The organism is Curtobacterium sp. MCLR17_034, assembly GCF_003234485.1.
GTDB classification, from domain to species: Bacteria; Actinomycetota; Actinomycetes; order Actinomycetales; family Microbacteriaceae; genus Curtobacterium; species Curtobacterium flaccumfaciens.
Window position 1 is genome coordinate 228,042 of record NZ_QKTH01000001.1, and the last position, 53,697, is coordinate 281,738.

Below are 53,697 nucleotides of genomic sequence, written 5' to 3' on the forward strand. Positions count from 1 at the left end.
AAGTCCTTCGGCACGCCGTACTGGGTGTCGTCGTACGTGTACAGGTCGTTGAGTGCGCTCGAGTACTTCGACGCGTCGATGTCACCCGACTCGACCTCGCCGGTGATCGGCGCGAGCTTGCCGTTGGCCGCGTACAGCTGGAAGTTCGGGCCGTTCATCCAGAACAGGTCGGGCAGGGTGTTGCTCGAACCCTGGGTCTGCAGCTTCGTCCAGTAGTTGGCGTACGGCGTGACGTCGACGCTGACCTTGATGTCCGGGTACTCCTCGTTGAAGCCCTTCAGGTTGGCCTTGATGGCCTTGACCTGGTTCTCGTCCCAGACGGCGTAGGTCAGGGACGCCTTGGTGTCCTTCGGCGCGGCTTCGTAGTCGCCGCCGGAGCCGGACGCGCCGGACGACGAGGAGCAGCCGGCCAGGAGTGCTGCCGCGCCGAGTGCGGCGACGGCGCCGAGGAGGACGCGGCGCACGCCGGTTCCTCGGGTGGGGATGTGTGCGGTCATCGGGGTGTCCTTTCGCACGGCCGTCAGGAGCCGACGGTCTGGGCGGGATGCGGGGTGGAGGGGGTGGAGTGCGGGGCGTTCGACGTGAAGTGCGCGATGGTCTCGGCCGGCAGGGGCGGGACGTCGATGGGGACGGACCCGTTGCGGAGCGAGCGCGTGGCCAGCGCGCCCGCGGCGACCGCGGCACGGGCCGCGATCGGGGACAGCTCCGACGGTTCGCCGAACGCGACGGACCGCAGGAACTCGGTCATGGTGAGCAGGTCGGCGTCGGCATGCCCGTCCTCGACGCCGTCGATCGGGTACTCGCGGTCCCCCGCGGTGTCCCAGCCCCGGCGGTGCGTCCAGACCTTCACGACGCCCCCACCGGTGTCGCCGATGTTCTCGAGGCGTCCCTCGGTGCCGATGACGGTGTAGTTCCGCCAGTAGTCCGGGGTGAAGTGGCACTGCTCGTAGCTGGCCTGCACCCCGTTGTCGAGCGTCATCATCACCATCGAGACGTCCTCGACGTCGACGACGGGGTTCAGCCCGGTCTGGGCGAGCGGCGGCCAGTTGTCGTGGGAGAACCAGTCCCCCATGAGCTCGCCGCTGCGGTCGCGCCGGTCGGTGACGTCGCCGTAGACCGACAGCGAGCCCATCCCGACGACCCGGGCGGTGTCGCCCCCGCCGAGCGCGTGGATGACGTCGAGGTCGTGGCTCGCCTTCTGCAGGAGCAGGGAGTTCACCTTGCTGCGGTCGGCGTGCCAGTCCTTGAAGTAGTAGTCACCGCCGTTGCCGACGAAGTGCCGGCACCAGACGGCCTTGACCTGACCGATCTCGCCGCGGTCGACGATCTCGCGCATCAGGCGGACGACGGCGGCGTGCCGGAAGTTGTGCCCGACGTACAGCGGCGTCCCGGTCTCCGCCGCGGTGTTCAGGACGGCGTCGGCGTCCTCGACCGTGATGGCCAGCGGCTTCTCGAGGTAGACGGCGATGCCCGCGCGGAGCAGGTCGATCGCGATCTCGGCGTGGGTCCAGTCCGGCGTGGTGACGATGGCCGCGTCGACGTGACCGGTGAGGTCACGGTGGTGTTCCACCACCAGGGCGTCCGGGTACTCGTCGTGCCCGCGGTCCCGGCCGGCCGCGGTCACGTCCGCGACGGCCACGACCCGGGCCTGCAGCGACGGTTCGTCCGCGGTTGCCTCGGCCACGTGGCGGGCGATGGCGGACCGCTGGCCCATCCCGATCACCGCGACGCGGAGTCCTGCGTTGTCAGCGCCCATGCTCATCGCTCCCTTGCGTGAATGTGACGCCCATGATGCCGAATCGATCATGAATGCACAATAGGCGCTCACGGATCGCTCACGCATCCGTGCCGGGGAGGGTTTTACACGATCGAAACGTCCGGACCGCTCCGGGGTGGCCGCAGGGGGTGCTCAGTCGGCGACGACGAGCTCCACGCCGGCGCTGGCCAGGTCAGCAGCGAACGAGGCCGGCACCGGCTGGTCGGTGACCAGGACGTCGATGCGGTCGAGCGGGCAGATCCGGGCGAAGGTCGACCGTTCGATCTTGGTCGAGTCGGCGACCACGACGACGCGTCGTCCGACCGAGGCGAAGTGGCGGCTGACCTCGGCCTCGCCCTCGTGCATGGTGGTCGCGCCGTACTGGCCGGTGAGCCCGTCGACGCCGAGCACCACGAGGTCGAGGGCGAACTCGTCGAGCGTGTCCCGGACGAGCGGCCCGACGAGCTCGTAGGACTGCCGCCGCGCCACACCACCGGTGACCACGATCTTCACGTTGGCGCGGACGGACAGCTCGTACCCGACGTTCAGGGCGTTCGTCACGATCGTGATGCCGAACTCGCCGTCGGCGCGGATGAACCGCTCGCTCTTGCCGAGTTCACGCGCGACCTCGGTCGTGGTCGTCCCGCCGTTGAGCCCGACGGTCTCCCCCGGCTGCACCAACCGGGCGGCCGCGCGGGCGATCGCCGTCTTCGCCTCGGCCTGCCGGGCGATCTTGTACTGCAGCGGGAGCTCGTACCCGGCCCCGAGTGCTGCCGCTCCCCCGTGCGTGCGCGTGACGAGCCGCTGGTCGGCGAGGGTCGCGAGGTCGCGGCGAGCCGTCGCGGCGGAGATCCCGAGCAGCTCCCCGATCTCGGCGATCGACACGTTGCCGCGTTCGCTCACCAGTTCGAGCAGGGCGTTCAGCCGCTGTTGGGGGGTCATGACGGTCATACTACGGCGTCACCACCGACGTCCGATGATCGGAAATGACGTTTTCCCCTTCCGTTGCGCACGATCGCTCGCTACGCTTCCTGATCATCGATCACCCGGATCGATCCGGACCCGGAAGGCTCCCATGACCGACACCTTCGTGAGCGCTGAACTGGCCTCGCAGCCGGAGACCTGGCGTGCAGCCGCCGCGCTCCTGCCGACCTTCGCCGACGCGCTGCCCCAGCCGGGCGAACGCGTGGCCGTGATCGGCTGCGGCACGAGCTGGTTCATCGCCATGAGCTACGCCGTCGCCCGTGAGCAGGCGGGCCTCGGCGTGACCGATGCCTTCGCCGGGTCGGAGTACCCCGCGTCCCGCGAGTACGACCGCGTGCTCATGATCAGCCGCTCGGGCACGACGACCGAGATCGTCGACCTGCTGCAGGCCCTGCCGTCGCAGCGGACCGTCCTGATCACGGCCGTCGCCGACAGCCCTGCCGCGGCCGTCGCCGACCAGGTGGTCGCCCTGCCCTTCGCCGACGAGCGCTCGGTCGTCCAGACCCGCTTCGCCACCACGACGCTCGCACTGCTGCGGGCGTCCATCGGTGACGACGTCGACGCGCTCGCAGCCCAGGCCGAGACCGCGCTGACGGTGCCGATCGACGACCTGCTCGACGCCGAGCAGGTCTCGTTCGTCGGTCGTGGGGCCGCAGTCGGCCTGACGTTCGAAGCCGCGCTCAAGACGCGTGAGGCCGCGCAGTTCTGGGCTGAGTCCTACCCGGCGATGGACTACCGGCACGGTCCCATCGCGATCGCCCAGCCCGGCCGGCTCGTCTGGTCGCTCGGCACGGCACCCGAGGGCCTGGCCGACGAGGTCGCCGTCACCGGCGCCCGCTTCGTCCAGCACGACCTCGACCCGATCGCCGGACTCGTCGTGGTGCACCGGTTCGCCGTCGCCCTGGCCGAGGGACGCGGGCTCGACCCGGACAACCCCCGGTCGCTCACCCGGTCGGTCATCCTCACCTGATGGGTGGCGCAGGCGCGGTGCTCGGGGTCGACGTCGGCGGCACGGGCATCAAGACCCGGCTGACGACGGCCGACGGACTCGTCCTCGACGAGACTCGGGTACCGACGCCGCGCGACGACCCGGGCGCCGAGCGCCTCGCCGCCGTCGTCGCCGAACTGGCCGCACAGGCCACCCGACGGGCGCCGCTCGGAGCCATCGGGGTGGTGACCCCCGGCGTCGTCGACGAGACCCGCGGCACCGTGGAACTGTCCGTCAACCTCGGGTGGCGCGACGTCCCGGTGCGTGACCTCGTCCGTGCCGAGCTCCTGCGTCACGGGATCGACGTGCCGCTCGCCTTCGGCCACGACGTCCGCGCCGGCGCCCTGGCCGAGGTCCGGGCCGGTGACCCGGCGCTCTCGCGGGGGTCGGTCTCGTTCGTGCCGGTCGGCACCGGGCTCGCGAGCGCCCTGGTGGTCGACGGCGTCGTCGTGTCCGGCGGTGGCTGGGCGGGGGAGATCGGGCAGGTCCGCATCCAGACCGGTCCGCACGCGGGCCACCGCGTCGAGGAGATCGCGTCCGCCGGGGGAGTCGCACGTCGTTCCGGCGCGCCGTCCGCTCACGCCGCCATGCTCCTGGTCCGCCAGGGCGACCCCGCAGCCCGTGCGGTCTGGGACGACTGCGTCGCGGTCCTGGCCGACGCGCTCGCCTGGACGACCGCGGTCGCCGGGGTCCACACCATCATCGTCGGCGGGGGACTCGCCGAGTCGGGGCCGCTGCTGCTCGACCCGCTGCGCGACGCCGTCACGGAGCGCCTGCAGGGCGTCCGTGTCCCCGTCGTCGTCCCCGCCCGGCACGGCGACGCAGCCGGCGCCATCGGAGCGGGGATCCTCGCACGCGCGCTGCTCGAGACCGAGACCGGGGTCCTGCTGTGACCACCCTCGTCCGGGCCCATCGCATCGTCACGGCCCAGGCAGACCTGCACGACGGCTGGCTCGTCATCGGTGACGACGACACCGTGCTGGCGACCGGCACCGGGTCCCCGATGCGCACGGACACCGCCGTCACCGTCGACGGCGCAGTCGTGCCCGGGTTCGTCGACCTGCACGCCCACGGCGCGCTCGGGCACGACTTCGCCGGGTGCTCCGCCGAGGACGCCCGTGCCGCCGCTGGGCACCACCGGTCACGGGGCACGACCACCCTGGTCGGGTCCATCGCCACGGGCGAGCGCGCGGACACCGTGGCGGCCCTCACCCGGCTCCGGCCGCTCGTCGCCGACGGCACGCTCGCCGGACTGCACCTGGAGGGGCCGTGGCTCGCGCCGGCCCGTCGCGGGGCGCACCGCGTCGACCTGCTGCACGCCCCGGACCCCGCCGAGGTCGACGCCTACTGCGACGCCGCGGGTGGCGCGATGCGGATCGTCACGCTCGCGCCGGAGCTCCCGGGTGCACTCGACGCCGTCGCCCGTTTCGTCGACGCCGGCGTCGTCGTCGCCATCGGCCACACCGACGCCACCGCCGAGCAGACCCGCCGCGCGGTCGACGCCGGGGCCTCGCTCGTCACCCACCTGTTCAACGGGATGCCCCCGCTGCACCACCGTGCGCCCGGGCCGGTCGGGGTCGCGCTCTCCGACGACCGTGTGCTGCTCGAGTGCATCGTCGACGGCCACCACTTGGACCCGGTCGCCGTCGAGATCGTCCAGCGCAGCGCTCCGGGCCGGATGGTCCTGGTCTCCGACGCCATGGCGGCGACGGGCTGCCCCGACGGGGCGTACACGGTGGCCGGATCGGCGGTGACCGTCCGCGACGGGCTCGCCGTGCTCGCCGACGGTTCGTCGCTGGCGGGCAGCACGATCACGGTCGCCGACGCCGTCCGCCGCCTGCTCGACGCGGGGATCGACCTGCCCGAGATCGTCGCGGCGTCCGCGGGGCGTGCGGCACGCCTGCTCGGGGCCCCGGCATCGCTCAGCGTGGGCGCCCCCGCCGACCTGGTCGTGCTCGACCCGGAGCGCGGCAGCGTCCGAACCCTGCCGACGGCGGTGGTCGCGTGATCCTCGTCGTCACCCCGAACCCGGCCGTCGACGTGACCTACCGAGTCGCCGAACAGCGCATCGGCGAGACCCAGCGCGTGCTCGAGGTCCAGCGGCGCCCCGGCGGCAAGGGCTTGAACGTCGGACGGGTCCTCGCAGCCACCGGTGTCCCGACCCACGCCGTGCTGCCCCTCGGCGGCGACGGCGGGCACTGGATCGCCCATGCCCTCGACGACCTCGGGCTCGTCCACACCGACGTCGCTGTCCGTGGCGAGACCCGCACGACCGTGACGGTGGTGGACGACCTCGCCCACCCGACGATGTTCGGCGAGCCCGGACCCGTGCTCAGCCCCGACGAGTGGGACACCGTCACCAGCGCGGTCGAGCAACTGCTCGACGACGGCGTCGCCGGCGGCACCCGCGGTGCCGCCGGCGCCCCGGCCGCCGCGGCCCTGGTCGTGTCGGGCTCACTGCCCCGCGACACCGACCCCACGGTCGTCGCCCGCTGGGTCACCACCGCCCGCCGCCGCGGTGCGCTCTCCGTGGTCGACTGCTCGGGCACCGCGCTGCTGGCTGCCGCGTCGGCCGGGGCGACGGTCTGCAAGCCAAACCGCGAGGAACTGCTCGAGGCCACGGGCACGGACGACGAGCGCTCGGGGGCACTCCGGCTCCTCGGACTCGGCGCGACGGTCGTCGTGGTCTCTCGCGGCTCCGACGGCATCGCCGCCCACACCACCGAGCACGTGCTCGAGGTGCCGGCGATCCCCGGGGTCTCGGGTAACCCCACCGGGGCCGGCGACGCAGCCACCGCCGGACTCGTCGGTGTCCTGGTCGATGTCCTCGTCGGTGCTGGCCTCTCCGCGCCCGACGGCAGCGTCCCGGCCCCCGACGACGCCACCCTGTTCCGAGCCCTCCGCTCCGCCGCTGCACACGGGGCCGCCGCCGTCCTCCAGCCGGTGGCCGGCGTGGTCGACCCGGCAGACGTCGACCGCTTCCTGTCCACCCCGCCCGCTCCCGCCCACGACCGAACGAGGACCCCCGCATGATCACCGACCTCGCCCTCACCGGCCTGCTCGACACCGCCCGCACGGCACGCCGCGGGGTCGGTGCGTTCAACGTGGTGCTGCTCGAGCACGCCGAGGCGATCGTCTCCGGCGCCGAGCTGGCCGGTCTGCCGGTGATCCTGCAGATCAGCGAGAACTGCGTCCGGTACCACGGCGGCCTCGCACCGATCACGACCGCGACCCAGGCGGTCGCTCGTGCCGCCGACGTCGAGGTCCTCGTGCACCTCGACCACATCGAGGACCCGGAGCTGGTGGCGGCCGGCGTCGACCTGGGCGTCGACTCGGTCATGTACGACGGCTCACACCTGGACTTCGCCGCCAACGTGGCAGTGACCCGCGAACTCGCTGCCCGGTGTCACGCCGCGGGCGTCGCGATCGAGGCCGAGCTCGGCGAGGTCGGCGGCAAGGACGGTGTGCACGCGCCCGGCGTCCGCACCGATCCGACCGACGCCGCCGCGTTCGTGGCCGACACCGGGGTCGATGCCCTGGCGGTCGCGGTGGGGACCTCGCACGCGATGCAGACCCGCGAGGCGTCGGTGGACCGTGACCTGGTCGAGCGCCTCCGTGCCGCGGTGCCGGTGCCGCTCGTGCTGCACGGGTCCTCGGGCCTGTCCGACGACGAACTCCGCGGCGCCGTGCACGCGGGGATGACGAAGATCAACATCTCGACGCACCTGAACGGCCTGTTCACCCGTGCGCTCCGCACCGTGCTCGACGAGCGGCCGGAGGTCGTCGACCCGCGCAAGTACGTGTCGGCCGGCCGGGACGCCATCGCCACCGAGACGGCACGGCTGCTGACGCTCCTGCACGCCTGACGCGCGAGCGGGCGCGAGCTGGCGCTCAGCAGAGCGGGACGTTCACCGCGAGCCCGCCCATCGCGGTCTCCTTGTACTTCGACGACATGTCCGCCCCGGTCTGCCGCATCGTCTCGACGACCTGGTCGAGCGACACGTGGTGCACCCCGTCGCCGCGCAGGGCCATCCGGGCGGCGTTGATCGCCTTGTTCGCCGCGATCGCGTTCCGCTCGATGCACGGGATCTGCACCAGGCCGCCGATCGGGTCGCAGGTCAGCCCGAGGTTGTGCTCCATCGCGATCTCGGCGGCGTTCTCGACCTGCTCCGGCGTGCCCCCGAGGACCTCGGCGAGCCCCGCAGCCGCCATCGACGCCGCCGAACCGACCTCGCCCTGGCAGCCGACCTCGGCGCCGGAGATCGACGCCCGTTCCTTGTAGATCGACCCGATCGCCCCGGCGGTGAGCAGGAACCGCACGACGGCGTCGTCCCGTTCGGCGGCGGGGGCCTCGGCGACCGCGGGCACGTAGGTGAGCGCGTAGTACAGGACCGCGGGGATGATGCCGGCTGCGCCGTTCGTCGGGGCGGTGACGACACGTCCGCCGGTGGCGTTCTCCTCGTTGACCGCCATGGCCACGAGGTTCACCCACTCCATCGCGAAGAGCGGGTCGTGGTCGGGGTCCTCGCGGGTGAGCTGCTCGTGCCAGGTGGCGGCGCGACGACGGACGTCGAGTCCCCCGGGCAGGCACCCGCCCCGGCGGACGGATCGGTCGACGCACGACTCCATCACGCCGTGGATCCCGAGCAGTCCGGACCGGATCTCGGCGTCCGTCCGGGTGACGGCCTCGTTCGCCAGGGCGACGCCGCTGATCGGCAGGCCGGAACCGGCACACGCGGCGAGCAGCTCGGCGCCGCTCGAGAACGGGTACGGCACGGCGTCGTCGACCGGGATCGCGGCACCGGCGACGGCAGCGGATGCGTCGGCCGCGGGCTCCGCCGCCTCGTCCCGTGCGATGAACCCGCCACCGATCGAGTAGTAGGTCTCGTCGGCCAGGTCGGTCCCGTCGGCGTCACGGGCACGCAGCCGCATGGCGTTCGGGTGCCGGGGCAGCATCGTCAGGGGGTGCAGGACGATGTCGGCGAGGCGGAACGGCACGCTCGCACCGCCATCGAGGCGCAGGACACCGTCGCGTTCCACGGCGTCGAGCGCGAGGACCATGGCATCGGGGTCGACGGTCTCCGGGTGTGACCCCATGAGCCCGGCGACGACGGCACCGAGGGTGCCGTGACCCTGTCCGGTCGACGCGAGGGACCCGTACAGGTCGACGACCACGGACGCGACGGGCAGGCCACGGACGAGGGTCGCGAACTCGGCACCGGCCCGCATCGGGCCGACGGTGTGCGAGCTCGAGGGGCCGACACCGACGCTGAACAGATCGAAGACGGAGACCGGCACGCCGCCACACTAACCCGTCCGGACGGACCGGTGCTCAGCGTCGCCGACCACCCTCGGGCGGCATCACGAACCACAGCACGACGTACGCGATCCACAGCGGCCCGGGGAAGAAGCTCAGGATGACCCAGACCACCCGGACCAGGGTGCGGGACAGGTTGAAGCGGTCGGCGAGACCGGCGCAGACGCCGGCCAGCAGACGACCGTTGCGGGGACGGGAGAGTGTGCTCATACCGACGACGCTACGCAACACCGCCGGTCGAGCGCATCCGGGACGCACCCCGAGCGTGGTGGGGGAAACCCCCGGACCGGCCCTGAGCCGCCCTGGGATCAGGGGATGAGGACGATCTTGCCGCGGGTGTGGCCCTGCTCGAGCTCCTCGAAGGCGTCCTGCACGCGGTCGAGCGGGTAGGTCGCGGCGACGGGCACCTCGATCGCGCCGTTCGCGACCTCGAGTGCGAGCGCCCCGAGGATCTCCGGGTCGGCAGTGTCCGCGCTGCCCGAGGCCTTCGCCCCGACCTCGGCGGCTTCGTCGAACGCGATGATCGTCTCGATGCGGTCGACCGGCACCCCGAGGGCGATGCCGAGCCGGACGTACTCGGCGCCGTGGGTGTCGATCACGGCGTCGATGCCGTTGGTCGCGAGTTCGGTGATGCGCTCCTGCAGCCCGTCGCCGTACGCGACCGGCCGTGCACGCTTGGAGCGGAGCCACTCGTGGTTCGCCTCGGAGGCGACGGCGATGACGTCGATGCCCTCGTTCGCGAGGAGCTGGGTGACGAAGCCGCCGACCCCGCCGGCGGCGCCGGACACCACGACGGTCTCGCCCGGACGCGGGTCGACCGCACGGACGGCTGCGGCTGCGGTGGTCGCGATGACGTCGAGGCCACCCGCCACGGTCCAGTCGAGCAGGCGTGGCTTCTGGACGACCTGGACGGCCGGCACGGAGACGTACTCGGCCTGGCTGGCGCGGTCCCACGACCAGCCGATGACCTCTTCGCCCTCGTCGACGCCGTCCACCTCGGCCCCGACGGCCACCACGATGCCGGCGAAGTCGGTGCCCTGCCCGGACGGCAGATCGCCGCCGAACGCACCCTGGCGGATGGCGGACTCACCGGGGTTGATGCCCGCGGCGCGGACGCGGACGAGCACCCGCCCGGGCGTCACCTCGGGAACGGGCACCTCGGCGACGTGCAGGACCGATCGGTCACCCCACTCGTCGAAGCGGACAGCGCGCATGGTCTCCGGGATCTCAGTCATCGGAACCGACGCTACCCCGGCGCGCGGCACCCGGTCTGCGTGGACCGCTCCATCCCTGCGAGGACGCGAAAGGGAGAGGGTGCGAGACTGGGGGCATGCCCATCCTGAACAAGGACATGCAGGTCTGCATGTCGCTGGCCGCGCGCCCGAGCAACATCGGCACCCGGTTCCACAACTTCCTGTACGACGAGCTCGGCCTCAACTTCCTGTACAAGGCGTTCACCACGACCGATCTGCCCGGCGCCGTCGCCGGCATCCGTGCGCTCGGGATCCGCGGTTGCTCGGTGTCGATGCCCTTCAAGGAGGCGATCATCCCACTGGTCGACCACATCGAGGACTCCGCCGCCGCGATCCAGTCGGTCAACACGGTCGTGAACGACGACGGCGTGCTCACCGCGTCGAACACCGACTACGAGGCGATCGCCGCCCTGCTCGGGTCGCACCAGGTCGACCCGGCTTCGCGGGTGCTGCTCCGCGGCTCGGGCGGCATGGCCAAGGCCGTCACGGCGGCGTTCCGCGGTGCCGGCTTCGACCGGTTGACGGTCGTCGCCCGCAACGAGCAGACCGGCCCGGCCCTGGCCTCGCAGTACGGGTACGACTGGGTGGCCGACGAGCGCGAGGCGGGGGAGACCGACCTGGTCGTCAACGTCACCCCGCTCGGCATGCGCGGCGACCAGCAGGACGCACTCGCGTTCGCGCCGGAACGGATCGAGGCGGCGCACACCGTCTTCGACGTGGTCGCCTTCCCGTCGGAGACCCCGCTCGTCCGTGCGGGGCGCGATGCCGGCAAGCACGTCATCACCGGCGCCGAGGTCATCGCCCTGCAGGCGGCGCGCCAGTTCGAGCGGTACACGGGCGTCGCCCTGACGGACGACCAGGTGGCGCGGGCCAGCGAGTTCTCGCGCGCCGAGTAGTCGACGCACCCACAGGGCGGAAGGGAGGCCCGTGGCGACGCCGCCACGGGCCTCCCGTCCGTCTCGTGGGACGTCTCAGGCGTTCGCCGCGCGCCCGACGGCCACCCACTCGAGGCGGCGGAGGGTCTCGCGGTTACGGATCCAGATGAGCGGCTGCATGAGGAAATCGGGCACGTACGAACCCGGCCCGGCCACCGCGTTCTCGGTGATCGTGACCTTGCTGCCGTGCCGGTGCGGTTCGACGGTCAGCTCGACGCGGGCCTCGCCGATGGGCCAGCCCTTCGCCTGGATGACCATGCGGTGCGGCGGCTCCCACACCAGCGACGTCGTGACGTCGTTGATGACGATCGGCCACGCGCCGAACGAGTGGTGCAGGTGGGTACCGACCTGCGGCCAACCGGACTCCTCCTTGCGCATGCGCGAGGCGCCGACCACCCAGGTCGTGTAGAGCCATCCGTCGCCGAGCACGTCGAAGACGGCTTCGGGACGGCAGTGCAGGATGCGGACGTTCTTCGCCATGGTGATCAGCCTTCCGGGGTGAGGTCGACGTCCTCCGGCAGGCCGAAGGTGTGCCGGAGTGCGCTCTTCGCCGCGTGCCATCCGGCCATGCCGTGCACGCCGGGGCCGGGCGCGGAGGACTCGGAGCACAGGTACATGCCGCCGCCCATCCGCCACGGGTCGCTGGACAGGACGGGGCGCTTGACGAGCTGCCAGAAGCTCGCGGCACCGGCGGCGATGTCGCCACCGACGTAGTTCGGGTTGTACTCGCCCATCTGCACGGCGGTGCGGGAGCTCGACGACAGGATCGTGTCGCGGAACCCCGGCGCGAACCGCTCGATCTGACGGGTGACGGCCTCGGTCGGGTCGACGTCCGACCCCGCGGGGACGTGCGCGTAGGCCCAGAAGACGTGCTTGCCCTTCGGGGCGCGGGTCGGGTCCACCACGGTCGGCTCCGCGCCGAGCACGTACGGGCGCTCGGCGTGCTGCCCGTGCGCCACCGCCCGTTCGGCCTCCGCGATCTCCTGGCGGGTCCCACCGATGTGCACGGTCCCGGCCTTCCGCAGCGACTCGTTGGTCCACGGCACCGGGTCGGACAGCGCGAAGTCGACCTTCGCCGCGGCGTTGCCGAACCGGAAGCGTCGCAGTGCACCGCGCTTCGGGGTCGGGATCTGCTTGCCCGCGATCCGGAGCATGCCCGGCACGCTCGTGTCGAACAGCACCGCCTTCGCCGGGGTGAGGTCACCGAGCGACCGGACCTCCTGCCCGGTGACGATGCGGCCGCCGTGCGCGACGAGGTCCGCGGCGAGCGCGTCGACGATCGCCTGGCTGCCGCCGATCGGCACCGGCCAGCCGCGGGCGTGCGCGTAGGAGCCGAGCGACAGCGCCGCCGCCGCGGTGGACAGGGACGGCAGGTGCTGGATCGAGTGCGCCGCGACGCCGGACACCATCGCCGGGGCGGCCTCGCCGCGGAAGCGCAGGTTCCACGCGGCGGTGCCCTGCTCGAGCGCCCGCAGACCGAAGCGCAGGACGGTCAGGGGGTGCCGCGGCACGTGCAGCAGCGCGTCGGTCGCGAAGTCGGCGACCTGGTCGGCGTTCTCCGCCAGCGGGGCCATCAGCTGCTTGAAGGCCGGCCCGTCCACCCCGAGCTCGGCGGCGGTGCGGTCGAGGTCCTGGTAGGCGATGCCAGCGCGGCCGCCGTCGAGCGGGTGGCCGTACTGCACCTCGGGCAGGCGGAGTTCGATGCGCTCCTCCATCCGGAACAGCCGGAAGAACTCGGACTGCAGGGCCATCGGGTGCACGGCGGAGCAGACGTCGTGCAGGAAGCCGGGCAGGGTGAGCTCGGCCGTCCGGGCGCCGCCGCCGATCGTGTCGTTCCGTTCGACGACCTCGACCGACAGTCCGGCGCGTGCGAGCGTCACCGCTGCCGCGAGCCCGTTCGGTCCCGCTCCGACGACCACCGCATCAACCATGCACCGAGCCTAGGGACTCGTGACTGCGTGTGGTGTCGGTCAGATCACCGAGGCGCCTGTCGACACCGCCACTCGCTTCCGATCCAGGACGTCGTCGATACGGTGCGCACCGGTGATGAACGCTGCTGCGTCGGGGTCGATCGCTCGGGCGATCGCGACGATGTCGTCGCGGATGGCCGGCAACGGCGCATTGTGGATCGGTTCGTGGTGGGCGAGCCGGTTCCGGAATCTCCGCACGGCATCGAGTCGCCGGTGCAGCTGCTTGCGTCGGACCGCCCCCAGGCCGGGGAACGCGTGCACGAGCCGGGGCTGCCAGAGCGTCGTCTCGTAGCTCCAGATCGGGTCTCGGGGGATCCCCGCATCGGTGAGGCCGACCCAGAAACCGAAGCTCGTCGCGGCGACCACCTGATCCGGTTCGGGATCGGTGAAGCCCCGTCGCCGCAGGGTTCGAGTTGCGTCGTCGACCGCTCGGCGTTCGCGGTCCAGCAGGTGGACAGCGGAGTCGTTCCACCAGTCGTCACGACGGCCCCGGCGGAGTTCGTCGTGGAGAGCATTCCGGACGAACACTTCGAGGCAACCGACGGGACCCCAGAACGCCGACGCGATTTCTGAGTTCCAGGCGTAGAGCCGGGCGGCGAGGTCGGTACGGCCGTCGTAGCGAGCCGTGTACCGGTCGAAGCGCGCTGCGCTGAGCAGCCTCGGGAGCGCCTGCAGCGTGGCTGGATCGATCATCGCGCCCCTCGTCGCACCCCTCTGAGACAGCAATCGCCCCAGGAGTCCGGCGAGCCGAATGGTCCTGGGGCGTTACTCGATGAGCGTATCGAAGATGCCCCGGTATATCAAGTACCGGTCAGGTGCGCGAGGTGTCGGGGTCGGCCGGGTCCGACTCGTCCTGGTCACCATCGGCGTCGTCGGGCTCGTCGGCGTCGACCGGGATCGATCCGACGGGGTGCTCGGCGAGCAACTCGGCGAAGTCCTCGTCGAGCATCTGCTGCAGCCGGTCGTCACGGCCGATCTCGTAGTCGTCCGCCGGGCGCTGCGCCCAACCGAGGCGTCCGACGACGGTGGTGCCGATGTCGTCCCAGGCGCGGGCCCGCGCGGCGAGCACGATGCCGTCGACGAAGTGCTGGTCGTCGCGCCGCTTGTCGAGCATGGTGGCGAGCTGCTCGTACGTGGCCTCGCGCATCCGGAGCTTCAGGTCGTCGCCCCGCCGGTAGTCGTGCTGGTGGCGGGAACGGCCCTTCTGCTTGCTCGAGGTGGAGCGGATCTCCCGCATGCGTGCGGCGTCGCCCCGCTGTTCCTCGGCCATGCGGTGGAGTTCCTCGCGCGTGGCCTCGGCGATGAGCGCGTGGTCGAAGTACCCCTGGTCACGCAGGGCGTTCGTGATGATGCGGTTGGCCACCGCGATGGTGACGGCGGCCTTCGCGATGAGGAAGCCCTCGTCGACCGCCCGCTTCAGTTCGACCTGGCTGATGGGTCGATCGCGCACGTCGGGGTTGCGTCGTCCGAACAAGGCCATGCTCCGACGATACCGGCGACCGGTGTCGGTCGGCCTGCACGACGGCGACGGGCGTCAGAGCAGCAGGCCGTACACCGCGACGTCGACACGCTCGGGCCCGAGGGGCAGCGCGCCGCGCAGCGTGCCCTCGTGCGCGAAGCCGAGCCGCTCGGCGAGCCCCCGGCTCCGCGCATTGTCGACCGCCGACCGGATCTCCATCCGTGCGCACCCGCGCGCCCGGGCGACCCCGATCAGCACGGTGGCGGCCCGCCGGACGACACCACGGCCCTCCTGTCCGGCGTCCACCCAGTAGCCGAGCGATGCCTGGCCCAGGTACGGGTCGAACGTCAACGAGGCGACCCCGACGATCCGGTCGTCCTGGCGGATGACGCACGGCAGCGCGCGGTCCATCGCGAACTGGCCGAGCAGCCGCTCGGTGTGCAGGGCGATGGCCGCGCGGGTCTGGGGATCCCAGGCCCAGGGCTCGGCGGCCCGCAGACGATCGGTGTTGGCGTGCACGAGTGCGAGCACCGGGTCGACCGTCGTCAGGTCGCGCAGCGTCAGCGTGTAGCCGTCACCGAGGTCGCGTCCGAACGTCGTCACCGTCCAGACACTAGGCAGCCCTGCCTGTCACTCGTACCGGAGCGCCTCGATCGGGTTCTGCCGTGCCGCACGTCGTGCCGGCAGGGTGCCCGCCAGGAACGCGATGAACATCACGACGAGGATGATCGTGGCGACCGACCCCGGCGCGAACTGCATGATCTGCAGCCCCGGCAGGTCATTGAGGAGCGTGCCGGCCAGGACGTTCGAGATCCCGGTGCCGAGCAGGATCGCGACCCCGGCGCCGATGGCACTGCCGAGGAACCCGATGAACACCGCCTCGAGCGAGAACAGCGTGTAGACCTTGCCGCCACCCATGCCCATCGCCTTCATCAGGCCGATCTCGCGGGTGCGCTCCTGCACGCTCATGAGCAGGGTGTTGATGATGCCGAAGCCGGCGGCGACGAGGGCGATCACCGCGAAGGCGTTCAGGACCCCGACGATGCCGCTGATCACGGTCTGGAACTGACCGAGCTGGTCCTGGATGGTCTGGCCGAGGAACCCGTCGTCGGCCAGGGACTTCTTGACCGTGGTGACGGAGGCGTCGGCGTCGAGCGTCGCGGTGGCGCTGGCGTAGGACGTCGCGATCGAGTCGGGCTTGCCGATCTCCTGCGCGGCCTGCATGGCGTCGGTCAGTGCGGCGTTCGCCCCGGCACCGCTGCCGAACAGCGACTCGTTCTGCACCCCGACGACGGTGGCGGTGAGCGTGTGCTCCTTGCCCTGGTAGTCGTCGACGGCGATCGTGAGCTCCTTGCCGACGGCGGCCGAGGCGCTGCCGAGACCCATGTTCTTCAGGTAGTCGGTCGGCAGCATCACCTGGTTGGCGTCGGTCTCGTCGTCGAGCTGCTTGCCGCTCGCCAGGTCGGCGTCGAGCTCGCCGGCGTTGGCCGTGAGCGACACGACGTACTTGCCCTGGTCCCCGTACTCGGCGTACTTCGGCGCGAGGGCGACCGCGGGGCGGAGGCTCTTGATGCCGTCGGTCTTCTCGATGGCGTCGACGTCGGACTGCGAGAGGTACGAGAACGACGCCGGGCCGCGGTCGACGCTCTGACCGGACGCCTCGGGGTCGTACTTCGCCGGGCCGCTGTCGGTCGAGGTGGAGTCCACGGCCTTCGTGACGACCAGGGTGCCGTCGTCTCCGATCGAGGAGACCTGGCTGTCGATGTAGTTGCTGACGCCCGTGCCGATGGCCGACGTGAGGGTGATCGTGAAGGCGCCGATGAAGATCGCGATGACGGTCAGGGTCGTGCGCAGCTTCGAGCGGAAGGTGTTCGAGACCGCGGTGCGCAGCAGATCGAGGAAGTTCATGCGGAGTGCCTTCCGTGCGTGGCAGACGCGTCGACCGCGTCGTCGGGTCCGCCGACGATCAGGCCGTCGCGGACGTTCACGCTGCGGTCGCAGCGCGCGGCGAGCTCTTCGTCGTGCGTGACCACGACGAGCGTGATCCCCCGCTCGCGCTGCAGCCCGAACAGCATGTCCTCGACCACCTGCCCGGTGTTCGTGTCGAGGTTGCCGGTCGGCTCGTCGGCGAAGATCACGCTCGGCTCGCCGACCAGCGCCCGGGCGATGACCACGCGCTGCTTCTGGCCACCGGACAGGTCGTTGGCGTCGTTCTTGGCCTTGTCGGCCAGCCCGAGGGCGTCGAGCGCCGCCATGCCCCGGCGCTTCCGCTCGGCTCCGGAGACGCCGGCGATCTTGAGCGGGAGCACGACGTTGTCGAGCACCGAGGTCTTCGGCGTCAGGAAGAACTGCTGGAAGACGAACCCGAAGGTGCTGTTCCGGGTGCGGTTGACCTGGCGGGCACCGAGCGTCGCCGCGTCGGTGCCGTCGAGCAGCACCTGTCCGGCCGACGGCTTGTCGAGCAGTGCGAGCAGGTGCATCAGCGTCGACTTGCCGGAGCCGGACTTGCCGACGATCGCCAGGCTCTCGCCCTGGTGCACCGCCAGCGACACCCCCTTGAGCGCGTCGAACCGCGTCGCGCCGCGGCCGTAGGTCCTGGCGAGGTCACGGGCCTCGAGCACGGGAGTGGTCATGGGTTCACCGTAGTGTCCGATGCACGACTGCAAGTTTGCGTTTGCTGTAGATCATGTGACGTTCCGGTTACAGTCAGGCCATGCCCGACTCCGCGACGCCGTCAGAACTCGGTCTCCGTGACCGCAAGCGCATCGAGACCCGCAACCGCATCGCCGAGTCGGCTCGGTCCCTGGCCCTCGAGCAGGGCGTCGACGGCACCACGATCGAGCAGATCGCCGCGCGGGCCGACGTCTCCCCGCGGACGTTCTTCAACTACTTCGAGAGCAAGGAGGACGCGGTCCTCGGGCACACCGAGCTCGACCTCGAACCCCGCACCCTCGAGGCGCACCTGGCGGCCGTCGCGGGGGAGCCGGCGGCGCAGGCCGTCGTGGACCTGGCGTTCCTGGTGTTCGGGTCGTCGTTCGGCGACGAGCACGAGCGGCTCGAGCGCAAGGCCGTCATCGTGCGGTTCCCGCAGCTGATGCGTCGGCAGGTCGCGCGGATGACCACGGTCGCCGAGGCGATGACCGGCGCGGTGCGCGCGATCCTCGAGCGCGACCCGGCCTGGGGGCCGGAGGCGGCGACCCCGCAGGCGGCGGAGATGCTGCTCGGCATGTGCATGACGGGGCTCCGCAGTGCCGCTCGGCACGAGGGCTCCGACCCGGAGCAGGTGCGTGCGGCGGTGGTCGCGTCGATCCGCGACACGGCTGCGCGCATCGCCGCGGCCTGAGACGTACCCACGAACGGACGGGAGGTGGGCCCCACCAGCTGGCACCGCGCCTCCCGTCCGTTCGTGGGGACGTCGAGAACGATCAGGGCTTCGTGATGAAGCCCTCCTTGACCATCCAGTCGAAGGCGACGTCGGCCGGCTCGCGCCCCTCGACGTCCACCTGACGGTTGAGTTCCTGCAGCACGGCGTCGGTGAGCTTGGGCGAGATCTGGTCGTAGATCCCCTCGAGCTTCGGGTACTCCTTGAGCGTCTTCGAATCGATGACGGGCGCGACGTTGTACGCCGGGAAGAACCCCTTGTCGTCCTCGAGCACCGTCAGCCCGAGCGACTTGATGCGGCCGTCGGTGGTGAAGACCTCACCGAAGTTGCACTTGCCGCGGTCGGTGGCCGTGTAGACCGTGCCGGTGTCGAGGATGCTGACGTTGCTGCTCGGCACCCCGTTCGACCCCGAACCACCGAGCTCCAAGCCGTACTTCTTGAGCATCGGCTTGAAGCCATCGGCACGCGAGTTGAACTCCGACTCCACGCAGAACGTGCGCTGGTCGACCGGCAGCTTCGTGATGTCGGAGAGCGTCTTGACGTCCCCGAGTTGCTTGACGGCCTCGTTGCGGACGGCGAACGCGTAGGTGTTGTTCATCGGCGCGGGTTCGAGCCACGTCAGCCCGTTGCCGGCGTCCTCCTTCTTCACCGCCGTCCACTGCTCGGTCTTGTCCGGGATCCCCTTCGTGTGACCCATGAAGGTCAGCCACGCGGTACCGGTGTACTCGTACGTGAAGTCGGCCGCGTGCGAGGTCATCAGCTCACGGACCGCGACGCTGCCGGGCACGTTCGTCTCGTCGGTGACGTCGAACCCCGCGGCCTTGGCGGCGAGCACGGCGATCTTGCCGAGCACGAGCTGCTCGGTGAAGTTCTTCGACGTCACGGTGATGTGGGCGCCGGCCGGCAGGTCGTCGATGCGCTGGATGGAGCCGGCGCCGGCCTCGGGCACGAACGACGTGGCGGGCTGCAGGCCGCACCCGGTCAGGACGAGGGCGGTGGCACCGGCGACGAACGCGGCGGCTCCGACCCGAGTGCGGGTGCGGCGGGTGCTGCGGGTGCGGCGGGTCATCGGAGTCCCTTCGGTCGTGCGACCGTCTCGACCACGCGGCCGAGCCAGTCGATGGAGAGGGCGAGCAGGGCGACGAGCAGGGCCCCCGAGACGAGCACCTTCGGCAGGAACAGCGTCACGCCCGTCGTGATGAGCAGACCGAGTCCGCCCGCACCGACGAAGGTGGCCAGGCTCGCCGTGCCGACGAGCAGCACGAGGGCGGTCCGGATGCCCGAGAGCATCACGGGCACCGCGAGCGGCAGTTCGACGCGCATCAGCACGCTGAAGGCGCTCATCCCCATGCCGCGACCGGCCTCGACCAGGCGGTCGTCGACGCTCTGCACGCCGATCATGGTGTTCCGGAGCACCGGCAGGATCGCGTAGAGCACGAGCGCGATGACGGCGGACGAGCTGTTCAGGCCGAGCCAGGCGGCGAGCAACACGATGAGGCCGACGGCCGGGGCCGCCTGCCCGAAGTTCGCGACGGCGAGCACGTACGGGCTCGCCCGGCGCAGCGGCCCGCGGGTGAGCACGACGCCCAGCGGGATGCCGATCACGAGCACCAGGACCGTCGACTGCAGGGTCAGCACGAGGTGCTGACCGGTCAGGGCCAGGATGTCCGCCGGGTTGAGCGTCGTGCGCTCCGTCGGGGTCAGGTCCGCCGTCGCGAGCCACACCGCGAAGCCGGCCAGGACGATCAGGATCGCGATCGGCTGGAACAGCAGGCCCTTCCACGAGGTGCTCGCACCGGTGGCGGGGCCGGCAGTGGCGACTGCGCTCACAGGTCTTCTCCGGTGGGCATGGCCGACACCGGTGACGACGGCATGGTCTCGATCGGGTTCGTGTTCGTGCCGACCGGCGTGTAGGCCTGGTCGCCTGCGGCGGTCGCGCGGGAGCGGGTGATCGCCTCCATCACGGTCTCGACGGTGATGACCCCGCGGAACGCGTCACGACGACCGGTGACGAGTGCGGCGCCGGCGCTCGAGACGAGCATGGTGTCGAGCGCGTCGTTGAGGGTCGCGGCCTCGCCCACGACGGGCAGGCCGGGCTCGACGCCGTCGGGGATGCGGTCGAGGCGCTCGAGCTGGCGGCGCGACGGCCACCCGATCGGGCGCTGGCGGTGGTCGACGACGACGGCGTGCTGGTGCCCGCCGGCCTCGTTCATCCGCTGCAGCACGGCCTTGACCTCTTCACCGGGGGAGCAGGTCACGGCGGACTCGACCTCGACGTCGCGCACGCGGTTCAGCGTGAGCTGCTTCAGGCCGGCGCCGGAGCCGATGAAGTTCTCGACGAACTCGTTCGCCGGCTCGGCAAGGATCCGTTCCGGGGTGTCGTACTGCACGATGTGCGCACCCTCGGTGAAGATGACGATCCAGTCGCCGAGCTTCACGGCTTCGTCGAAGTCGTGCGTGACGATGACGATCGTCTTGTGCAGTTCCTCCTGGATGCGCAGGAGCTCGTCCTGCAGGCGCTGGCGGGTGATCGGGTCGACCGCACCGAACGGCTCGTCCATGAGCAGGACGGGCGGGTCCGCCGCGAGCGCACGGGCCACGCCGACGCGCTGCTGCTGGCCACCGGAGAGTTCGCGGGGGAACCGGTCGCGGTAGGTGTCGGGATCGAGCGAGACCAGGTCGAGCAGCTCGTCGACCCGCGCCGCGATCTTCTCCTTCGACCAGCCGAGCATCTTCGGCACGATCGCGATGTTCGCCGCGACCGTCATGTGCGGGAAGAGCCCGCCGGCCTGGATCACGTAACCCATGCGGCGGCGGAGCTCGTCGCCGTCGATGCCCGTGACGTCGTCGTCGCCGACGACGATCCGCCCCTGGGTGGGCTCGATCAGACGGTTGATCATCTTGAGGGTCGTCGTCTTGCCGCAGCCGGACGGGCCGACGAGCATGACGATCTTGCCGGCCGGGATCTCGAGCGTGATGCCGTCGACGGCGGGCTTCGACTGCCCGGGGTACCGCTTGGTGACCTCGTCGAGCAGGATGCTGCGCCCGGTGACGTCCCCGTCGGGCGCGGTGGTGGTGGCGGAGTCAGTGCTGGACACGGATACCTCTCGAGATGGTCAGGCGGCCGAGGCCGATGAGGAGCAGGTCGAGGACCAGGGCGAGCAGGACGACGCCGACCACCCCGACCACGACGGAGAACAGGGCGTTGGCGCCGCCGAGGCGGGACAGCCCGGAGAAGATGAAGCCGCCGAGCCCGGGGCCGAGCGCGTACGCGGCGATGGCGGCGATGCCCATCACCATCTGCGCGGCAACGCGGACACCGCTCAGGATGATCGGCCACGCCATCGGCAGCTCGACCTGCAGCAGGGTGCGGAACCGGCTCATGCCGATGCCACGCGCCGACTCGACGACGGCAGGCGGGATCTCGGCGAGACCGACGACCGCGTTGCGCAGGATCGGCAGCGCGGCGAAGAAGACGACCGTCACGACCGACGGCAGGACGCCGAAGCCGAGCGGGACGATGAGCAGGCCGATGACGGCGAACGACGGCAGGGTGAGGCCGATGGCCGACACCCCGTTCGCGAACGCGGTCAGGCGCGGGCTGCGGTAGACGAGTGTAGCGAGCACCACGGCGATGACCGTGGCGAGGACGACGCACTGGACGACCAGTGAGAAGTGCTGCCACGATGCGAACCAGATCTGGTTCCATCGCTCCACGACGTACTGGAACACGGGTGGGCGCTCCCCTTCCGGTCGGCTGAACTGCCCACAGATCGGGGCACGAGCTCGGCCAAAGCTACGCAGCAGCTGGACCGGTTGTACAACGCAACCCGACCGATACGACGGTTTCCCTTGCAGTTGCGAGGATGACAACCCCTGATCAGCAGGGGTTCACCAGGGCGAGCCTGGGAGAACGGTAACGATCGGTCTGCGTGCTCGGCTATGCGCCCAGGCCGCGCAACCCCGCTCGCTCAGCGATGTCGACGAGCTGCTCGCGCCACCGGACCCATTCCTCCGGGGACTTGTCGGCCAGGTTGCCGTCACCGTCCCCGGCCAGGCCGTCGAGCATCTCGCGCACGATGTCGGCGTGACCCGCGTGCCGGGCGGTCTCGTACGCCATGTGCACCAGGATCCGGTGCAGCGTGACCTCCCGGTGCCCCTCCGGCCACCACGGCACGGTCCCGGTGGCGGTGAGGTCGAGCGCCTCGATCGTGGCGTCGGCGTGTTCGGCACTCCGGTGGTGGAAGGCCACGATGTCGGCCATGGTCTCGTCGAGCGAGGCGTACATGTCCTCGCCGTCCTCGGACTCGAGCCAGGCGGGCGGGTCCGGCAGCGGCCGCCCGAACACCTCGCCGAAGTAGCCGGCCTGCACCCCGGCGACGTGCTTCACGAGCCCGAGGACGTTCGTGCCCGTGGGCGTCACCGGCCAGCGGGCCTGCCGCTCGGCCAGCCCGTCGAGCTTCGCCAGCAGGGCCGCACGGTGCTTCTGCAGGTACCGGTGCAGCGTCCGCTTCACCGCGGCGTCGGCGGCAGCTGCGTCCGCGTGCGCGCCCGCGCCGTCCACGGCCGCCGCACCGTCGGGGTTCCGCGCTGCCCCTTCGTCCGACAGCAGGGCGTTGCCGCTCGCCGCCGGGGTGCTGGTGCTCGCGGGGTGCACCTCGGGGACCGCTTCGACGTCGCTCATGCCCCCGATCGTGCCACCCGGAGCTCCTCCAGGCGCGCCGACTCCTGCACGGCGACCCGTTCGGCCGTCAGCAGCAGCCCGGCGACCTCGGCACCGGTGCGTGCCGGGGCGTCGTTCCAGCTCGTCAGGTCACGCACCCGCCCCATCCGGATGTCCGGCGCGGGGCACCACAGCACGGGCTCGCCCTCGTCGCGGGCGAGGGCGTGCCACACGACGTCGAGCGCGTGCTGCACCCGGGGCGCGTGCACCGCGTGTGGCCCGCCGGCAGCGGACACGACCGCGCCGACCAGGCAAGCGCCGACGAGCGGCCGGCCCTGCACGTCCATCGCCGCGGCACTCGACGCCTTGCGCTCGCGGCCGTGCTCGTCGAGGTAGGCGAACCAGGCGTGCTGGACCCAGCCGCGTTCGACGACGGCACGGGCGTCGGAGAGCAGGTGGACGAGTTCCCCGAGTTCGCGCACCCGGTCGTCGACCCGTCGTGCGCGGGCGGCTGCGCGGCGGTCGGACAGACGGTCGAGCAGGCCGCGGAGGCCGCGTCGCTCGGGCCGGACGGGGGCGGGGGAGGCGTCGGTGGCGACGTCGTGCTGGACGCGGAGCTCGAGGGTCATGGCGGCCCCTCCGATCGGCTGTGCACGGATGGTGCGGTCACGATAGCCCCGCGGGGACTCAGTCGTCCAGCACCGCGTCGATGCTCCGTCGCGCGACGCTCCGGAAGGCGCGTTCGTCGGCGGTCGCCAGCGCGGACCCGAGCGCGACCACCCACCCGCGTGCGCGCACCCAGGTGGCCTCCGGGGCCGTGACGCGCGCGCGGAACGCCCGACGCCCAGGCCGATCGAGCGTCAGCCAGGCGGTGGCCAGGTCGACGGCCGGGTCGCCCGCGGTGACGTCCCCGAAGTCGATCACGGCCGACAGACGGTCGACACCGTCCGACGAGTCGACGAGCAGGTTGAAGGGGTGCAGGTCACCGTGCACCCAGACGGGAGGCCCGGCGTGCGCGGGCGCGGCCGCTGCGGTCCGCCACAGCGTGGCCAGCTCTCCGGCCCGGTGCACGCCGTGCTCGTCGAGTCGCGCCAGCACGGCCTCGCTCCGCGACGCGAGCGGCACCGCACGGAACGGGTTCGCCGGGGCGTCGTCCGGGGCGGGGACGTGCAGGAGTCCGACGAACGCGGCGAGCGCCTCGGCGACGGGGGCCCCGGCCGCCCGTTCACCGATCGCCGTGCCGGGTAGCCACGGCACGATGCTCCACGACCACGGGTACCCGAGGGCGGGGCGGCCGGTGCGCACCGGGGCCGGCACCGGGACGACCGATCCGACCCGGGCGGCGATGTCCGACAACCAGCGCTGTTCGTGTTCGACGAGCCGTGCGGCCAGCTCCCGACGGGGGACCCGGACGGCCAGGTCGTCGCCCAGACGCAGCACGACGTTGTCCCAGCCGTTCGCGACGACCTCGAGCGGGAGCCCGGCCAGGTCGGGGTGCTGGTCGTGCAGCAGGGACCGGACGAGCGGGACGTCGACGTCGACCTCGGCAGCGGGTGTGGGCACGGCGTCAGGCTAGTGGGCCGCCGGACACATGCCCGCGAACTGGGGCCGGTGGCGTGACACCCTTCTCGCTAGTCTCAGAGGCGAGGTGACGTGGGTGTTTCCCTGGGGGGACCCGCGTCACTCCGGAGCGATGAGCGCGACGAGCCGCGGGATCTCCGGACGCAGCCGTTCGGTGACGAACGCGTCCAGCAGGACCGTCCAGAGTTCCCGCAGGCCTGCGAACAGGTCGGCCCGGCGGGTCATCACGTCCGAGACGGTCTGCACGCCGGTGTAGGCGCGGACGACGACCCGGCCGACCAGGTCCGGGTCCCACCGCGGGTCGATCTCGCCCACCTCGACGGCCTGCCGTGCGAACCCGGCGACCACCGTGGTCCAGTCGGTGTACGGGTCCTGCCGGGCGACGTCGCTCGCGGCCACGTCGGTCGACAGGCGCACCCCGGCGCTCACGACGACCTCGGACGTCATCTGGACCGCGAGCCCCTGGCACAGCCACATGATCGACTCGAGCGGGGTGGTGCCCCGCGCCACCGCGGCCTCGCCGTAGCGGCGGGAGATCGCGTGCTGCTCGGCGACGACGGCCCCGGCCATGTCGGCCTTCGACGTGAAGTGGAAGTACAGCGCACCCTTGGTCATCCCGATGCGTTCGGCGATGCCGTCCATCGAGGCACCGACGTACCCGCGTTCGTCGAACTCCGCGGCCGCGCCCTCGATGATCGCCGTGCGGGTCGCGAGCGACCGCTGCTGCCGGGTCGGTCGGTCCTGCGCCATGGGGTCCGATCGTAGTCAGCGCTCGCTGCCGCCGGGGTCCACTGGCCGCATTCGGCAGGCGTTCGGCCGGGTGCCCTACGGTCGGTCGCCATGGACGGATGGCGGAACCCTGCGCGCTGGGCACGGACGGGTCGGTGGCTGCTGCTGCCGATCGCGGTGCTGGACTGGGTCGCGCTCGCGCCGCAGACCATCGTGGTGCTCGCGTTCCTGATCGCCGTCGTCGGGCTCGCCGGCATGGGTGCGGCCCTCGTGGTGCACATGCTCCGCCGGTCCCGTGGGGCGATGGCCGGCCTCGGGGTCGTCCTGCTGCTCGGTGGCCTCGTCGTGTTCGGCCTCGACCCGTTCCCGGGCTCCTTCCCGCTCATCCAGTCGTGGTGGCCGGAATCGATCACGCAGCCGCAGCACGTCGGCAGCGCGTACTGGCAGCTCGCCGGCCTGGGCATCGAGCTCGCCGGGTTCGCCCTGCTCGCCACGCTGCTCGTGGTCTCGCTGACCGGCACTCCGCGCCCGCGGCCGGACCGCTTCCGCTCCTGACGTGCGCGGCACGATCAGGTGGCGCCGCACGACCGGGTTGCGCGGCACGCACGCTCAGTGCCGCGTGAGCACCACCAGCGTGACGTCGACCGCGGCGTCCGTGGGGACGGCCGTGCGCACCCGTTCGACCACGGTGGCCCCGTCCGGAGCCGAGCGCACCAGCGCAGCGAGGTCGTCCAGGTGCCGGAGCCCGTCCAGCGACAGGACGCCCTGGGTGCAGATCGCCAGCCGGTCGCCGGGGTCCAGGTCGAGCGCGCCGGGCGACCGTGGGATCGACTCCGGTTGCAGCCCGAGCGGCAGGTCGAGCGGGTGCAGGACGCGAGCCGGACCGTCGGCGGGGACGAGCACGGCGAGGCCGTGGCCGGCGTCGCCGAAGTCGACGTGACCCGACGTCGGGTCGAGCCGCAGGTGGAACAGCGAGCCGACGGCGTCCGCAGCCGACAGGTCGGCGGTGACCTGCGCCTCCAGGCCGACGATCGCGTCCGACATGTCGGTGCCGGTCCGTGCCGCCACGGCACCGCGGACCGCCGCGGCGAGCAGGCCCGACGCCGGGCCGGCCGCGCTCACCCGGCCGACGGTGACGTGCAGGGTACCGTCCGGTGCGACGCGCCAGTCGGCGACGTCACCCCCGCCGTCGTCGTGCTGGGCCACCAGGACGTCGAGGTCGTACCCCGGCACCGCGACCGGGTCCGGTACCAGGCCGTCGAGCACCCGACGGACCCGCCCGCGGTCGATGGCGACGCCGAGCTCGCGCTCCGCCCACCGGGCCAGGTCTCCCAGCAGGGCGACGTCGTCCGGCGAGAACGTGCGCGGCACCGCGTCCATCAGGCACAGCGTGCCCACCCGGGTGCCGTCGACCATGGTCAACGGTGCGCCCGCGTAGAACCGGATTCCGTGCTCCGCAACCGCCGCCGTGTGCGCGAACCGGGCGTCGAGGGACGCGTCCGGGATCACCATCGGTTCGCGGGTGAGCACCGTCGACGCGCAGAACTGCTCGCTGGCGGGGACACTCGACCCCTGGTGCCAGCCGAAGGTCGACTGCGTGGTGACGAGGTCGTGGTGGACGAGGTTGAGGAAGGTCAACGGGACGTCGAACGCCTCGTGGGCCATGCGGGTGATGCGGTCGAAGCGCTCCTCGGGTCCTGATCCCAAGATTGCGAGCGCCTCGATCACCGCGGTGCGCCTGTGCGCACCGTCGAGATGGTTGGTCACCCGGCCTGTCTACCCCCATCGTCCGTCAGGAACCAGTCCCGTGGGTGGGGGTCAGCCGTCAGCTCGCGGCGCTCGGACACCGGGGCGGCCCAGGCGGCGGCGTTCGACAGCACGCGCTGGATGTCTGGGTGGTGGTAGACGGGGTACTCCTGGTCGCCGGGCGAGAAGTAGAAGACCTTGCCGAGCCCCCGGCGGTACGCGACGCCGGAGCGGAAGACCTCGCCTCCCGCGAAGGTCGACAAGAACACCTCTTCGTCGGGGCGCGGGATGTCGAAGTACTCGCCGTACATCTCCTGCCGCTCGATGACGATCGGGTGCGGGACCCCTGCGGCGATAGGGTGCTCGGGCGCGACGGTCCAGACGAGTTCGCGCTCGCCGTCGTTCCGCCACTTCAGCGAGCAGGTCGTGCCCATCAGGCGCTTGAACGGCTTGGAGTAGTGGCCGGAGTGCAACACCACCAGGCCCATGCCGGCGTGCACGGCGTCGACGACCAGGTCGACGACGGCGTCGCTCACCTCGTCGTGGGCGGCGTGCCCCCACCAGAACAGCACGTCCGTGGTGGCGAGCCGTTCGGCGGTGATGCCGTGGTCGGGTTCCTGCAGGGTGGCGGTGGAGACGTCGGCCCCGGGCTGCAGCTGCCGGAGCGCCTCGGCGATCACGGCGTGCATGCCGTCGGGGTAGTGCCCGATGACCGTCGCGTCACCGCGGGTCTCGTGCACGTTCTCGTTCCAGACGACGATGTTCAGGGGACGGTTCTCGGTCGACGGCGACATGCAGTCAACGCTACCCGTGCTCGGTTCGCGCATCCACTGGCGTTTTCTGATCGTTTGGCCTACCTTCAGATCACATTCGCGCAGGACGGCAGCGCCAGGGGGCGCCGATCACCGCCCGCGCCGAGGACAGGGGCTCGTCCGATGCAGCACCGCACCATCACCACCGTCGCACTCGCGGCGGTGCTCGCACTCGCCGTACCGACCACCGCGTGGGCGTCACCCACCGGTCACCACTCGAAACGCACCGCGACCACCTCGACCGTGACCTACACGGCGAGCGACGCGGTCATCCCGAACCCCTCGCGCGGGTTCGACCACACCACCGAGACGCACTACCGCGCCGACGGCACCGGGTACACGCCGCTCGACGCCGCGACCCTCCGGGGCTACCGGGCCGAGGGCGTCACGCAGGTCGTCCGGGTGTTCTACATGGAGGCGTTCGTCCAGCAGCGGCAACTCAGCCCGGCCTGGCTCGCGCTCGTGCAGCGCGACTACGACACGGCGCGCGCCGCCGGCGTGGGTGTGATCACCCGGTTCGCGTACGTCCAGGGCGGCTCGTACCCGTACTCGGCGCCCTACGGTGACGCCGACCTGCCGACCGTGCTCGCGCACATCGAGCAGCTCACCCCGACGCTCCGCCGGAACGCCGACGTCATCCCGACCCTGCAGGGGGGATTCATCGGGCTCTGGGGCGAGGGCTACTACACCGACCACTTCGCCAGTGACCCGGCGAACCCGGGTGTGCTGACCGAGGCCGACAAGGACGCCCGACGACAGGTCCTGCAGGCCGAACTCGCCGCTCTGCCGTCCAGCCGCTCGGTCCAGGTCCGCACGATGCAGATGAAGCAGGACGCGCTCCGCACGCCGTCCGGCACGGCCGGGGCGCTCACTCCGGCGCAGGCGCACGACGGATCGGCAGCGTCGCGCATCGGGCACCACAACGACTGCTTCCTCGCCTCGCCGGACGACTTCGGCACGTTCCTGAGCAACCCGCTGTCGCTCGACCAGGACTACCTGGCGGCCGAGTCGCGGTACGTCCCCGTCGGTGGTGAGACCTGCGCCGTGAACGCGCCACGGTCCGAGTACCCGTCCGCCTCGGCCGAGATGGCGAAGTACCACTACAGCTACCTCAACCTCGACTACAACAAGGACGTCCTGGCGACCTGGGGTGCGGAGGGCATGACCGACGCCGCGAAGAAGCTCGGCTACCGCTTCACGATGACCTCGAGCATCGTCACCACCGGTCGCACGCCGTCGGTCGCGGTGTCGGTGCGGAACGACGGCTGGGCGGCGCCGTACAACAGCCGCCCGGTGCAGCTCGTCCTGACCGACGGGCACCGCAAGGTCACCGTGCCGGTGCGCGCCGACGCATCGTCCTGGCAGCCGGGACGGACCGTGACCGTCCGGGCGTCGCTGGCCGACGTGCCGAACGGGCGCTGGGACGTCGCCCTCGCCCTGCCGGCACCCGAACGCTCGGTGGCAGCGAACCCGGCCTTCGCGATCCAGACGGCGAACACCGGCACGTGGGACGAGAGCACGGGTGTGAACCGCCTCGGCCAGACGGTGGTCGTGCGGCACTGAGCGGACCCGCAGCGCGCCCCGGGTCGGACGATCCGGGGCGCCCTGCTGTCTGTCAACCGGGTCCGCCACGATTGACGGCATGACTCCGCGCTCCCTGTTCCGCGCCGCCGCGGTCGCCGAACTCGTGACCTGGACCCTGCTCATCCTCGGGATGGTGCTCAAGTACGGCCTGGACGCCGGCGACTGGGGCGTCCGCATCGGCGGTGGGGTGCACGGCTTCGTGTTCCTGGCGTACCTGGTGATCACGACGGTCGTGGCGGTGAACCAGCGGTGGTCGTTCGGGGCGCTCGTGCTCGGCTGGGCCAGTGCCGTCGTGCCGTACGCCACGGTGCCGTTCGAGGTCGCGGTCGCCCGCCGCGGCATGCTCGAAGGCTCCTGGCGCCGCTCACCGGACGCCCACTCGGGCTTCTGGGACCGTCTGCTGTTCTTCGTGGTGCGTCGGCCCGCCGTGGCCGCCGGCATCGGGGTCGTGGCCGTCGCCCTGGTCTTCACCGGGCTGCTGGCCGCCGGCCCGCCCGTTCCCTCCCGCGGCTGACGCGACGAGCGCCCACGCGTCACTTCGTGAGCAGCAATGGTCGGGTTCGTGGTGCGGACGCGACCATTGCTGCTCACGAAGCGCGGCCGTGGTCGCGACCACGGACGGACGGGAGGTGGGCCCCACCAGTCGGTACCGGCGCACCGCGCCAGCGGGGTGACGGCCGTGCCTGGAGGGACGGTGCCAGCTGGCATCGGGCCTCCCGTCCGTGGGCAGGTCGCTGCTAGAGCGCTGCCAGCGCCGCGTTCAACGTGGCGGACGGACGCATGACCGCGCTCGTCTTGGCGTCGTCGGGGCGGTAGTAGCCGCCGATGTCGGCCGGGTGACCCTGCACCGAGACGAGCTCGTCGACGATGGTGTGCTCCTGCTCACCGAGCTTCGCCGCGAGGTCCGCGAACGACGCCGCGAGCTCGGTGTCCTGGGTCTGCGCCGCGAGTTCCTCGGCCCAGTACTTCGCCAGGTAGAAGTGGCTGCCGCGGTTGTCGATCGAGCCGAGCTTCCGACCCGGGGACTTGTCCTGCTCGAGGAACGTCCCGGTGGCACGGTCGAGGGTCTCGCCCAGGATCTTCGCCCGCTCGTTGCCCGTCACACCGGCGAGGTGCTCGAGGCTGACCGCCAGCGCGAGGAACTCGCCCAGGCTGTCCCAGCGCAGGTAGTTCTGCTGCACGAGCTGCTGCACGTGCTTCGGCGCGGAACCACCGGCACCGGTCTCGAACAGGCCGCCACCGCCCAGCAGCGGGACGACGGAGAGCATCTTCGCCGAGGTGCCGAGCTCCATGATCGGGAACAGGTCGGTCAGGTAGTCGCGCAGGACGTTTCCGGTGACCGAGATGGTGTCCTCGCCGCGGCGGATGCGCTCGAGCGAGAAGCGCATGGCGTCCTCGGGCGCGAGGATATCGACCTGCAGGCCCTCGGTGTCGTGCTCGCCGAGGTACTGGCGAACGAGCCCGATGAGGTTCGCGTCGTGCGCGCGGGTCTCGTCGAGCCAGAACACGGCCGGCGTCGCGGAGGCACGGGCGCGGGTGACGGCGAGCTTCACCCAGTCGCGGATGGCGACGTCCTTGGTCTGGCAGGCGCGCCAGATGTCGCCGGGCTCGACGTCGTGCTCGATGACGACGTCGCCCGAGGCGGTCGTGACGCGGACCACACCGGCGCCGGGGAGCTCGAACGTCTTGTCGTGCGAGCCGTACTCCTCGGCCTTCTGCGCCATCAGGCCGACGTTGGGCACGGAGCCCATCGTCGACGGGTCGAAGGCGCCGTGGGCGCGGCAGTCGTCGAGCACGGCCTGGTAGATGCCGGCGTAGCTCGAGTCGGGGATGACGGCGAGGGTGTCGTGCTCGTCGCCGTCCGGGCCCCACATGTGGCCCGAGGTGCGGATCATCGCGGGCATCGATGCGTCGACGATGACGTCGCTCGGCACGTGCAGGTTCGTGATGCCCTTGTCCGAGTCGACCATGGCGAGCTCGGGGCCGTCGGCGATGCCCTGCTTGAAGGCACGCTCGATCTCGGCGCCGTTCGGCAGCGCACCGAGGCCGGCGAGGATCGAACCGAGGCCGTCGTTCGGGGTCAGGCCCGCGGCGGCGAGGTCGGCGCCGTAGCGCTCGAACACCGACGGGAAGAACGCCTTGATGACGTGGCCGAAGATGATCGGGTCCGAGATCTTCATCATCGTGGCCTTGAGGTGCACGGAGAACAGGACGTCCTCGGCCGCGGCGCGCTCGATCTGCTTCCGCAGGAACGACTCGAGTGCGGCCACGTGCAGCACGGTGCCGTCCACGACCTCGCCCTGCAGGACGGGGATCGACTGCTTGAGGACCTGCTCGCTGCCGTCCTCGGCCACGAAGGTGATCGTCAGGACGTCGTCGGCGGGGGCGATCCAGGACTTCTCGTTCGACCGGAAGTCGTCGACGCCCATGGTGGTGACGTTCGTCTTCGAGTCACGCGACCAGGCGCCCATGCGGTGCGGGTGCTTGCGGGCGTAGTTCTTGACCGACAGGGGTGCGCGGCGGTCGGAGTTGCCCTCGCGCAGCACCGGGTTGACGGCACTGCCCTGGACACGGCCGTAGCGGGCACGGACGTCGCGCTGCTCGTCGGTCGTGGCCTCGTCCGGGTAGTCGGGAAGGTCGTAGCCCTGCGCCTGCAGTTCCTTGATCGCGACCTTGAGCTGGGGGATCGACGCCGAGATGTTCGGCAGCTTGATGATGTTCGCCTCGGGGGTCTTCGCCAGGTCGCCGAGCTCGGCGAGGGCGTCGTCCAGGCGCTGCTCGTCAGTGAGCCGCTCCGGGAACTGGGCGATGATCCGGCCGGCGAGCGAGATGTCGCGGGTCTCGACGTCGACACCCGCGGTGCCGGCGAAGGCCTGGATGACCGGGAGGAAGGAGTGGGTGGCGAGGAACGGCGCCTCGTCCGTGAGGGTGTAGATGATCTTGGCCATGCTGGCGGGTACTCCCTTGTTCGACCGTCGGTACGTCCACGGTACTCGTGGCGCAGGATGTCTCGACATCAAGATACATGGCCCCCGCTTCCGCGCGGCAGATGCTCGGCCGACACCCTGGAGGCGCACTGTCGACACATAGGAACGGTGCGTGGACTGGTCTTCCGCAGCACCAGAGCGAGGGAGAGCGCGCATGACCACCACACGGCAGACCCCGGACGACTTCGGCTGGACCGCGGAGGACCTGCGGTCCGCCTACGCCTCGGACGGCAGCGGGCCCTACCGGTACGCGCCGGACGGCTCCGGCCCGTTCTCGTACGACCCCGACGGCTCCGGTCCCTGGCTCGTCGGCCCCGAACCCCGACGGAGCACGAAGCGGTTCGCACCGCGTCAGCGTGGCAGCCGGTCGCGGTTGCGGCGGATCGGGACGGCCTGCACCGCCGGAGCGCTGGCGCTCGTGCTCGCCGTCGGCAGTGTCTCCGTCGTCACGCACGCCGCTCCGCCACACCCGTCGGTACAGGCGAGTGCCGCGCAGGGCTCCGGACCCGACGGAGCCTGAGCCTCAGTCGCCGATCGAGACGCGGAACACCCGGACGCCGGCGGCACGGAGCCCGGCGAGCCCGAGCCGCATGCGCAGGGGCCGGAAGGGCCGGCGGAACCCGGACGACGCCGACGCGGCATCGATCTGGTGCAGGACCTCGGACGTCAGGGTGCGCTCGAGCTTCGGCGCCAGGCGGGTCACCCCGGACACCGTGACGACGATGCGGACGGCGTGCGGCGCGAGCATCGGTGCGATGAGCTCGGCAGCCGCCTGCGCCCGGTGGAACGCGGGGTCGTCACCGGGGCGACGGATCGCGATGACGGCCAACGCCGCGTCCCACGTCTCCTCGGGGTCCGGCAGGTCGTCGACCCCGATGACCCGCATCCGCGCGGCGTCGATCCCGGCGCGCACGGCCGCGGCCCGGAGCACGGGCAGGAGTTCCTGGGTACCGGCCAGCACGACGTCGGCCGACGCCAGGTCGACCGTTCCGTACCGCTCACGCGGCGATCGGGCCATGGTGCGGGTCCTTCCGTCGCTTTCCCCTGACCGTACCGATACAGAGGGCCCGGGGGACGCTTCCGCCCGCGGTGATCAGGGGCCTCCCAGCGCACTCGGTAACGAAAAGATCACGAAAGGGCCTGTACAAAGCGACAGAGTCGTGCAGAATGGTGGGCGGCCATGACGACTGCACCCGAACTCGACCAGCACCCGGAGACCCCGGTGGTGCACCTGTCCCGTCGCGCCGCCCTCGAGGCCGAGCGCGCAGCAGCCCGCGGACCGCAGCGTCGCAGCAAGACGGCGCCGGTCGCGAAGGCCGCCAAGCCCGAGAAGCCGGCCAAGGCAGCGAAGGTCGCCAAGCCGGCGAAGGCCGCGAAGCCGGCCAAGGCGCCGAAGGCCGCGAAGGTCGCCAAGCCCGTGCAGGCCGTCGTCCTCGCGACCGCGTCCTCGGCCACCGAGCCGGCCGGCCGCCGCTCCGCAGCCGCACGCGCCACCACCGAGCACGTCGACGACCGCATCCAGCGCGTCGTCCGTCGCCCCGCACCCAAGGTGACCCGCGTCGCCAGCGCACCCCGGGCCTCCCGGTCGGCCCGCGCCGGACGCATCACGCTCACCAGCGCCGCGGCCGCCATCGCGATGTTCGCCGCCTCGGCGATGCCCGCCCACGCGAGCGCCGGCACCTCGATGGCCACCTCGACCATCGCACCGATCGTGCGCACGCAGGACTACGCCGTGACCCAGGCGGTCACGGCCGCCGGGTTCGACCGTGACGGCTTCACCGTCGGCGGCGGCTCGACCGTCACCACGAAGACTGCTGGTTCCGCCGACTCCGCGGCGACCGCCGGAGGCGCCGTGTCGTTCGGCGGCGCGGTCCGCTCGCCGTTCCCCGGCCCGGTGCAGATGAGCTCCGGCTTCGGGTACCGCTCGGCACCGTGCGGCGCGTGCTCGTCGCTGCACCAGGGCCTCGACTTCACCCCGGGCATGGGCACGCCGATCGGCGCCGTCGCCGCGGGCAAGGTCCGGGTCTCGGGCACCTACTTCTCGTACGGCAACGCGGTCATCATCGACCACGTGGTCGACGGGCGTCAGGTCTCCACGCTCTACGGCCACATGATCCCCGGCTCCTCGCCGCTCAAGGTCGGCGACACCGTCGCGGCCGGGCAGTTCATCGGGCTCGTCGGGTCCTCCGGCGTCTCGACCGGTGCGCACCTGCACCTCGAGGTCCTGATGGACGGCGTCACGCCGATCGACCCGAAGGCGTGGCTCGAAGCCCGCATCGGCCGCTCGCTCACGCTGTAGCGACCGCTCCCCGCACCGACCGCTCCCCGTCGCGACGGGGGATCCACAGCCGCTGTCGAGCGGCAGCACGGCGATGTCCCAGTCGGCCTGTGCAGACTCACAGGCATGGACGATCCCCACAGACCGCCCGCCCGTCGTCGATCCGAGGCGGCTGCCCGCTGATGGGCGCCGACACCTGGATCGCCTTCGGGCTCGTCATCCTCTTCGTGCTCGTCGGCGGGGTCTTCGCGGCCGCCGAGATCGCACTCGTCTCCCTCCGCGAATCCCAGCTGCAGCAGCTCGAACGCCGCGGCCCCCGCGGGATGCGGGTCGCCGAGCTCGGCCACGACCCCAACCGGTTCCTGTCCGCCGTGCAGATCGGCGTGACCGTCGCCGGGTTCTTCTCCGCCGCGTACGGTGCGTCCTCGATCGCACCCGACGTCGCACCGCTGTTCCAGGGGCTCGGCCTCGAGCAGGGCACGGCCGAAGCCGTCGCGCTGGTGCTGATGACCCTCGTCATCGCGTACCTGTCGCTCGTGTTCGGCGAGCTCGTGCCGAAGCGCCTCGCCCTGCAGCGTGCCGAGGGCTTCTCGATGGCCGTCGCCCCGACCCTGGAGCGCTTCGCGGTGCTGATGCGGCCGGTGATCTGGCTGCTCTCGAAGTCCACCGACACCGTCGTGCGACTGCTCGGCGGCGACCCGAACGCCCGCAGCGAGTCGATGAGCACCGAGGAGCTCCGCGGCCTGGTCGACGAGCACACCGGCGTCGACGAGCAGGGACGCCGGATCGCCCGCAGCGCCCTGGACGCCGGTGACCGCATCCTGCGCGAGTCGATGCGCCCCTGGTACGACGTCTCGACGCTGGATGCCGGCCTCTCCGTCGCCGAGGCCACCGACCAGGCCATCGCGGCCGGGCACACCCGGTACCTCGTGACCTCCGGCGGGCGCGACGAGGTCCGGGGCTTCGTGCACCTCCGTGACCTGCTGCGTCCGGTCGACCCCTCGGCACCGGTCGCCACGCTCGTCCGGCCGGTGCTCGCCCTGCCCGAGACGAAGTCGCTGTCGAGTGCGATCGCGGACATGCGCACCGACGGCCACCAGATCGCCCTGGTGGTCGACGAGTACGGCGGCAGCGCCGGCATGGTCACGCTCGAAGCGCTGCTCGAGGACCTCGTCGGCCGCATCCGCGACGAGTGGGACACGACGGAGCACGACGAGTCCGTGCTCGCGCGCGACGGCGTCGACGGCGCCACCGTGCTCGAGGACCTGGCTGCGGACGGCGGCCCGGTCCTGCCGGACGGCGACTACGAGACCGTGGGTGGGCTCGTGCAGGTGCAGCTGGACCGCGTGCCCGAGGTCGGTGACGTCGTGCTGGTCGGCGGCCACCGCCTCGAGGTGACTGCCATGGACGGTCACCGCGTCGCGCGCGTGCGCATCGGGGCCGACGCCGCGCCCTGATCGCGGGACAGAGCGGGGGGAAGCCCGTGGCGCAGGCGGTCGCAACACCCCGCGGGACGCCGGTGAGCGGTCACAGGCCGTCGTCTACGGCGCCACCAGCCGACAGGTCCCGACCACCCGGCGGGCGGCACGCGACGTGTCGTGACCAGTCAGCGACGGCCGGCGGCCCCGCCGCGGCCCTCCCGCCTGCCGGACGCACGGCCCGGGCACGTACGCTCTCCCCATGGGTATCGACGTGCGCAACGAGATCCGCGACTTCCTGTCCTCCAGACGGGCGCGGCTCACCCCCGAGCAGGTCGGCATGCCGTCGTTCGGCGGCGGGGTCCGACGCGTGCCCGGGCTGCGTCGGCACGAGGTCGCCATGCTCGCCGGCGTCAGCGTCGACTACTACACGCGACTCGAGCGCGGCTCGCTCAAGGGCGTCTCGGACAGCGTGCTCGAGGGCCTGGCGAGCGCCCTGCAGCTCGACGAGGACGAGCGTGCGCACTTGTGGGACCTCACGCGCCTGGCGAACTCCGGCGCGAAGGTCATGCACCGGAACGTGCCGACCCGCGTGCGCCCCGGCGTGCAGCGGCTGCTCGACGCCATCACCGGCGCACCGGCCTGGGTGCGGAACGAGCGCGGGGACGTCGTCGCGACGAACGAACTCGGCCGTGCGCTCTACGCTCCGCTCTTCGCGGGCCCCGGACGCCCGGTGAACACCGCTCGCTTCACCTTCCTCGACCCGGCCGCCCGCGACTTCTTCCCCGACTGGGCGCAGACCGCGAAGGACGCCGTGGCCGTGCTCCGGACCGCCGCGGTGTCGAACCCCTGCGAGCCGGGGCTCATCACGCTCGTCGGTGAGCTCTCCACCCGGAGCGAGGAGTTCCGCGGCTGGTGGGCCGCCCACGACGTCCGGATGCAGCGCACCGGCAAGAAGCGCATCGACCACCCGATCGTGGGGGAGCTGCGGCTGTCCTACGAGGCGCTCGACCTGGTCGCCGACCCCGGCCTGACGCTGTTCTCGTACTCGGCCGAACCGGGCAGCGAGTCCGAGCGGTCGCTCGCGCTGCTCGGCAGCTGGGCCGCGACGGAGCGGGCAGAGCAGTACGCGGCCCTGCGCGAGTCGGAGTCCGAGTCCGAGTCGGTCGACTGACCCGGCCCGCCGACGGGCAGGTGCGTCAGCGCCGTGGTCGGAACGTCAGGCCTGGGGCGGCACGTCGCCGTCGAACAGCTCCGGCGAGCGCATCCGCTCGATGCGCAGCTGCCGCTCCGTCGCCGACAACCGCAGCACACGGATCGCGGCGAACACGAGCACGATGAGGGCGACGGCCAGCACGGCGAGCGCCAGCACGAACAGGGCGTAGAGGACGACGACGAATCCGAGACCACTGTCTGCGAGCATCCGTCGAACATAGCAGCGCGGGTTCGTAGGGTGGGGACGTGACGAGGACGACGGACGGCTCAGCAGGGGATGCGGACCACCGGCAGCACCGCCGGCCCGAACCCGCGTTCGCCCGCGCGGTCGCGAAGGCACTCGGCGACGCCCGGACCGTCCTCGACATCGGTGCCGGTTCCCCTTCGTACGCGCCGACCGACCGCGATGTGACCGCCGTGGAGCCCGCCGGAGACCTGCCCTTCGCCGACGACATCTTCGACGCCGCGATGACGACCTTCTCGCTGCACGAGTGGGACGACCTCGAACGCGGGCTCGCCGAGGTGCGTCGCGTGACCCGGGGCCCGATCGTGGTGCTGACGTTCGACCCCGACCGCATCGAGCGCTCCTGGCTCGCCGAGTACGCGCCCGAGGTGCTGGCGGCCGACGCCCGTCGCCACCCCGCACTGCCGCGGATCGCCGACGCACTGGGCGACGACACCGTGACGAGCACCCCGTTGCCGATCCCGTTCACGTGCGTCGACGGGTTCGCCGAGGCGTACTACGCCCGCCCCGAGCGACTGCTCGACCCCGGCGTGCGCCAGGCGGACCCGACGTGGGGCCTGGTCGACGAGTTCACCGTCCGGCGGTCGGTGGCAGCGCTCCGGACCGCGCTGGAGTCGGGGGAGTGGGACCGGCGGCACGGCTCGTTGCGGATCCGCCCGACGTACGAGGGCTCGGTCGTCCTGGTCACGGCGACGCCGAACCGACCGCGGCCGAGCCTGGCCGGGCGGGCTTGACACCCGGTCGTAGGCTGGTCGGGTGAGCTTCCAGGAGGTGGTCGGCGCCCGTATCGCCGGCATCAGGGCGTGAGGCCCTCGGTCGTGCCCTCGGGTGCGGCCGCCCTCGTCGAACCCTGACCTCCTCCGCCCGGTGCGGTGTGCGTCTGCACGCCCCGGGCCCGCACGAAAGCGATCACCCATGCTCCCCATCGTGGAGAAGACCCTCCGCACGTCCTTCGTCAACGCCTCGCGCAAGGAGGTGTCCGACCTCACGCTGCCCGCCGACTTCGAGACGCTCGACTGGGACGCGCTCGACTACCTCGGCTGGCGCGACCCGAAGATCGGTCGGCGTGCGTACGCCGTCGTGCCGACCCTGGACGGCGACCTGATCGGCATCCTGTTCCGGCAGGCCGAGGCCTCGCCCCGCTCCCGTGCCCAGTGCTCGTGGTGCCAGGACGTCAAGCTGCCGAACGACGTCGCGTTCTACAGCGCGAAGCGGTCCGGGCCGGCCGGACGGAACGGCAACACCGTCGGCACCCTGGTGTGCCAGGACTTCCAGTGCTCGCGGAACGTCCGGAAGCTGCCGCCGCCCGCCTACGAGGGGTACGACGTCGAGGCCGCGCGCCTCCGGCGCATCGAGGACCTGCAGGTCCGGGCCGCGTCCTTCGCCGCCGAGGTCTGAGACGCCGGCGTCCTCGAAGGACGCCGCCGAGTCAGCGAGACGCCGCCGGATTCGGAGGCGTCTCGCGCTGACGCCGGCGTCTCGCGTCCGCAAACGCGACTGACGACGGACGGGAGGCCCGGTGCCAGCTGGCACCGGGCCTCCAGGCCGTCATCCGGTCGCGTCTACCGACCGATGGTCGACATGTCGGGGTAGCGGTCACCGGTCGGGACCGGCAGCGCCGACAGGCGTGACAGCTGGTCCGCGGTGAGGGTCAGGTCGGCTGCGCCGACGTTCTCCTCGAGGCGGGAGACCCGCTTCGTGCCGGGGATCGGGACGATGTCGTCGCCCTGGGCGAGCAGCCAGGCGAGCGACACCTGCGCCGGGGTGGCGCCGGCCTCGGTGGCGATCTCCTTGACCGCGTCGACGATGCGCATGTTCTGCTCGAACGCCTCCTGCTGGAAGCGCGGGTTCGCCAGGCGGAAGTCGTCGGAGTCCAGGTCGGACGGCTTCGTGATGGCACCCGTCAGGAACCCGCGGCCGAGCGGCGAGTACGGCACCAGGCCGATGCCGAGCTCGCGCAGGGTGTCGAGCACGTCGCCCTCGGGGTCCCGCGTCCACAGCGAGTACTCGCTCTGCAGCGCGGTGATCGGGTGGACGGCGTGGGCCTTGCGGATGGTCTCGGCACCGGCCTCGGACAGTCCGATGTGCCGGATCTTGCCCTCCTGCACGAAGCCGGCGAGCTGGCCGATGACGTCCTCGATCGGGACGGCCGGGTCGACGCGGTGCTGGTAGTAGAGGTCGATGTGGTCCGTGCCGAGGCGCCGGAGTGAGCCCTCGAGCGCCTCGCGCACGGACTCTGGCTTGCTGGAGATCCCGCGCTGCTGCGTCGGCGTCTCTTCACCGGCCTCGTGGTGGTACAGGCCGAACTTGGTCGCGATGACGACGTCGTCGCGGCGGCCCTCGAGCGCGCGGCGCAGGAGTTCCTCGTTCGTGTAGGGGCCGTACGCCTCGGCGGTGTCGAACAGGGTGACGCCGAGGTCGATCGCGCGGTGGATGGTGCGGATCGACTCGTCGTCGTCGGTGCCGGCGCCCGTGTAGAAGGCGCTCATGCCCATGGTTCCGAGGCCGATCGGTCCGACCTCGAGGTCTGCGAGCTTGCGTGTCTGCATGCTGCAGGTCTACTCCCGGTCCCCCTGACGGCGGGAGGCACTGGCTGTACCCGCCTCCGCACCGCTACGCTGCGAGGGACGGGGCAGACGCCCCGGGCTCGGGGGAGTGTCATGGTCATCATCTGGATCGTCATCGCCGTGGTCGTCGTGCTCGGCGCCCTGCTCGTCGTGCTCGAGGTGCAGAACCGCCGTCGGCGGCGAGCGCTCGCGGACCTCGAGGACTTCTCCGACCCCACGGCCGGGTCACGTGCCATGGTCGAGGCCGACGCCGCTCGATCGACGGCCGAAGGGGTGTCGAGGACCGCGCACCCGGGTGGCAGCGCCTCCAGCGGGATGTTCTCCGGCTGACCCACCCGGCCGCTCCGGCGGTTGTCGGAAGCAGCGGGTCCGCGGTGACCAGGGCTACCGGCGCTTCGTGAGGTTCCTCCAAGGTGCTCGCACGATTGCTCCGCGCACTGGTGTGATCAATCCGTGAACCTGTACTTCCGACTGCTCTTGCTGCAGCTGCGGACCCGTCTGCGCGCTCGGGTCGGTGGACGCCGCCGGGCGTCGCTCTGGGACGAGGTCCGGACGCCGTTCCGGGTCGCTCCCACCGACCTCGACCCGCTGCGGCACGTCAACAACGGCAAGTACCTGTCGATGCTCGACCTCGGTCGGCTCGACCTGATGCTCCGCTCCGGGTACTGGGCAGCACTGAGCGAGCACGGCTGGTACCCCGTTGTCTCGGCGCAGACGATCACGTACAAGCGGTCGCTGACGCTCGGGCAGCGGTTCGAGCTCCGCACCCACGTGCTCGGGGTCGACGACCGTGCCGTGTACCTGGAGCAGACGTTCGTGCGACAGGGCGCCGTGATGGCCCGCGCGGTGGTGCAGGCCCGGTTCCTGCGACGTTCCGGCGGGACGGTGCCGACCGCGGACCTGCTCGAAGCGGCGGGCGGCGCGGACCGCGACCTGACCGTGCCCGACTGGGTGCACGACTGGGCGAGTGCGACCCGGATCAGCAGCAGCACGGCCTGACCCGCGCGGCAGGCCGGTCCTACGATGACCGCATGGACATCGTCGACCTGGTGCTGCCGGACGTCGCCGCGTGGCGTGCCTGGCTCGACGACCACGAGCACGAACCCGACGGGGTGTGGCTCGTCCTCGCCAAGAAGGGCGTCACGGAACCGACGACGCTGACCTACGACACGGCCCTCGACGAGGCGCTCTGCTCGGGGTGGATCGACGGGCAGCGGCGCGGGCGTGACGACACCACCTACCGCCAGCGGTTCACCCCGCGCCGGAAGGCCTCGCTGTGGTCGCAGCGGAACCTCGGCCTGGTCGCCGCACTCATCGCCGAGGGGCGGATGCGGGAGCGCGGGCACGCCGAGATCGAGCGCGCCAAGGGTGACGGCCGATGGGACCGCGCCTACGCCGGATCCGCCACGGCCACGGTGCCCGAGGACCTGCAGGCCGCGCTCGACGCCGCCCCCGCAGCCGCCGCGCTGTTCGCCGAGCTCGACGCCACGAACCGGTATGCCGTGCTGCACCGCATCACCACCGCCCCGAACGCCACGGTGCGGACGAACCGGCTCACCAAGCTCGTCGGCGGACTCGAACGCGGCGAGACCCCGTACCCGCGGCCCGCCCGTCCGTAGACCTGCGAACACCGCAAGCGGTCGGGGGACACCGACTCAGGGACCGGCAACGCACCGGGCGTAGACCGGGGACATGACCACAGGCACTGACACCACGAACCGTCCGGCCGCGTCCTCCGGCACCTTCCGCATCGGCGGCGACCTCGAGGTCAACCGGCTCGGCTACGGCACCATGCAGCTCACCGGCCCCGGCGTCTGGGGACCGCCGAAGGACCACGACGAGGCGATCCGCGTCCTCAAGCGTGCCGTCGAGCTCGGCGTGAACTTCTTCGACACCGCCGACTCGTACGGCCCCTACGTCGCCGAGGAGCTCCTCAAGGAGGCCCTGCACCCCTACGGCGACGACGTCGTCATCGCCACGAAGGCCGGCCTCACCCGCACCGGCCCGAACGTCTGGCCGCCCGTCGGCCGCCCGGAGTACCTCCGGCAAGAGGCGGAGATGAGCCTCCGCCGCCTGGGCCTCGAGCGCATCGACCTGTTCCAGCTGCACCGCATCGACCCGAAGGTCCCGCTCGAGGACCAGGTCGGCGAGCTGAAGAAGCTGCAGGACGAGGGCAAGATCCGCCACATCGGCCTGTCCGAGGTCTCCGTCGACGAGGTCAAGGCCGCGCAGGAGATCGCCACGATCGTCTCCGTGCAGAACCTCTACAACCTGCAGAAGCGTGACGCCGAGGAGCTGCTCGACTGGTCCGAGGAGCAGGGCATCGGCTTCATCCCGTGGTTCCCCCTGGCCACGGGTGGCCTGACCGGCGAGGACTCGCCGCTCACCGAGATCGCCGAGCGCAAGGGTGCCACCCCGGCGCAGCTCGCGCTCGCCTGGCTGCTCAAGCGCTCCCCGGTGATGCTGCCGATCCCCGGCACGTCGAGCGTCGCGCACCTGGAGGACAACCTCGCGGGTGCCACCGTCGAGCTGACCGACGACGAGTTCGAGGAGCTGGCGAAGCTGGGTCACTGACCCTCAGGACGCGACCGCGAGTCGCGAACGCGATGACCGGTCGGACGGGAGGCGCGGTGCCAGCTGGCACCGCGCCTCCCGTCCGTTTTCCGCCCTGTTCAGATCCGTGCTTGCGCACACATACCGGGTATGTGCATACTCAGTATGGCCACGGTGGCCCGAGACAGGGGAAGTGTCATGAGCGTTCGGATGGGCGTACTCGCGCTGCTGGTGGGGGGACCCGGCTACGGGTACCAGCTCCGGGGGGAGTTCGAGCACCGCACCGGCGGGAGCTGGCCGCTGAACATCGGCCAGGTCTACACGACCCTGGACCGCCTGGAACGCGACGGCCTCGTGGCCCGCGGCGACGCCGACGACGACGGACACGTCGTCTACACGGCGACCGACGCGGGTCGGGCCGAGGTGGCCCGCTGGTTCAGCGAGCCCGTGCCGGCCAAGCGCGGCCGCGACGAGCTGGCGATCAAGTTCGCCCTCGCCGTGACCGTGCCCGGGGTCGACGTCGCCCGGCTGGTGCAGGTGCAGCGCGGTGCCGCGATCCGGAACCTGCAGGACCTGACGCGGCTGAAGCGCACGACCGACCCGTCGACGGACCTGGCGTGGTCGCTCGTGCTCGAGTCGATGGTGTTCCAGGCCGAGGCCGAGGTGCGCTGGCTCGACCACGTGGAGTCGAGTGTCGCGCGGTACCGGCCGGACGAGCACCCGGCGGCGCCTGCCAGTGCCGACGCTGCCGCTGCCGCTGCGGCTGCCCGGAGCGCACGGTGACCGCCGCACCGCTCCTGCAGCTCGACGCCGTGAGCGTGCACTACGGCTCCGGCGCGAAGGCCGTCACCGCCCTGGCCGGCATCGACCTCCGGGTCGAGCGCGGCGAGATGGTGGCCGTGATGGGCACCTCGGGGTCGGGCAAGTCGACGCTGCTCGCCTGCGCCGGCACCCTGCTGCCGCCGACGAGCGGTGAGGTGCTGATCGACGGCGCCTTCGTGTCCGACCGTCCCGCCAAGGAGCTCGCAGCGCTGCGGCGCCGGCTCATCGGGTTCGTGTTCCAGGACTTCAACCTGATCCCCTCGCTGACCGCTGTCGAGAACGTGGCACTGCCGCTCGAGCTGGACGGGTGGAAGGCCTCGCAGGCCCGCCGCGCCGCGGAGCTCGCGCTGGACAACGTCGAGCTGTCGCACCGCTCCGACGCCTACCCGGACGACCTGTCCGGCGGCCAGCAGCAGCGCGTCGCGATCGCTCGCGGCGTGGTGGGGGAGCGTCGACTCGTGCTCGCCGACGAACCGACCGGAGCCCTCGACTCGCAGACCGGCGAGGTCGTGCTCCGTATGCTCCGTCGACACGTCGACGCCGGAGCCGGCGCCCTCCTGGTGACCCACGACGCCCGGCACGCGGCCTGGGCGGACCGGATCGTGTTCCTGCGCGACGGTCGGGTGGTCGACGAGACCGTGTACTCGGGCGTCGAGGCCGCGCTGACGGACCGGACCGCCTCGTGAGCCGGGGTCGGCGTGCCGGGACCGGCCGGACGCCGTTCGCCCTGAGACCGGCGCTCCGTCTGGGGCGTCGACTGGCGTTCGCGAAGGCGGGCCGCGCGGCACTGATCATCGCGCTCATCGGGATCCCCACCGCCGGGTTCGCCGCCGTCGCCGTCGTCGTGCAGTCCACACAGGCCACCGCAACCGAGCGGCTCGACTACGACCTCGGCCAGGCATCGGCGCAGATGCGGGTGTCCGGCCCGGACCTGCCCGGCATGGTGCAGGACCCCGTCCAGTGGCAGTCCACGGACTCGAAGCGGAACAGCCCCGTCACGAAGTCGGACGAGGACTCCCCGTTCACGAACGTCCTGGCCCACGTGCCCGACGGCGCGCTGTCGATCCCGGTCGGCGGCACACCCGTCGTGGTCCAGGGGCCGAAGGGTCCCGTCGGCCTGACCGCGGTCGAGGGCAGCGTCTGGGACCCGTCGCTCGAGGGCCACTGGCACGTGCTCGACGGTTCCAGGCCGACCACGCGCAGTGAGCTCATGGTCACGCCGGCGACGCTCGACCGCCTCGGGGCGCACATCGGCGACACGGTGGACCTGACCGACCCGGTCACCAAGCGCTTCACGATCACCGGCACCATGACCGACCTGGGGACGGACCCGGGTTCGCAGGGCGTGTTCCTGCCCTGGGGCACGACGCTCTCGACGACCGACACCACCGACGACGTCGGGCTCACCGACGTCACCGTGTACCTGCCGTCGGACGCCCCGACGTGGTCGGAGATCCGGCAGCTCAACGCGCACGGCATCATCGTGCAGTCGCGTCCGGTCGTGCTCGACCCGCCCGACGCCCGGCTCTCCGGTGGGCAGCTGGGCTCGACACTCGGCTGGTACCTCGGGGCGATGGGGTTGCTCGGCGTCTTCGCGATGTTCGAGGTCGCCCTGCTCGCCGGGGCCGCGTTCCTGGTCGGTACCCGGGCGGACACCCGCTCGTACGCCATCGTCACGAGCGTCGGCGGCGACAAGCGGTTCGTCCGCACGATCGTCGCCGGGTCGGGCCTGGTGCTCGGGCTCGTCGGCGCGGTCCTCGGGGTCGCCGCCGGCACCGGGATCGGTGTGCTCGCCTACCGGCTGATCGACAACGGCAACGTGGCGTCGTTCCCCGGGTTGCACGTGCCGCCGCTCCTGCTGCTGTCCATCGCGGCCGCCGGGGTGCTCGCCGGACTCGTCTCCGCGCTCGTCGCCGCACGGTCGGCGACCCGGATCAACGTGCTCGCGGCGCTGCGGGGCTCGCTCCGTCCGGTGCCCGTCAGCCGTCCGGCCCGCCGTCGTCGGCGCATCTGGGGCCCACTGCTCATGGTCCTCGGAGCCGTGATGACGATGGCGTGCGGCGTCGGCGTCCTCATGCTCAACGACCGCCCGGTGCAGCACGACCGGTGGGCCTACGTCGTCGGTGCCGGCGTCGCGATCGGGCCGTGCCTGATGCAGCTCGGCATCGCCATCTGCTCACCGTGGCTGCTCGCCCTGATCACCCGGCTCACCTCGCGGGCCGGTCTGTCCGCCCGGCTCGCCGCCCGCGACGCCCGCCGCAACCCGGTCCGCACGGTACCCGTGCTGGCGAGCGTGATGAGCGTCGTGTTCGTGGCCTCCGTCGTGATCACGTGGAGTGCGTCGAGCCACGCCCAGTACGTCCGTGGGTACGAGTACACGACGGCGGTCGGGGTCGCGACGGCCGAGGTGCAGACCGAGACGAAGGACGGCGGCAGTACCGGTCGCCACGACGCAGAACTGACGGCCCACGCCGCGAAGGTGGTGTCCGGGGTCTTCGACCAGGACCGCATCCGGGTGCTCGGTGTCGCGCAGGAGCAGCCGGGCGACACCCCCTCGACCGTCACGATCCCGCACCGCTGGAGCGCGTACGACTGCCCGGTGAACGACACCAGGAGCTGCTCGTACTACCTGGACACGGCGAGCGTGTCGAGCCCGCACATCTGGACCGGGACCGTGGACGACTACGCCGTGCTCACCGGGCACCGGCCGTCCGCCGCCGTGCGGGACGCGCTCGAGGGCGGCGAGGCCGTGTCGCTCTGGCCCGAGTACGCCCACGACGGTGCGGTCCGCGTCGACACCTTCCACGACCGGACGTGGGAGAGCGACCCCATCACCGAGCGCAGCCGACCGGCGGCCAGCGTCTCGATCCCCGCGGTACTCGACGTGCAGACCCCGCGGATCCAGGTCGGCGTCTTCATGACGAAGGCGACCGCCGAGCAGTACGGCGTGCCCGTGGTCGACGGCATGCTCGTCACGACGCTGCCCCACGACCTCGACCCGGCACAGGCGGACGAGCTGAGCTCGGCGTGGCAGAGCTTCGGCGGCGATGACCGTGCACGGTGGAGCGGCCCGTCGTTCATGTACGAAGCCGGCCCGATCGACAACGAGGCGATCATCCGGGCGATCGTGCTCGCACTGGCCGCGGCCGTCACGATCGGTGCGACGGCGGTGGCGATCGGACTCGCACGGTCCGACGGCCGGCGGGACGACGAGGTGCTCGACGCCATCGGTGCCGCACCGCGCCTGCGCCGAGGGGTGTCGACCTGGCAGGCGGCGATCCTGGCCACGGTCGGCTCGGTGATCGGGACGCTCCTCGGACTCCTGCCCATCCGCGCCCTGACCCTGCGCTTCACCGAGAGTCCGGTCGGGGTGAACCACATGCCGTTCGTGCCGGACTGGCCGGTGCTGGCGCTGCTCGCGATCGGCCTGCCCCTCGTGGTGACGGCCGGAGCCTGGCTGACCTCGCGGGGTCGGCGGCGGGTGGCGGTGCGACGGGCGCACTGACGGACTGGAGGCCCGTGGCGGCGTCGCCACGGGCCTCCAGTCCGTCACATGGTGAGCAGGAATGGTCGGGTCGCTGTGCCGGACCCGACCATTCCTGCTCACGAAGCGGCGAGCGCCGCGCTCACGCGAGCTCGGGCAGCGCCTCCGCGTAGGTGCGGAAGTCGCCGCGCTCCGTGTGGATCGCCCACAGGCGGTCGGCGATGGACTCCCCGGAGTGCTCGGGCTGCCCGTCGTCGATGCCGAACGGGATGATGAGCTGGCCGACGTGGACGTCCTCGTCGCGGACGGCGTCGTGCAGCAGCTGCGCGTAGGCGCTCTCGGCCGCGAAGGCGACGGACGTTCCGGTGACGCGGGCGCCCGGTCGGACCGCGCTGCCGCCGTTCACGAACAGGATCGTGCCGTGGCCGATCGCGCGCATGCCGGGCAGCACCTGGCGGACGGCGTTGACCGAGCCGTAGACCGAGAACTCGATCGGGCCGACCAGGTCGTCCGCCGTGGTCTCGAGCACGGGGCGCATGTACTCCTTGGCGGGGAGTGGGCTGTACTGCAGCACCTCGATGGGGCCGAGCTGCTCCGTGGCGCGCTCGAGTGCGGTGCGCAGGGAGTCCCCGTCACGGACGTTCGCGGCGAACCCGGCGGCGGTGTGGCCGTGCTCGCGCAGTTCAGCGGCGAGGCCGTCCAGGCGGTCCTGGTTGCGGGAGATCAGGGCGACGGCGAAGCCCTCACGGGCGAAGCGCTCGGCGACGGCGAGGCCGAGGCCCTTGCCGGCCCCGACGATGGCGATGGTGGTCATGCGGTGTACTCCTCGTCGCTCACGTGCTCGAGCCAGGTGGTGGTCGTCGCCGGATCGTCGGCGGCCTCGAGCATCGCGAGGTGTTCCATGTAGTCGGTGGGGGTCGCGCCGTGCCAGTGTTCCTCGCCGGCCGGCGTGTAGACGGTCTGTCCAGCCTGCACCTCGATGACGCGGCCGTCCCGGGTGCCCATCCGCGCGACGCCCTCGGTGACGTGCAGGGTCTGGCCCTTGGCGTGCGAGTGCCAGGCGGTGCGGGCGCCGGGCAGGAACCGGACCTTGGCGACGGTCATCGTCTGACCGGTCTCCTTCGGCGAGGCGATGGCGTCGAGGTACACGTCGCCGGTGAACTGCTCGGGCGGGTTCTTGACGGTCGGCTGCTTCGGTTCGATCTGCATGCCGACGACGGTAGGCCGCCGTCGGCACCGTCGGGAGGTGCCGACAGACCCCCTCAGGGGTTTCCCGAACGCAGCGTGTGTGATCGACCCACGACCCCGGGAGGATCATCGTGGACACACCCGCCGGAACGCCCCGCACCCGCCGCCTCTTGTCGGTGGCCGGCCTCGCCGCCGTCGCGGCGCTGGCCCTCACCGCCTGCACGAGCGGCGACGGAGCAGAGCGGGACGGATCCGGCCGGGGAGGCTCGCCGTCGGCGCGCGCGACCGCGCCCACCGACCTGTCGGCCGGTCAGGTGGCGCTCGACGGTGACACCACCGACGTGGTCACCGGCCTGGAGGCCCCCTGGTCGGTGGTCCTGACGGGTGACGACGGCGACGCGCTGGTCAGCGAGCGCGACTCGGCCCGGGTGCTCGAGCTGCGGTCCGACGGCACCACCCGCCAGGTCGGCACCGTCGACGGAGTCAGCCACGGCGGCGAGGGCGGACTGCTCGGGCTCGCGCTGCACGACGACGACCTGTTCGTCTACTCCACGGCCGACGACGGCAACCGGATCCAGCGGTACGAGCTGACGGGGAGCACCGGGTCGTGGGGTCTCGGCGAGGCGACGACGATCATCGACGGGCTGCCGAAGAACACGTTCCACGACGGCGGGCGGATCGCGTTCGGGCCCGACGACATGCTCTACGCGAGCGTCGGGGACGCCGGCGCGAGCACGGACGCGCAGGACGAGGAGTCGCTCGCGGGCAAGATCCTGCGGCTCACCCCGGACGGCGACGTCCCCGCCGACAACCCGGTCGACGGGTCGCCGGTGTGGAGCCTCGGGCACCGCAACGTGCAGGGCATGGGGTGGTCGTCGGACGGCACGATGTTCGCGTCGGAGTTCGGTGAGAACACCCACGACGAGCTCAACGTGATCGAGCCCGGGTCGAACTACGGTTGGCCCGAGGTCGAGGGCACCGGCGGCGAGGACCAGGGGTTCGTCGACCCCGTGCAGCAGTGGTCCACCGACGAGGCGTCCCCGAGCGGCCTCGCCGTCGTCGACGACACGGTGTTCGTCGCGAACCTGCGGGGCGAGGTGCTCCGTGCGGTCCCGGCCGACGACCCCGGCACGGCGACCGAGTACTTCGCGGGGGACTTCGGCCGCATCCGGACGGTGCTCGAGGGGCCGTCGGACACGCTCTGGTTCGTCACGAACAACACCGACGGCCGCGGGACACCGTCGAGCGGGGACGACCGGATCGTTTCCGTCCCGTTCACGCGCACGTGAAAGGGGTTCCCGCAGCCCCTCGCTCGCGCCGGACGGGGCGAAGTACCGTGACGGCATGAACCACCGCGACGAAGCGCGCGACTTCCTCTCCAGCCGTCGCGCCCGCATCACCCCCGAGCAGGCCGGCGTCGAGACCTTCGGCACACGGCGCCGCGTCACCGGGCTGCGTCGCGAAGAGGTCGCGCGCCTGGCCGGCGTCAGCATCGACTACTACACGCGACTCGAGCGCGGGAACCTGCAGGGGGTCTCGGACAGCGTGCTCGACGCCATCGGCCGGGCCCTGCAGCTCGACCCCGCCGAGCAGGAGCACCTGCGCGACCTGTCGCAGCACCAGAACGAGACCCCGCGTCGCGCCGGTCGTGTCGTGCCCGTCGCTGCCGTCCGACCCGAGCTGCAGTACCTGCTCGACGTGGTCACGGACGCCCCGGCGATGATCATCAACAACCGGCAGGACATCGTCGCCGCGAACGCGCTCGGCTTCGCGATGCACTCGGACCTGGTCGCGGCACCGGCGCGGCCGATGAACTTCTCGCGCTTCATCTTCCTCGACCCGCAGGCGCGGAACTTCTACCAGGACTGGCAGCGGGCCGCGCACACGAACGTCGCGATCCTGCGCCGCGAAGCGGGCCGGACGCCGAACGACAAGGACCTCGCCGCGCTGATCGGCGAGCTGTCGATGCGGAGCGACGACTTCCGCGGCCTCTGGGCAGCGCACGACGTCCGACGCCACTACGCCGGCGTGAAGTCGTTCCGGCACAGCGTCGTGGGGCCGCTCGAGCTCCACTTCCAGACGCTCGAACTCGCCGAGGACCCGGGGCTCGCGCTCACCATCTACCCGGCGACGCCGGGCAGCCCGACGGCCGACGCCCTGCGGGTGCTGGCTTCGTGGGCGGCGACCGAGGGCATCGCGGAGCGGGCGCGCCAGCTCGCCTGACGCGGTGGTCGCGACCACCGCATCTGCCGGGAGGGACGGGGCGGGCCCGCACCGCGCCTCCAGGCCGCTCGTGGTCGCGTCAGACCTCCGGGATCACCCGGTCGAACCGGCTCGTGTCCGTCCCGTCCGGGTCCGGGCCGTTGCGACGGCCGGTGTCCAGGGCGTCGAGCCGCGCGAGCTCGTCGTCCGTCAGCGCGAAGTCGAAGACGGCGAAGTTCTCGGCGATGCGACCGGGGTTCGTCGACTTCGGGATCGCGTTCCGCCCCTGCTGCACGTGCCAGCGGAGCATCACCTGCGCCGGCGTCCTGCCGTGCGCCTCGGCGATCGACCGGATCGTCGGGTCGTCCATCACGCTGACCCGCTCGTCGCCCCAGCCGGGGTAGAACGTGATGCCACCGATGGGGGACCACGCCTGATCGAGGATGCCGTGCTCGGCGTCGGCGCGCTGGACGTCCGGCTGGGTGAAGTACGGGTGCAGTTCGACCTGGTTGAGCGCCGGGATGACGTCGGACTGCTCGAGCAGGGAGCGCAGGTGGTGGGGCATGAAGTTGCTCACACCGATCGCGCGGACCCGGCCGTCGGCGTACAGGCGCTCGAGGGCCCGGTACGCCTGCACGGTCTGCTCGAAGCGGTCGGGAGCGGGCTGGTGCAGGATCAGCACGTCGATCGTGTCGAAGGCGAGCTTGCCGGTGGCCTTGTCGAAGGCGTGCAGGGTCTCGTCGAAGCCGTAGTCCGAGACCCAGATCTTGGTCTCGACGACGATGTCGTCGCGGTCGACGCCCGAGGCGCGGATGCCCTCGCCGACTTCGCGCTCGTTGCCGTACGCGGCGGCGGTGTCGATGTGGCGGTACCCGGTCCCCAGGGCCGTGCGGACGGCGTCCACGGTCTCCTCCGGGGCGCTCTGGAACACGCCGAAACCGATGGCGGGGATCTCGAGTCCGTTGTTCAGGGTGGCTGTCTCCATGCCGACGACGCTCCGCCGCCGACCCCCAGCTGACGGGTACCAGCAACCCCTGCTTCCGGCACCCGGCCGGCCGTACCGTGGACGCATGGACACCAGAAGCGAAGTGCGCGACTTCCTCCGCACACGCCGCGAGCGCGTCACGCCGCAGCAGGTCGGTCTGCCCGACTTCGGTGGGGTCCGCCGCGTCAAGGGGCTGCGGCGCGAAGAGCTCGCACTGGTCGCGGGGATGAGCGTCGACTACTACGTCCGCCTCGAGCGCGGGAACCTGACCGGGGTCTCCGAGAGCGTCCTCGAGTCGTTGTCCCGTGCGCTGCGTCTCGACGATGCCGAGCACGCGCACCTGTTCGACCTGGCCCGTCTGCAGAACGCTTCGGGTGCCTCGCGCCGGACGATCCCGACGTCGAAGGTCCGGCCGAACGTGCAGCGGGTGCTCGACTCGATCAGCGCCCCGGCCTGGGTCCGCAACGGCCGGTTCGACTTCCTCGCCGGCAACGCACTCGCCCGCGCGGTGTACTCGTCACTGTTCCTGTCGCCCTCCGGCACTCCGAACACCGCGCGTTTCGCGTTCCTCGACCCGCGCGGTCAGCAGTTCTGGCGAGACTGGGACTCGGTCGCCGGCGACGTGGTCGCCGCCCTGCGCGCCGAGGCGGCCCGCTCGCCGTACGACAAGGGACTGACCGACCTGATCGGGGAGCTCTCCACCCGCAGTGACGAGTTCCGGCGGCGCTGGGCCGCCCACGACGTGATGCGGCACCGGAGCGGAGTGAAGCGCGTGCACCACCCGGACGTGGGCGACATCGACATGAGCTACGAGACGATGGAGCTCGTCACGGACTCGGGGCTGACCATGGTCGTGTACGGCACCGAGCCCGGGTCGGCGTCCGAGGAACGGCTGCAACTGCTGGCGAACCTCGCGGCGACGAGCGCGACCGGTGCGACGAGTGCGGCGGCTGCGTCGACCGCTTCCGTCGCAGGTGCTGCTTCCGTCGCTGGTGCTGCTGCCGCTGCTGCCGGGGAGGACGCGTGAACGAGACCGAGTCCGTCGAGACCGTCGTCCCGGCTCCGCCGACCGGGTTCCTCGGCCGACTGCGGTTCCGGTGGCGTGCCGAGCAGGAGATCCACGAGCTCACCCGCGACCGTGAACTCGAGGAGCGGGTCCGAGCCGAGGCAGCGGTGCGGCTCGCGCCCGGCCCGTGGCACCTGGGGGAGCTGTTCCGGCGACGGTGACGGCTGAGGGGGGAGGACAGCACCTGTCACGGCTCCGCGGTCGGCCCTAGCGTCGAGGACATGACCTTCGCCGACACCGACCCCGAGTTCGCCCGGTACCACGCCGACTTCGTGGACGAGACCCTGCGGAACGCAGCACTCAGCGAGCACGACCGCGTGGTCGTCCAGCTCGGTGCGACGATCGCGGCCGGGGCGCCGGCGACGTTCCGCGACCTGCTGGACGAGGCCCTCGACGGCCCGCTCTCGCCCACCGAGGCGAAGGAGATCGTCTACCAGGCCGTGGCGTACGTCGGTTCCGCACGCGTCGGCGACTTCCTGACGATCACCAACACCGTGCTGGTCGCCCGCGGGGTCACCCTGCCGTTGGCCGGACAGTCGACGACGACCCCGGCGGACCGACGCGAGCGCGGCCGAGCGGTGCAGGGCTCCGTCGTCGGTGCGGACCGCGTCGACGCGATGTACGAGAACGCCCCCGCGGACGCCGTGCACTTCCAGCGGTTCCTGTCCGGCAACTGCTTCGGGGACACCGTCGGCCGGGACGGGCTGTCGCTGCCCACCCGTGAACTCCTGACCTTCGCGCTGCTCGCGGCGCTCGGCGGGGCCGACGCCCAGGTGCAGGGGCACGTGGCCGGCAACCTGAACGTCGGGAACACCCGCCAGCAGATGCTGGACGTCCTGACCGTGCTCGTCCCGCTCATCGGCTACCCGCGCACGTTGAACGCCCTGGCCGCCGTGAACGAGGGAGCACCCGCAGCATGACCACCGACCACTCGATGTCGACCGGCCGGACCCTGCTGTTCGCCGTCGCCGGGGGAGCGGCGGTGGGCAACCTGTACTGGTCGCAGCCGCTGCTCGACGACATCGCATCGTCGCTCGGCACCTCGGCGTCACTCGCCGGGCTGCTCGTCACGCTGACCCAGGTCGGCTACGCCCTCGGCATCCTGCTCGTCGTGCCACTCGGGGACGTCCTCGACCGCCGGCGCCTCATCCCTTGGGTGCTCGTCGCCTCCGCCGTCGCGCTGCTGCTCGCCGCGATCGCTCCGACCTTCGCGGCGCTCCTGGTCGCCCTGGCACTGGTCGGGCTGACCACGGTCGCCGGGCAGCTCCTCATCCCGCTTGCCGGGGACCTCGCGGACCCCGCGCAGCGCGGACGTGTCGTCGGCACGATCGCCTCCGGGGTGCTCACCGGCATCCTGGTGTCGCGGACGATCAGCGGCCTGGTCGCGGACGCGTTCGGGTGGCGTGCGATCTACGTGCTCGCCGCCGTCGTCGCGGTCGTCCTCGCCCTGCTGCTGCGGCGGGCCATCCCGGAGCTCGACGCCCGTGGCAAGGTGGCGTACCCGCAGCTCATCCTGTCGGTGTTCCGTG

At 71.8% G+C, this 53,697-nt stretch carries 59 protein-coding genes (2 of these 59 running past the window's edge); 29 read left to right on the forward strand and 30 right to left on the reverse strand.

The annotated features are described in order from the left end of the window. The 3 genes from DEI98_RS01120 to DEI98_RS01130 all read right to left on the reverse strand — a co-directional run. A protein-coding gene (locus tag DEI98_RS01120; protein ID WP_111099630.1) for a sugar ABC transporter substrate-binding protein crosses the window boundary here: on the reverse strand, positions 1 to 497 show its 5' end (the start). Its footprint begins 829 nt before the window's first position; 497 of the gene's 1,326 nt are visible here — the first part of the coding sequence; its start codon is at positions 495 to 497; its stop codon lies beyond the left edge, outside the window. A 23-nt stretch (positions 498 to 520) separates the two neighbouring features. Next, complete coding sequence (locus tag DEI98_RS01125; RefSeq protein WP_111099631.1) at positions 521 to 1,762, reverse strand: Gfo/Idh/MocA family protein; 1,242 nt, start codon at positions 1,760 to 1,762, stop codon at positions 521 to 523. A gap of 147 nt (positions 1,763 to 1,909) precedes the next feature. Next, a complete protein-coding gene (locus tag DEI98_RS01130; protein ID WP_027466817.1) occupies positions 1,910 to 2,698 on the reverse strand; it encodes a DeoR/GlpR family DNA-binding transcription regulator in 789 nt (262 codons plus the stop codon). A 133-nt stretch (positions 2,699 to 2,831) separates the two neighbouring features. Here DEI98_RS01130 and DEI98_RS01135 point away from each other — a divergent pair, with 133 nt between their 5' ends. Genes DEI98_RS01135 through DEI98_RS01155 form a run of 5 tightly spaced genes read left to right on the forward strand, consistent with a single transcriptional unit; the run spans position 2,832 to position 7,594 of the window. Continuing rightward, a complete protein-coding gene (locus DEI98_RS01135; RefSeq protein ID WP_111099632.1) occupies positions 2,832 to 3,710 on the forward strand; it encodes an SIS domain-containing protein in 879 nt (292 codons plus the stop codon). Further along, the gene (locus tag DEI98_RS01140; RefSeq protein ID WP_111099633.1) at positions 3,710 to 4,621 is read left to right on the forward strand and encodes an ROK family protein; all 912 of its coding nucleotides are present in this window, start codon (positions 3,710 to 3,712) and stop codon (positions 4,619 to 4,621) included. Before DEI98_RS01135 ends, DEI98_RS01140 begins: the two co-directional genes overlap by 1 nt. Next, positions 4,618 to 5,736 carry an N-acetylglucosamine-6-phosphate deacetylase gene (nagA, locus tag DEI98_RS01145; RefSeq protein WP_111099634.1) on the forward strand — a complete coding sequence of 373 codons (1,119 nt, stop codon included), beginning with the start codon at positions 4,618 to 4,620 and terminating at the stop codon, positions 5,734 to 5,736. Before DEI98_RS01140 ends, nagA begins: the two co-directional genes overlap by 4 nt. Further along, on the forward strand, positions 5,733 to 6,761 hold the full coding sequence (locus tag DEI98_RS01150; protein WP_111099635.1) for a 1-phosphofructokinase family hexose kinase: 1,029 nt from the start codon (positions 5,733 to 5,735) through the stop codon (positions 6,759 to 6,761). The genes nagA and DEI98_RS01150 overlap by 4 nt, the downstream gene beginning before the upstream one ends. Further along, positions 6,758 to 7,594, forward strand: a complete 837-nt coding sequence (locus DEI98_RS01155) for a class II fructose-bisphosphate aldolase (RefSeq protein WP_111099636.1) — start codon at positions 6,758 to 6,760, stop codon at positions 7,592 to 7,594. Before DEI98_RS01150 ends, DEI98_RS01155 begins: the two co-directional genes overlap by 4 nt. A gap of 25 nt (positions 7,595 to 7,619) precedes the next feature. On the opposite strand, the gene DEI98_RS01160 is transcribed toward DEI98_RS01155, so the two are convergent. The 3 genes from DEI98_RS01160 to DEI98_RS01170 form a co-directional block, all read right to left on the reverse strand. Beyond that, on the reverse strand, positions 7,620 to 9,026 hold the full coding sequence (locus DEI98_RS01160) for an L-serine ammonia-lyase (protein ID WP_111099637.1): 1,407 nt from the start codon (positions 9,024 to 9,026) through the stop codon (positions 7,620 to 7,622). Between the two features lie 34 nt (positions 9,027 to 9,060). Beyond that, positions 9,061 to 9,255 carry a PspC domain-containing protein gene (locus DEI98_RS01165; RefSeq protein ID WP_027466823.1) on the reverse strand — a complete coding sequence of 65 codons (195 nt, stop codon included), beginning with the start codon at positions 9,253 to 9,255 and terminating at the stop codon, positions 9,061 to 9,063. A gap of 98 nt (positions 9,256 to 9,353) precedes the next feature. Further along, a complete protein-coding gene (locus DEI98_RS01170; RefSeq protein ID WP_258369835.1) occupies positions 9,354 to 10,280 on the reverse strand; it encodes an NADP-dependent oxidoreductase in 927 nt (308 codons plus the stop codon). A gap of 95 nt (positions 10,281 to 10,375) precedes the next feature. On the opposite strand from DEI98_RS01170, the gene DEI98_RS01175 reads away from it, so the two are divergent. Further along, positions 10,376 to 11,194, forward strand: coding sequence for a shikimate 5-dehydrogenase (locus DEI98_RS01175; RefSeq protein ID WP_111099638.1), 819 nt, complete (start codon positions 10,376 to 10,378; stop codon positions 11,192 to 11,194). 75 nt (positions 11,195 to 11,269) lie between these two features. On the opposite strand, the gene DEI98_RS01180 is transcribed toward DEI98_RS01175, so the two are convergent. From DEI98_RS01180 to DEI98_RS01210, 7 genes are all read right to left on the reverse strand, one after another. Continuing rightward, entirely contained in the window at positions 11,270 to 11,713 is a 444-nt protein-coding gene (locus DEI98_RS01180) for an SRPBCC family protein (protein ID WP_111099639.1), read from the reverse strand. A gap of 5 nt (positions 11,714 to 11,718) precedes the next feature. Continuing rightward, entirely contained in the window at positions 11,719 to 13,164 is a 1,446-nt protein-coding gene (locus DEI98_RS01185; protein ID WP_071406240.1) for an NAD(P)/FAD-dependent oxidoreductase, read from the reverse strand. A 39-nt stretch (positions 13,165 to 13,203) separates the two neighbouring features. Further along, positions 13,204 to 13,896 carry a hypothetical protein gene (locus tag DEI98_RS01190; RefSeq protein WP_110865303.1) on the reverse strand — a complete coding sequence of 231 codons (693 nt, stop codon included), beginning with the start codon at positions 13,894 to 13,896 and terminating at the stop codon, positions 13,204 to 13,206. Positions 13,897 to 14,014: 118 nt separating this feature from the next. After that, positions 14,015 to 14,683 carry a hypothetical protein gene (locus tag DEI98_RS01195; protein ID WP_111099640.1) on the reverse strand — a complete coding sequence of 223 codons (669 nt, stop codon included), beginning with the start codon at positions 14,681 to 14,683 and terminating at the stop codon, positions 14,015 to 14,017. A gap of 54 nt (positions 14,684 to 14,737) precedes the next feature. Then, positions 14,738 to 15,265, reverse strand: a complete 528-nt coding sequence (locus DEI98_RS01200; protein ID WP_181437889.1) for a GNAT family N-acetyltransferase — start codon at positions 15,263 to 15,265, stop codon at positions 14,738 to 14,740. A 27-nt stretch (positions 15,266 to 15,292) separates the two neighbouring features. After that, on the reverse strand, positions 15,293 to 16,570 hold the full coding sequence (locus DEI98_RS01205; protein WP_111099642.1) for an ABC transporter permease: 1,278 nt from the start codon (positions 16,568 to 16,570) through the stop codon (positions 15,293 to 15,295). Then, positions 16,567 to 17,295 carry an ABC transporter ATP-binding protein gene (locus DEI98_RS01210; protein ID WP_031260145.1) on the reverse strand — a complete coding sequence of 243 codons (729 nt, stop codon included), beginning with the start codon at positions 17,293 to 17,295 and terminating at the stop codon, positions 16,567 to 16,569. Before DEI98_RS01210 ends, DEI98_RS01205 begins: the two co-directional genes overlap by 4 nt. 80 nt (positions 17,296 to 17,375) lie before the next feature. Here DEI98_RS01210 and DEI98_RS18450 point away from each other — a divergent pair, with 80 nt between their 5' ends. Then, positions 17,376 to 18,005 (forward strand): TetR/AcrR family transcriptional regulator, encoded by a 630-nt coding sequence (locus tag DEI98_RS18450; protein ID WP_181437890.1) that lies wholly within the window; start codon positions 17,376 to 17,378, stop codon positions 18,003 to 18,005. Positions 18,006 to 18,087: 82 nt separating this feature from the next. Here the strand turns inward: DEI98_RS18450 and DEI98_RS01220 are convergent, their stop codons facing one another. From DEI98_RS01220 to DEI98_RS01255, 8 genes are all read right to left on the reverse strand, one after another. Further along, on the reverse strand, positions 18,088 to 19,113 hold the full coding sequence (locus DEI98_RS01220; RefSeq protein WP_111099643.1) for a glycine betaine ABC transporter substrate-binding protein: 1,026 nt from the start codon (positions 19,111 to 19,113) through the stop codon (positions 18,088 to 18,090). Further along, positions 19,110 to 19,874, reverse strand: coding sequence for an ABC transporter permease (locus DEI98_RS01225; RefSeq protein WP_111099644.1), 765 nt, complete (start codon positions 19,872 to 19,874; stop codon positions 19,110 to 19,112). Before DEI98_RS01225 ends, DEI98_RS01220 begins: the two co-directional genes overlap by 4 nt. Next, complete coding sequence (locus DEI98_RS01230) at positions 19,871 to 21,142, reverse strand: ABC transporter ATP-binding protein (protein WP_017887899.1); 1,272 nt, start codon at positions 21,140 to 21,142, stop codon at positions 19,871 to 19,873. The genes DEI98_RS01225 and DEI98_RS01230 overlap by 4 nt, the downstream gene beginning before the upstream one ends. Next, positions 21,129 to 21,776: an ABC transporter permease gene (locus DEI98_RS01235; protein ID WP_071245638.1), complete on the reverse strand. Its 648-nt coding sequence runs from the start codon at positions 21,774 to 21,776 to the stop codon at positions 21,129 to 21,131. Before DEI98_RS01235 ends, DEI98_RS01230 begins: the two co-directional genes overlap by 14 nt. A gap of 208 nt (positions 21,777 to 21,984) precedes the next feature. Then, positions 21,985 to 22,728, reverse strand: coding sequence for a DinB family protein (locus DEI98_RS01240; protein WP_111099645.1), 744 nt, complete (start codon positions 22,726 to 22,728; stop codon positions 21,985 to 21,987). Further along, positions 22,725 to 23,336 carry a hypothetical protein gene (locus tag DEI98_RS01245; RefSeq protein ID WP_111099646.1) on the reverse strand — a complete coding sequence of 204 codons (612 nt, stop codon included), beginning with the start codon at positions 23,334 to 23,336 and terminating at the stop codon, positions 22,725 to 22,727. Before DEI98_RS01245 ends, DEI98_RS01240 begins: the two co-directional genes overlap by 4 nt. Positions 23,337 to 23,394: 58 nt before the next feature. Then, positions 23,395 to 24,270, reverse strand: coding sequence for an aminoglycoside phosphotransferase family protein (locus DEI98_RS01250; RefSeq protein ID WP_111099647.1), 876 nt, complete (start codon positions 24,268 to 24,270; stop codon positions 23,395 to 23,397). A gap of 117 nt (positions 24,271 to 24,387) precedes the next feature. Continuing rightward, positions 24,388 to 25,038, reverse strand: coding sequence for a ScbR family autoregulator-binding transcription factor (locus tag DEI98_RS01255; RefSeq protein WP_111032168.1), 651 nt, complete (start codon positions 25,036 to 25,038; stop codon positions 24,388 to 24,390). Between the two features lie 90 nt (positions 25,039 to 25,128). On the opposite strand from DEI98_RS01255, the gene DEI98_RS01260 reads away from it, so the two are divergent. Next, a complete protein-coding gene (locus tag DEI98_RS01260) occupies positions 25,129 to 25,572 on the forward strand; it encodes a disulfide bond formation protein B (protein WP_110865313.1) in 444 nt (147 codons plus the stop codon). 54 nt (positions 25,573 to 25,626) lie between these two features. On the opposite strand, the gene DEI98_RS01265 is transcribed toward DEI98_RS01260, so the two are convergent. Together DEI98_RS01265 and DEI98_RS01270 are read right to left on the reverse strand one after the other, a co-directional pair. Continuing rightward, positions 25,627 to 26,784, reverse strand: a complete 1,158-nt coding sequence (locus DEI98_RS01265; protein ID WP_111099648.1) for a PP2C family protein-serine/threonine phosphatase — start codon at positions 26,782 to 26,784, stop codon at positions 25,627 to 25,629. After that, positions 26,781 to 27,557, reverse strand: a complete 777-nt coding sequence (locus tag DEI98_RS01270) for a ThuA domain-containing protein (RefSeq protein ID WP_258370700.1) — start codon at positions 27,555 to 27,557, stop codon at positions 26,781 to 26,783. Before DEI98_RS01270 ends, DEI98_RS01265 begins: the two co-directional genes overlap by 4 nt. Positions 27,558 to 27,698: 141 nt before the next feature. Between DEI98_RS01270 and DEI98_RS01275 the strand changes: the two genes are divergently transcribed. After that, positions 27,699 to 29,138: a DUF4832 domain-containing protein gene (locus DEI98_RS01275; RefSeq protein ID WP_111099649.1), complete on the forward strand. Its 1,440-nt coding sequence runs from the start codon at positions 27,699 to 27,701 to the stop codon at positions 29,136 to 29,138. Between the two features lie 79 nt (positions 29,139 to 29,217). Continuing rightward, positions 29,218 to 29,673: a DUF3817 domain-containing protein gene (locus DEI98_RS01280; RefSeq protein WP_111099650.1), complete on the forward strand. Its 456-nt coding sequence runs from the start codon at positions 29,218 to 29,220 to the stop codon at positions 29,671 to 29,673. A gap of 223 nt (positions 29,674 to 29,896) precedes the next feature. Here DEI98_RS01280 and DEI98_RS01285 read toward each other — a convergent pair whose 3' ends face one another. Next, positions 29,897 to 32,107: an NADP-dependent isocitrate dehydrogenase gene (locus DEI98_RS01285; RefSeq protein WP_111099651.1), complete on the reverse strand. Its 2,211-nt coding sequence runs from the start codon at positions 32,105 to 32,107 to the stop codon at positions 29,897 to 29,899. Between the two features lie 193 nt (positions 32,108 to 32,300). Between DEI98_RS01285 and DEI98_RS01290 the strand changes: the two genes are divergently transcribed. Then, positions 32,301 to 32,666, forward strand: coding sequence for a hypothetical protein (locus DEI98_RS01290; RefSeq protein WP_111094085.1), 366 nt, complete (start codon positions 32,301 to 32,303; stop codon positions 32,664 to 32,666). 3 nt (positions 32,667 to 32,669) lie between these two features. On the opposite strand, the gene DEI98_RS01295 is transcribed toward DEI98_RS01290, so the two are convergent. Beyond that, positions 32,670 to 33,164: a hypothetical protein gene (locus tag DEI98_RS01295; RefSeq protein WP_071406257.1), complete on the reverse strand. Its 495-nt coding sequence runs from the start codon at positions 33,162 to 33,164 to the stop codon at positions 32,670 to 32,672. Between the two features lie 162 nt (positions 33,165 to 33,326). Here DEI98_RS01295 and DEI98_RS01300 point away from each other — a divergent pair, with 162 nt between their 5' ends. The 3 genes from DEI98_RS01300 to DEI98_RS01310 all read left to right on the forward strand — a co-directional run bounded on the left by DEI98_RS01300 (position 33,327) and on the right by DEI98_RS01310 (position 37,016). After that, positions 33,327 to 34,445, forward strand: coding sequence for a M23 family metallopeptidase (locus DEI98_RS01300; RefSeq protein WP_110865319.1), 1,119 nt, complete (start codon positions 33,327 to 33,329; stop codon positions 34,443 to 34,445). Between the two features lie 161 nt (positions 34,446 to 34,606). Further along, positions 34,607 to 35,881, forward strand: a complete 1,275-nt coding sequence (locus tag DEI98_RS01305; RefSeq protein ID WP_111099652.1) for a hemolysin family protein — start codon at positions 34,607 to 34,609, stop codon at positions 35,879 to 35,881. A gap of 223 nt (positions 35,882 to 36,104) precedes the next feature. Continuing rightward, a complete protein-coding gene (locus tag DEI98_RS01310; protein WP_071406260.1) occupies positions 36,105 to 37,016 on the forward strand; it encodes a helix-turn-helix transcriptional regulator in 912 nt (303 codons plus the stop codon). A 45-nt stretch (positions 37,017 to 37,061) separates the two neighbouring features. Here the strand turns inward: DEI98_RS01310 and DEI98_RS01315 are convergent, their stop codons facing one another. Continuing rightward, complete coding sequence (locus DEI98_RS01315; protein WP_017887883.1) at positions 37,062 to 37,265, reverse strand: hypothetical protein; 204 nt, start codon at positions 37,263 to 37,265, stop codon at positions 37,062 to 37,064. A 38-nt stretch (positions 37,266 to 37,303) separates the two neighbouring features. Here DEI98_RS01315 and DEI98_RS01320 point away from each other — a divergent pair, with 38 nt between their 5' ends. Continuing rightward, the gene (locus tag DEI98_RS01320; RefSeq protein WP_111094088.1) at positions 37,304 to 38,035 is read left to right on the forward strand and encodes a class I SAM-dependent methyltransferase; all 732 of its coding nucleotides are present in this window, start codon (positions 37,304 to 37,306) and stop codon (positions 38,033 to 38,035) included. A 181-nt stretch (positions 38,036 to 38,216) separates the two neighbouring features. Further along, a complete protein-coding gene (locus DEI98_RS01325; RefSeq protein WP_071406263.1) occupies positions 38,217 to 38,699 on the forward strand; it encodes an FBP domain-containing protein in 483 nt (160 codons plus the stop codon). A gap of 164 nt (positions 38,700 to 38,863) precedes the next feature. Here DEI98_RS01325 and DEI98_RS01330 read toward each other — a convergent pair whose 3' ends face one another. Then, a complete protein-coding gene (locus DEI98_RS01330) occupies positions 38,864 to 39,850 on the reverse strand; it encodes an aldo/keto reductase (protein ID WP_071248528.1) in 987 nt (328 codons plus the stop codon). A 111-nt stretch (positions 39,851 to 39,961) separates the two neighbouring features. On the opposite strand from DEI98_RS01330, the gene DEI98_RS01335 reads away from it, so the two are divergent. The 7 genes from DEI98_RS01335 (at position 39,962) to DEI98_RS01365 (ending at position 46,748) form a co-directional block, all read left to right on the forward strand. Continuing rightward, positions 39,962 to 40,198, forward strand: a complete 237-nt coding sequence (locus DEI98_RS01335) for a hypothetical protein (protein WP_110865324.1) — start codon at positions 39,962 to 39,964, stop codon at positions 40,196 to 40,198. Between the two features lie 123 nt (positions 40,199 to 40,321). After that, the gene (locus DEI98_RS01340; protein ID WP_111099653.1) at positions 40,322 to 40,867 is read left to right on the forward strand and encodes an acyl-CoA thioesterase; all 546 of its coding nucleotides are present in this window, start codon (positions 40,322 to 40,324) and stop codon (positions 40,865 to 40,867) included. Positions 40,868 to 40,899: 32 nt separating this feature from the next. After that, positions 40,900 to 41,487: a YdeI family protein gene (locus DEI98_RS01345; RefSeq protein WP_111056490.1), complete on the forward strand. Its 588-nt coding sequence runs from the start codon at positions 40,900 to 40,902 to the stop codon at positions 41,485 to 41,487. 73 nt (positions 41,488 to 41,560) lie between these two features. After that, positions 41,561 to 42,442 (forward strand): aldo/keto reductase, encoded by an 882-nt coding sequence (locus tag DEI98_RS01350; protein WP_027466858.1) that lies wholly within the window; start codon positions 41,561 to 41,563, stop codon positions 42,440 to 42,442. Positions 42,443 to 42,619: 177 nt separating this feature from the next. Next, positions 42,620 to 43,204 (forward strand): PadR family transcriptional regulator, encoded by a 585-nt coding sequence (locus DEI98_RS01355; protein ID WP_258370701.1) that lies wholly within the window; start codon positions 42,620 to 42,622, stop codon positions 43,202 to 43,204. Then, positions 43,201 to 43,929, forward strand: a complete 729-nt coding sequence (locus tag DEI98_RS01360) for an ABC transporter ATP-binding protein (protein ID WP_071404089.1) — start codon at positions 43,201 to 43,203, stop codon at positions 43,927 to 43,929. The genes DEI98_RS01355 and DEI98_RS01360 overlap by 4 nt, the downstream gene beginning before the upstream one ends. After that, positions 43,926 to 46,748 (forward strand): ABC transporter permease, encoded by a 2,823-nt coding sequence (locus DEI98_RS01365; RefSeq protein ID WP_111099654.1) that lies wholly within the window; start codon positions 43,926 to 43,928, stop codon positions 46,746 to 46,748. The genes DEI98_RS01360 and DEI98_RS01365 overlap by 4 nt, the downstream gene beginning before the upstream one ends. A 121-nt stretch (positions 46,749 to 46,869) precedes the next feature. Here the strand turns inward: DEI98_RS01365 and DEI98_RS01370 are convergent, their stop codons facing one another. Both DEI98_RS01370 and DEI98_RS01375 read right to left on the reverse strand, forming a co-directional pair. Further along, entirely contained in the window at positions 46,870 to 47,541 is a 672-nt protein-coding gene (locus tag DEI98_RS01370) for an SDR family oxidoreductase (protein WP_111099655.1), read from the reverse strand. Continuing rightward, a complete protein-coding gene (locus DEI98_RS01375) occupies positions 47,538 to 47,936 on the reverse strand; it encodes a cupin domain-containing protein (protein WP_111099656.1) in 399 nt (132 codons plus the stop codon). The genes DEI98_RS01370 and DEI98_RS01375 overlap by 4 nt, the downstream gene beginning before the upstream one ends. Before the next feature lie 110 nt (positions 47,937 to 48,046). Here DEI98_RS01375 and DEI98_RS01380 point away from each other — a divergent pair, with 110 nt between their 5' ends. Beyond that, a complete protein-coding gene (locus DEI98_RS01380; protein ID WP_111099657.1) occupies positions 48,047 to 49,204 on the forward strand; it encodes a sorbosone dehydrogenase family protein in 1,158 nt (385 codons plus the stop codon). 55 nt (positions 49,205 to 49,259) lie between these two features. Continuing rightward, positions 49,260 to 50,138, forward strand: a complete 879-nt coding sequence (locus DEI98_RS01385) for a helix-turn-helix transcriptional regulator (RefSeq protein WP_027466864.1) — start codon at positions 49,260 to 49,262, stop codon at positions 50,136 to 50,138. A 79-nt stretch (positions 50,139 to 50,217) separates the two neighbouring features. Here the strand turns inward: DEI98_RS01385 and DEI98_RS01390 are convergent, their stop codons facing one another. Further along, positions 50,218 to 51,102, reverse strand: a complete 885-nt coding sequence (locus tag DEI98_RS01390) for an aldo/keto reductase (protein ID WP_111099658.1) — start codon at positions 51,100 to 51,102, stop codon at positions 50,218 to 50,220. An 85-nt stretch (positions 51,103 to 51,187) separates the two neighbouring features. Between DEI98_RS01390 and DEI98_RS01395 the strand changes: the two genes are divergently transcribed. The 4 genes in view from DEI98_RS01395 to DEI98_RS01410 are tightly spaced (at most 60 nt apart) and all read left to right on the forward strand, a layout consistent with a single transcriptional unit that may run on beyond the window. Then, entirely contained in the window at positions 51,188 to 52,129 is a 942-nt protein-coding gene (locus DEI98_RS01395; RefSeq protein WP_181437891.1) for a helix-turn-helix transcriptional regulator, read from the forward strand. Then, a complete protein-coding gene (locus DEI98_RS01400) occupies positions 52,126 to 52,329 on the forward strand; it encodes a hypothetical protein (protein ID WP_071404097.1) in 204 nt (67 codons plus the stop codon). The genes DEI98_RS01395 and DEI98_RS01400 overlap by 4 nt, the downstream gene beginning before the upstream one ends. Positions 52,330 to 52,389: 60 nt before the next feature. Next, positions 52,390 to 53,088: a carboxymuconolactone decarboxylase family protein gene (locus DEI98_RS01405; protein WP_111099660.1), complete on the forward strand. Its 699-nt coding sequence runs from the start codon at positions 52,390 to 52,392 to the stop codon at positions 53,086 to 53,088. Continuing rightward, positions 53,085 to 53,697, forward strand: the 5' portion of a protein-coding gene (locus tag DEI98_RS01410; RefSeq protein ID WP_111099661.1) for an MFS transporter. Its footprint extends 581 nt past the window's final position; only the first 613 of its 1,194 coding nucleotides appear in the window; it begins with the start codon at positions 53,085 to 53,087; its stop codon lies off the right edge, out of view. Before DEI98_RS01405 ends, DEI98_RS01410 begins: the two co-directional genes overlap by 4 nt.

Excerpts from the sequence above, each read along its gene's own strand:
- DEI98_RS01220 (WP_111099643.1), bottom strand. The coding sequence starts at position 19,113 with ATGACCCGCCGCACCCGCAGCACCCGCCGCACCCGCACTCGGGTCGGA.
- DEI98_RS01175 (WP_111099638.1), top strand. The coding sequence starts at position 10,376 with ATGCCCATCCTGAACAAGGACATGCAGGTCTGCATGTCGCTGGCCGCG.
- DEI98_RS01185 (WP_071406240.1), bottom strand. The coding sequence starts at position 13,164 with ATGGTTGATGCGGTGGTCGTCGGAGCGGGACCGAACGGGCTCGCGGCA.
- DEI98_RS01170 (WP_258369835.1), bottom strand. The coding sequence starts at position 10,280 with ATGACTGAGATCCCGGAGACCATGCGCGCTGTCCGCTTCGACGAGTGG.
- DEI98_RS01305 (WP_111099652.1), top strand. The coding sequence starts at position 34,607 with ATGGGCGCCGACACCTGGATCGCCTTCGGGCTCGTCATCCTCTTCGTG.
- DEI98_RS01405 (WP_111099660.1), top strand. The coding sequence starts at position 52,390 with ATGACCTTCGCCGACACCGACCCCGAGTTCGCCCGGTACCACGCCGAC.
- DEI98_RS01255 (WP_111032168.1), bottom strand. The coding sequence starts at position 25,038 with ATGGCGCAGGACCGACCGACCCGGCAGCAGCGGTCGCTCGCGACCCGC.
- DEI98_RS01395 (WP_181437891.1), top strand. The coding sequence starts at position 51,188 with ATGGACACCAGAAGCGAAGTGCGCGACTTCCTCCGCACACGCCGCGAG.
- DEI98_RS01190 (WP_110865303.1), bottom strand. The coding sequence starts at position 13,896 with ATGATCGATCCAGCCACGCTGCAGGCGCTCCCGAGGCTGCTCAGCGCA.
- DEI98_RS01245 (WP_111099646.1), bottom strand. The coding sequence starts at position 23,336 with ATGACCCTCGAGCTCCGCGTCCAGCACGACGTCGCCACCGACGCCTCC.
- DEI98_RS18450 (WP_181437890.1), top strand. The coding sequence starts at position 17,376 with ATGCCCGACTCCGCGACGCCGTCAGAACTCGGTCTCCGTGACCGCAAG.
- DEI98_RS01210 (WP_031260145.1), bottom strand. The coding sequence starts at position 17,295 with ATGACCACTCCCGTGCTCGAGGCCCGTGACCTCGCCAGGACCTACGGC.
- DEI98_RS01205 (WP_111099642.1), bottom strand. The coding sequence starts at position 16,570 with ATGAACTTCCTCGATCTGCTGCGCACCGCGGTCTCGAACACCTTCCGC.
- DEI98_RS01155 (WP_111099636.1), top strand. The coding sequence starts at position 6,758 with ATGATCACCGACCTCGCCCTCACCGGCCTGCTCGACACCGCCCGCACG.
- DEI98_RS01130 (WP_027466817.1), bottom strand. The coding sequence starts at position 2,698 with ATGACCCCCCAACAGCGGCTGAACGCCCTGCTCGAACTGGTGAGCGAA.
- DEI98_RS01270 (WP_258370700.1), bottom strand. The coding sequence starts at position 27,557 with ATGTCGCCGTCGACCGAGAACCGTCCCCTGAACATCGTCGTCTGGAAC.
- DEI98_RS01350 (WP_027466858.1), top strand. The coding sequence starts at position 41,561 with ATGACCACAGGCACTGACACCACGAACCGTCCGGCCGCGTCCTCCGGC.
- DEI98_RS01285 (WP_111099651.1), bottom strand. The coding sequence starts at position 32,107 with ATGGCCAAGATCATCTACACCCTCACGGACGAGGCGCCGTTCCTCGCC.
- DEI98_RS01290 (WP_111094085.1), top strand. The coding sequence starts at position 32,301 with ATGACCACCACACGGCAGACCCCGGACGACTTCGGCTGGACCGCGGAG.
- DEI98_RS01355 (WP_258370701.1), top strand. The coding sequence starts at position 42,620 with ATGAGCGTTCGGATGGGCGTACTCGCGCTGCTGGTGGGGGGACCCGGC.
- DEI98_RS01195 (WP_111099640.1), bottom strand. The coding sequence starts at position 14,683 with ATGGCCTTGTTCGGACGACGCAACCCCGACGTGCGCGATCGACCCATC.
- DEI98_RS01180 (WP_111099639.1), bottom strand. The coding sequence starts at position 11,713 with ATGGCGAAGAACGTCCGCATCCTGCACTGCCGTCCCGAAGCCGTCTTC.
- DEI98_RS01165 (WP_027466823.1), bottom strand. The coding sequence starts at position 9,255 with ATGAGCACACTCTCCCGTCCCCGCAACGGTCGTCTGCTGGCCGGCGTC.
- DEI98_RS01335 (WP_110865324.1), top strand. The coding sequence starts at position 39,962 with ATGGTCATCATCTGGATCGTCATCGCCGTGGTCGTCGTGCTCGGCGCC.
- DEI98_RS01125 (WP_111099631.1), bottom strand. The coding sequence starts at position 1,762 with ATGAGCATGGGCGCTGACAACGCAGGACTCCGCGTCGCGGTGATCGGG.
- DEI98_RS01315 (WP_017887883.1), bottom strand. The coding sequence starts at position 37,265 with ATGCTCGCAGACAGTGGTCTCGGATTCGTCGTCGTCCTCTACGCCCTG.
- DEI98_RS01390 (WP_111099658.1), bottom strand. The coding sequence starts at position 51,102 with ATGGAGACAGCCACCCTGAACAACGGACTCGAGATCCCCGCCATCGGT.
- DEI98_RS01375 (WP_111099656.1), bottom strand. The coding sequence starts at position 47,936 with ATGCAGATCGAACCGAAGCAGCCGACCGTCAAGAACCCGCCCGAGCAG.
- DEI98_RS01240 (WP_111099645.1), bottom strand. The coding sequence starts at position 22,728 with ATGAGCGACGTCGAAGCGGTCCCCGAGGTGCACCCCGCGAGCACCAGC.
- DEI98_RS01295 (WP_071406257.1), bottom strand. The coding sequence starts at position 33,164 with ATGGCCCGATCGCCGCGTGAGCGGTACGGAACGGTCGACCTGGCGTCG.
- DEI98_RS01325 (WP_071406263.1), top strand. The coding sequence starts at position 38,217 with ATGCTCCCCATCGTGGAGAAGACCCTCCGCACGTCCTTCGTCAACGCC.
- DEI98_RS01300 (WP_110865319.1), top strand. The coding sequence starts at position 33,327 with ATGACGACTGCACCCGAACTCGACCAGCACCCGGAGACCCCGGTGGTG.
- DEI98_RS01385 (WP_027466864.1), top strand. The coding sequence starts at position 49,260 with ATGAACCACCGCGACGAAGCGCGCGACTTCCTCTCCAGCCGTCGCGCC.
- DEI98_RS01280 (WP_111099650.1), top strand. The coding sequence starts at position 29,218 with ATGACTCCGCGCTCCCTGTTCCGCGCCGCCGCGGTCGCCGAACTCGTG.
- DEI98_RS01345 (WP_111056490.1), top strand. The coding sequence starts at position 40,900 with ATGGACATCGTCGACCTGGTGCTGCCGGACGTCGCCGCGTGGCGTGCC.
- DEI98_RS01260 (WP_110865313.1), top strand. The coding sequence starts at position 25,129 with ATGGACGGATGGCGGAACCCTGCGCGCTGGGCACGGACGGGTCGGTGG.
- DEI98_RS01310 (WP_071406260.1), top strand. The coding sequence starts at position 36,105 with ATGGGTATCGACGTGCGCAACGAGATCCGCGACTTCCTGTCCTCCAGA.
- DEI98_RS01330 (WP_071248528.1), bottom strand. The coding sequence starts at position 39,850 with ATGCAGACACGCAAGCTCGCAGACCTCGAGGTCGGACCGATCGGCCTC.
- DEI98_RS01370 (WP_111099655.1), bottom strand. The coding sequence starts at position 47,541 with ATGACCACCATCGCCATCGTCGGGGCCGGCAAGGGCCTCGGCCTCGCC.
- DEI98_RS01135 (WP_111099632.1), top strand. The coding sequence starts at position 2,832 with ATGACCGACACCTTCGTGAGCGCTGAACTGGCCTCGCAGCCGGAGACC.
- DEI98_RS01140 (WP_111099633.1), top strand. The coding sequence starts at position 3,710 with ATGGGTGGCGCAGGCGCGGTGCTCGGGGTCGACGTCGGCGGCACGGGC.
- DEI98_RS01275 (WP_111099649.1), top strand. The coding sequence starts at position 27,699 with ATGCAGCACCGCACCATCACCACCGTCGCACTCGCGGCGGTGCTCGCA.